The sequence below is a fragment of the Pseudomonas sp. AE27 genome, from assembly GCF_037113495.1.
GTDB classification, from domain to species: Bacteria; Pseudomonadota; Gammaproteobacteria; order Pseudomonadales; family Pseudomonadaceae; genus Aquipseudomonas; species Aquipseudomonas palmensis.
In genome coordinates this window covers 2,822,087-2,879,757 of the sequence record NZ_CP146966.1, presented here as the reverse complement: position 1 = coordinate 2,879,757, position 57,671 = coordinate 2,822,087, and the positions used below count along the sequence as shown (strand labels likewise).

26 protein-coding genes (2 of these 26 running past the window's edge) are annotated in these 57,671 nt (G+C 67.4%); 11 read left to right on the top strand and 15 right to left on the bottom strand.

The window, feature by feature from the left end:
• Together V9K84_RS13150 and V9K84_RS13145 are read left to right on the top strand one after the other, a co-directional pair.
• Positions 1–1,845, top strand: partial view of a non-ribosomal peptide synthetase gene (locus V9K84_RS13150; RefSeq protein WP_088515641.1) — the end only. The gene continues 11,106 nt to the left of window position 1, outside the view; the window shows 1,845 of its 12,951 coding nt (coding positions 11,107–12,951); its start codon lies beyond the left edge, outside the window; the stop codon is at positions 1,843–1,845.
• 160 nt (positions 1,846–2,005) lie between these two features.
• Positions 2,006–3,379, top strand: a complete 1,374-nt coding sequence (locus V9K84_RS13145) for a sodium:proton antiporter (protein ID WP_229590412.1) — start codon at positions 2,006–2,008, stop codon at positions 3,377–3,379.
• Between the two features lie 411 nt (positions 3,380–3,790).
• On the opposite strand, the gene dsbG is transcribed toward V9K84_RS13145, so the two are convergent.
• The 3 genes from dsbG to dsbD are packed head-to-tail and all read right to left on the bottom strand — an operon-like array spanning position 3,791 to position 7,106.
• Positions 3,791–4,546: a thiol:disulfide interchange protein DsbG gene (gene dsbG, locus V9K84_RS13140; protein WP_058542021.1), complete on the bottom strand. Its 756-nt coding sequence runs from the start codon at positions 4,544–4,546 to the stop codon at positions 3,791–3,793.
• Positions 4,543–5,388 (bottom strand): TlpA disulfide reductase family protein, encoded by an 846-nt coding sequence (locus tag V9K84_RS13135; protein ID WP_043862398.1) that lies wholly within the window; start codon positions 5,386–5,388, stop codon positions 4,543–4,545. The genes dsbG and V9K84_RS13135 overlap by 4 nt, the downstream gene beginning before the upstream one ends.
• Positions 5,388–7,106, bottom strand: coding sequence for a protein-disulfide reductase DsbD (gene dsbD / locus V9K84_RS13130; RefSeq protein ID WP_338794406.1), 1,719 nt, complete (start codon positions 7,104–7,106; stop codon positions 5,388–5,390). The genes V9K84_RS13135 and dsbD overlap by 1 nt, the downstream gene beginning before the upstream one ends.
• A 175-nt stretch (positions 7,107–7,281) precedes the next feature.
• Between dsbD and V9K84_RS13125 the strand changes: the two genes are divergently transcribed.
• From V9K84_RS13125 to V9K84_RS13110, 4 genes are all read left to right on the top strand, one after another.
• Positions 7,282–7,965 (top strand): response regulator, encoded by a 684-nt coding sequence (locus tag V9K84_RS13125; RefSeq protein ID WP_043862400.1) that lies wholly within the window; start codon positions 7,282–7,284, stop codon positions 7,963–7,965.
• Complete coding sequence (locus V9K84_RS13120) at positions 7,962–9,293, top strand: ATP-binding protein (RefSeq protein ID WP_043862401.1); 1,332 nt, start codon at positions 7,962–7,964, stop codon at positions 9,291–9,293. Before V9K84_RS13125 ends, V9K84_RS13120 begins: the two co-directional genes overlap by 4 nt.
• Before the next feature lie 68 nt (positions 9,294–9,361).
• Positions 9,362–9,835 carry a GNAT family N-acetyltransferase gene (locus tag V9K84_RS13115; protein ID WP_088515643.1) on the top strand — a complete coding sequence of 158 codons (474 nt, stop codon included), beginning with the start codon at positions 9,362–9,364 and terminating at the stop codon, positions 9,833–9,835.
• 125 nt (positions 9,836–9,960) lie between these two features.
• Complete coding sequence (locus V9K84_RS13110; protein ID WP_054915569.1) at positions 9,961–11,373, top strand: aspartate aminotransferase family protein; 1,413 nt, start codon at positions 9,961–9,963, stop codon at positions 11,371–11,373.
• 15 nt (positions 11,374–11,388) lie between these two features.
• Here the strand turns inward: V9K84_RS13110 and V9K84_RS13105 are convergent, their stop codons facing one another.
• On the bottom strand, positions 11,389–12,261 hold the full coding sequence (locus V9K84_RS13105; RefSeq protein WP_043862404.1) for a LysR family transcriptional regulator: 873 nt from the start codon (positions 12,259–12,261) through the stop codon (positions 11,389–11,391).
• 214 nt (positions 12,262–12,475) lie between these two features.
• On the opposite strand from V9K84_RS13105, the gene V9K84_RS13100 reads away from it, so the two are divergent.
• Entirely contained in the window at positions 12,476–14,002 is a 1,527-nt protein-coding gene (locus V9K84_RS13100; protein WP_054915568.1) for an MFS transporter, read from the top strand.
• Positions 14,003–14,077: 75 nt separating this feature from the next.
• Here V9K84_RS13100 and V9K84_RS13095 read toward each other — a convergent pair whose 3' ends face one another.
• The 9 genes from V9K84_RS13095 to V9K84_RS13055 form a co-directional block, all read right to left on the bottom strand.
• Complete coding sequence (locus tag V9K84_RS13095) at positions 14,078–14,986, bottom strand: zinc ABC transporter substrate-binding protein (protein ID WP_043862406.1); 909 nt, start codon at positions 14,984–14,986, stop codon at positions 14,078–14,080.
• The gene (locus tag V9K84_RS13090) at positions 14,983–15,882 is read right to left on the bottom strand and encodes a metal ABC transporter permease (RefSeq protein WP_043862407.1); all 900 of its coding nucleotides are present in this window, start codon (positions 15,880–15,882) and stop codon (positions 14,983–14,985) included. The genes V9K84_RS13095 and V9K84_RS13090 overlap by 4 nt, the downstream gene beginning before the upstream one ends.
• Positions 15,882–16,643: a metal ABC transporter ATP-binding protein gene (locus tag V9K84_RS13085; RefSeq protein ID WP_088515644.1), complete on the bottom strand. Its 762-nt coding sequence runs from the start codon at positions 16,641–16,643 to the stop codon at positions 15,882–15,884. The genes V9K84_RS13090 and V9K84_RS13085 overlap by 1 nt, the downstream gene beginning before the upstream one ends.
• Complete coding sequence (locus tag V9K84_RS13080; protein ID WP_043862409.1) at positions 16,640–17,566, bottom strand: metal ABC transporter substrate-binding protein; 927 nt, start codon at positions 17,564–17,566, stop codon at positions 16,640–16,642. Before V9K84_RS13080 ends, V9K84_RS13085 begins: the two co-directional genes overlap by 4 nt.
• Positions 17,567–17,583: 17 nt before the next feature.
• Complete coding sequence (locus tag V9K84_RS13075; RefSeq protein WP_338794405.1) at positions 17,584–18,180, bottom strand: DUF6162 family protein; 597 nt, start codon at positions 18,178–18,180, stop codon at positions 17,584–17,586.
• On the bottom strand, positions 18,177–18,515 hold the full coding sequence (locus tag V9K84_RS13070) for a hypothetical protein (protein ID WP_178075077.1): 339 nt from the start codon (positions 18,513–18,515) through the stop codon (positions 18,177–18,179). The genes V9K84_RS13075 and V9K84_RS13070 overlap by 4 nt, the downstream gene beginning before the upstream one ends.
• A complete protein-coding gene (locus V9K84_RS13065) occupies positions 18,515–19,054 on the bottom strand; it encodes a hypothetical protein (RefSeq protein WP_043862412.1) in 540 nt (179 codons plus the stop codon). The genes V9K84_RS13070 and V9K84_RS13065 overlap by 1 nt, the downstream gene beginning before the upstream one ends.
• Complete coding sequence (locus V9K84_RS13060; protein WP_043862413.1) at positions 19,051–20,250, bottom strand: PepSY domain-containing protein; 1,200 nt, start codon at positions 20,248–20,250, stop codon at positions 19,051–19,053. Before V9K84_RS13060 ends, V9K84_RS13065 begins: the two co-directional genes overlap by 4 nt.
• 198 nt (positions 20,251–20,448) lie before the next feature.
• Positions 20,449–21,411 (bottom strand): siderophore-interacting protein, encoded by a 963-nt coding sequence (locus V9K84_RS13055; RefSeq protein WP_088515646.1) that lies wholly within the window; start codon positions 21,409–21,411, stop codon positions 20,449–20,451.
• A gap of 251 nt (positions 21,412–21,662) precedes the next feature.
• Here V9K84_RS13055 and V9K84_RS13050 point away from each other — a divergent pair, with 251 nt between their 5' ends.
• The 4 genes from V9K84_RS13050 (at position 21,663) to V9K84_RS13035 (ending at position 54,794) form a co-directional block, all read left to right on the top strand.
• A complete protein-coding gene (locus tag V9K84_RS13050) occupies positions 21,663–32,747 on the top strand; it encodes a non-ribosomal peptide synthetase (protein ID WP_088515647.1) in 11,085 nt (3,694 codons plus the stop codon).
• Positions 32,748–32,839: 92 nt separating this feature from the next.
• On the top strand, positions 32,840–40,618 hold the full coding sequence (locus V9K84_RS13045) for an amino acid adenylation domain-containing protein (RefSeq protein WP_338794404.1): 7,779 nt from the start codon (positions 32,840–32,842) through the stop codon (positions 40,616–40,618).
• Entirely contained in the window at positions 40,615–53,760 is a 13,146-nt protein-coding gene (locus V9K84_RS13040; protein ID WP_338794403.1) for a non-ribosomal peptide synthase/polyketide synthase, read from the top strand. The genes V9K84_RS13045 and V9K84_RS13040 overlap by 4 nt, the downstream gene beginning before the upstream one ends.
• 80 nt (positions 53,761–53,840) lie before the next feature.
• Entirely contained in the window at positions 53,841–54,794 is a 954-nt protein-coding gene (locus tag V9K84_RS13035; protein ID WP_088515649.1) for an alpha/beta hydrolase, read from the top strand.
• 71 nt (positions 54,795–54,865) lie between these two features.
• Here the strand turns inward: V9K84_RS13035 and V9K84_RS13030 are convergent, their stop codons facing one another.
• Both V9K84_RS13030 and V9K84_RS13025 read right to left on the bottom strand, forming a co-directional pair.
• On the bottom strand, positions 54,866–57,343 hold the full coding sequence (locus tag V9K84_RS13030; protein WP_088515650.1) for a TonB-dependent siderophore receptor: 2,478 nt from the start codon (positions 57,341–57,343) through the stop codon (positions 54,866–54,868).
• A 290-nt stretch (positions 57,344–57,633) separates the two neighbouring features.
• A protein-coding gene (locus tag V9K84_RS13025) for a cyclic peptide export ABC transporter (protein WP_088515651.1) crosses the window boundary here: on the bottom strand, positions 57,634–57,671 show its final stretch. The gene runs 1,612 nt beyond the window's last position; only the last 38 of its 1,650 coding nucleotides appear in the window; its start codon lies beyond the right edge, outside the window; the stop codon is at positions 57,634–57,636.

Here is a 57,671-nt window from a genome sequence, read left to right as displayed (position 1 = left end):
AGCTACGCGGCGTTGTTCGAGGCGAGGGTGGCGGCGCATCCCGATCGGGTGGTCGCACGCTGCCTCGAACAGCACTGCAGCTACGCCGAGCTGAACTGCCAGGCCAACCGCCTCGGGCATGCCCTGGTGGCGGCCGGGGTGCAGGTCGACCAGCCGGTGGCACTGCTGGCCGAGCGCGGGCTGGCGCTGCTGGGCATGATCGTCGGCAGCTTCAAGGCCGGCGCCGGCTACCTGCCGCTGGACCCGGGACTGCCCGGCGCGCGTCTGCAACGCATCGTCGAGCTCAGTTGCACCCCGGTGATCGTCTGCACCCGGGCCTGCCTGGCCCAGGCACAGGCCCTGCTCGACGAACTGGGGTGTGCCGGGCGGCCGCGCCTGCTGGTGTGGGAGGACATTCAGGCCGGCGACGGCAGCGAAGCCAACCCGGGCATCTACAGCGCGCCGGACAACCTCGCCTACGTGATCTACACCTCCGGCTCCACCGGCCTGCCCAAGGGCGTGATGGTCGAGCAGCGCGGCATGCTCAACAACCAGCTGAGCAAGGTGCCGTACCTGCAACTGGGCGAAGCGGACGTGATCGCGCAGACCGCCTCGCAGAGCTTCGATATCTCGGTGTGGCAGTTCCTTGCCGCGCCGCTGTTCGGCGCGCAGGTGGCGATCGTGCCCAATGCCATCGCGCACGATCCGCAAGGGCTGCTGGAGCATGTGCAGGCCGCCGGCATCACGGTGCTCGAAAGCGTGCCGTCGCTGATCCAGGGCATGCTGGCCAACGAGCGCCAGCACCTGAGCGGCCTGCGCTGGATGCTGCCCACCGGCGAGGCGATGCCGCCGGAGCTGGCCTGGCAGTGGCTGGAGCGCTACCCGCAGGTCGGCCTGGTGAATGCCTACGGCCCGGCCGAGTGCTCCGATGACGTGGCGTTCTTCCGCGTCGATGCGGCCTCCACCCAGGGCAGCTACCTGCCGATCGGCACGCCGACCGACAACAACCGCCTGTACCTGTTCGGTGAAGATCACGAGCTGGTGCCGCTGGGCGCGGTGGGCGAGCTGTGCGTGGCCGGCACCGGGGTAGGGCGCGGCTACGTGGGCGATCCGCTGCGCACGGCCCAGGCGTTCATCCCGCACCCGTTCGGCGCCCCGGGCGAGCGTCTGTACCGCACCGGCGACCTGGCACGCCGGCGTGCCGACGGGGTGCTGGAGTACGTGGGGCGCATCGATCACCAGGTGAAGATTCGCGGCTACCGCATCGAACTGGGCGAAATCGAGGCACGCCTGCATGAACAGGTCCAGGTGCGTGACGCGGCGGTGGGCGTGCAGGAGGGTGCCAACGGCAAGCACCTGGTCGGCTACCTGGTGGCGGCCGACAGCCGTGCCGACACGGCGCCATTGCTGGAACAGGTTCGCCAGCGCCTGCGCGCCGAACTGCCGGAGTACATGGTGCCGCTGCACTGGGCGTGGCTGGCCGAGTTGCCGCGCAACGCCAACGGCAAGCTCGACCGCAAGGCGCTGCCGGCCATCGAGTTCGGCCAGCAGCACAGCCAGGCCTACCTGGCGCCGCGCAGTGAACTGGAGCAGCAACTGGCTGACATCTGGGCCGATGTGCTCAAGGTCGAGCGGGTGGGGGTGCGCGACAACTTCTTCGAGTTGGGCGGGCATTCGCTGCTGGCCACCCAGATTGCTTCGCGGGTGCAGAAGGTGCTGCAACTGAACGTGCCGCTGCGGGCCATGTTCGAATGCAGCAGCGTGGAGGAACTGGCGATCTATGTGGAGGGCCTCGAGGCCACGGTGCTGAGCGACGACAAGGTCGACCGGCTGAGTGACCTGATGGCTTCGCTGGAGGCGTTGTAGGCAGCCGAGCGGGGCATTTTGGTTTAGCATCCATGCTTCGCTCATGCGCGCCAGCCTTCGGGCTGGCGCGCTGCTGTTCATCTGCACACGGTCGGTATCGATGCGCTTTTTCCCTGCTTTGTTTCGTGGTTGTTCCTGTCTGTCGCTACTGGCGGCCCTCTTGTTGCTGTGCCTGCCGGGCATCGCCAGCGCCGCCGAGGTCGATGGTGCGCGCATGGGCCTGCTGTGGGGCGTGCCGTTTGCCGGCATCCTGCTGAGCATCGCCTTGCTGCCCATCGTGGCCGCACCGCTGTGGCATCACCATTTCGGCAAGATCACCCTGGGCTGGACGCTGCTGTTCGCGCTGCCGTTCTGCTTTGCCTTCGGCTGGCACGCCAGCCTGGGGCTGGGCGTGCACGTACTGCTGGCTGAGTACCTGCCGTTCATCATCCTGCTGTTTGCGCTGTTCACCATTTCGGGCGGGATCGTGGTGGAGGGCAACCTGCATGGCTCGCCGTGGCTCAACACGCGGTTGCTGGCGCTGGGGGCGGTGCTGGCCTCGGTGATGGGCACCACGGGGGCGGCGATGCTGCTGATCCGCCCGCTGCTGCGTGCCAACGACAACCGCAAGCACACCGCGCACGTGGTGGTGTTCTTCATCTTTCTGGTGGCCAACGTCGGCGGCGGCCTGACCCCGTTGGGCGACCCGCCGTTGTTCCTGGGTTTTCTCAAGGGTGTGAGCTTTGCCTGGACCCTGCAGCACATGGCCTTGCCGGTGGTGCTGCTGGCGGTGCCGTTGCTGGGCGTGTTCTACCTGATCGACCGCTACTACTATCGCCGCGAAAACGAGATGCTGGCCGAAGACCCGACGCCGGATGCGCCGTTACGCCTGCTGGGCAAGCGCAACTTCCTGCTGTTGGCGGGCGTGGTGCTGGCGGTATTGATGTCGGGCCTCTGGAAACCGGGGATTGGCGTCGAGCTGATGGGCACTCGGGTCGAGGTGCAGAACCTGTTGCGTGACGGCCTGCTGGTGGTACTGGCCTTGCTGTCGTTGTGGTTCACCCCGCGCGGCCTGCGGGTTGCCAACGAGTTCGACTGGGGGCCGATCGTCGAGGTGGCCAAGTTGTTCGCGGGCATCTTTCTCACCATTGCCCCGGTGATTGCGATATTGCGGGCCGGCAGTGACGGCCAGTTGGCGTGGTTGGTGGCGAGCGTGAGTGGTGCGCAGGGCGAGCCGATCGACAGCATGTACTTCTGGTTGAGCGGGACCTTGTCGAGCTTCCTGGACAATGCGCCGACCTATTTGTTGTTCTTCAACATGGCGGCTGGGGATGCGCAGGTGTTGATGGAGCGCATGCCGCAGACCTTGCTGGCGATCTCCATGGGTTCGGTGTTCATGGGGGCGATGACCTACATTGGCAACGCGCCGAACTTCATGGTCAAGGCGATAGCTGAGCAGCGCGGGGTGAAGATGCCGAGCTTCTTCGGGTACATGGCGTGGTCGTGTGCGGTGCTGTTGCCGTTGCTGGTGGTGTTGACGCTGGTGATGCTGTAGCGCCACCCCAACCCCCAAAGGCCATGGTGCGTTGCAACCGTTGTAGGAGCCGGCCTTGCTGGCGAAGCGCCGCGCGGGCGGCGCTCGATCCTGAGGGCGCTGCAAGGGTGTCGACTGGCCCATGATGGCCCCACTGCGATCTTCGGCCGAACAAACAAGGCTGACAACACCGATCCTGCAGGCCATGGCGCGTTGCAGCAAATGTAGGAGCCGGCCTTGCCGGCGAAGCGCCGCGCGGGCGGCGCTCGATCCTGAGGGCGCTGCAAAGGTGTCGACTGGCCCATGGTGGCCCCACTGCGATCTTCGGCCGAACAAACAAGGCTGACAACACCGATCCTGCAGGCCATGGCCTGCAGGATTTGCATTGTCAGCCCTGGTGCCCGGCTTCAGATTTTTGTCGTCCCAACAACCTCAACGCTTGCCCAGTATCTTCCCCAACATCTCTGGCCGCGGCGCACCCTGCTGGGTCTGCAACTGCCCCTTGTCATCCAGGTAGAAGATCGCCGGCGTAGCCGACAATCCCAGCTCCTCCATCAGCGCCAGGTTCGCATCCAGCTTGGCCTGCACCTGCGCCGGAATCTTCGCCAGCGGCTTGAGGGTGCTGGCCTTGCCCGCGCTTTCATGGGCCTGCAAGGCCTTCTGCGGGTCGGCGCTGGCCAGCAACGCGGCCGACTTGGCCGGGCTGTCGGCGCGGATGATGCCGACCATGATGTGGCGCAATTGCACCTTGCCCGAGTCCACCCACGGCCGTGCCTGCTGCCAGAACATGTTGCAGTACGGGCAGTTGGGGTCGCTGAACAGGTACACCACCCGCGGTGCATCGGCCTTGCCATCGGCAATCCACGCGGTCTTGTCGAGCTTGGCCCACACCTGCTTGGCCATGGGTCCATACACCAGCTTCTCCAGCGGCGCCTCGCTCAGGTCCTGGCCCTGTTCGTCGAACAGGCTGCCAACCAGCACGTGCTTGCCGTCCGGGGTCAGGTACAGGGCCACGCCACGGTTCTGGAACTGCGCGGCATAACCTTTAAGGCCATTGGGCGCATCGAAGCTGCCGGTGACCTTGGCGCCCTTGGCCTCGATCTGCTGCACGGCCTTGGGCAATTCTTCGGCGACGGCCAGTTGGGTGGCGAACATGCCCAGGGCGAGGGTAATGGCGGAAACTTTCATGGTGTCGTCCTTGCTGGAACGGTGGGAGCGAGCGCGGTATCGCGGTCGAAGGATTCGAGGGCATGGCGCAGGCTGGCACGGGACAGCTCCCCCAGGTGGCTGCCCACCAGGCGCCCCTCGGCGTCGTAGAACAGGGTGGTGGGCAGCGCCATGGAGCCGACCTGCTGGGCCAGCTGGCCACCGGTATCGAACAGTACATGGGACAGGTTCAGGCCGGTGGTGGCCAGGAAGTTGGTGACGATCTGCGGGGTTTCGCCCTGGTTGACGAACAGGAAGGTCACGTCCGGATAATCATGCTGGGCCTGTTGCAGCACCGGCATCTCGCGCCGGCACGGCGGGCACCAGGTGGCCCACAGGTTGATCACCAACGGCCGGCCGCGGTGGCTGTGCAGCGCCACCGAATGGCCCTGGGCATCGCGCAGGGCCAGGTCCGGCAGTTGCGTGCCCTGTTCGTAGAGGTGGCTGGCCCAGCTGGCCAGCAGCCAGAACAGCGCGCCGCTGAACAGGCCCCAGCCCAGTGGCCGGCGCAGGCTCGCCTGGCGCCAGGCGTACCAGGCCGCCCCCAGCAGTACCGCCACCAGGCCGGCCCAGGGCAAAAAGCCGCCATCGCGGATGTCGATGATCTGCACCGGGTCCTCGGCATACATCGACCAGTAGCGCGCCACGAACCCCAGCCGGGCGCACAGCAGGCCGAGCAGGAACAGGCGAAATAGTGCGGCCTCGGGGTTGTCGCCGCCGCGCCTGGCCACCCGCCAGCCCACCAGCGTGGCCAGGCCCAGGGCGCAGAGCAGCAGCAGGTGGTCGAGGGCGATGGTCAGGGGGCCCAGGTTAACGGTCAGCATCAGCCTTGGCTCCGGGTGGCGGTCCAGTGTTGCAGGAAGGTGGCGGCGTTGACTTCACCGGTGATGCGCCTGGCCCGGCGCTCGTCGCCCTCGGGACCGATCCACAGCATGCTCGGCGGGCCGGGCACCTGGTAGCGCTGCAGCAGCTGCTGGCTGGCCGGGGCATCGGCGGTCACGTCCAGGCGTACCAGGCGCACGCCTTCCAGCGCGGCGAGCACGTCGGGGCGGGCGAACACCTGTTTTTCCATGACCTTGCACGACACGCACCAGTCGGCGTAGTAATCCAGGAACACCCACTGCCCCTGGGCCTTGGCGGCTTCCAGCTGCGCCTGCAGCTCGGCCGGGGTGCGCACCGTGGTGAAGGCGTCGGCGTGGGGCGCAGCCACGGCATTGCCGGTGCCACCGGCATAGGGTTGCAGGGGCTGCAGCAGGTTGCTCGCGCCACCGGCCGCGCCCACCACCAGCAAGACGCCCCACAGGCCCGCCAGCAGCACGGCCGGTTGCAGGGCGCGCAGGGTGTGGACCGCGGACCAGGCGCCCCAGGCCAGCGCAATCAGCCAGGCCCCGCACAGGCCCAGCCACAGCGCAGGGTCGAGCACCGCGCGCAGGGTGTACAGCGCCATGCCCAGGAACACGAAGCCGAACACCGCCTTGACCCGGTTCATCCAGGCCCCCGGACGTGGCAGGTAGCGGTTGCCCACGGTCACCAGCAGCAACAGCGGCAGGCCCATGCCCAGCCCCAGGCTGAACAGCACCAGCGCGCCATGCACGGCATTGCCGCTCTGCGCGATGTACAGCAGCGCGCCGGCCAGCGGGGCGGTCATGCACGGCCCCATCAGCAGGCCCGACAAGGCCCCCAGCAGTACCGCGCCATACAGATTGCCGCCTCGGGTGTTGCGGCCTGCGCGCTCCAGACGGTCGCGTACGAAGGTGGGCAGCTGCAGCTCGAAGGCGCCGAACATCGGCAGGGCCAGCAGCACGAACAGCGCGGCCAGGCTGCCCAGCAGCCAAGGCTGCTGCAGCCATGCCTGCAGGCTGGCGCCAAGCAGTGCGGCGACCACGCCCAGGGCGGCATACACCAGCGCCATGCTCAGCACGTAGGCGCCTGCCAGCACCAGCCCGCGGCGGGTGCTGGCGCCGTTGCCCATCACCAGCCCGGCCAGGATCGGCAGCATCGGCAACGAACAGGGGGTAAAGGCCAGCAGCAGTCCCAGGCCGAAGAAGGCCAGCAGGCTCCAGGCCAGCGGGTGTTCGCCGAGGCTGCCGGCCAGGGCCTGGTCGCTGGCCTGTTCGGCGCCTGCGGCCTGCCCGCCCAGGTCGACCGGGCTGGTTTGGGGCGGGTAGCACAGCCCCGCGTCGGCACAGCCCTGCCAGCCCATGCGCAACTGGCCGGTGGCATTGGCCGGTATCAGCAGCTCGAGTTCGCCGCGGTACACCTGGGTTTCGCCGAAGTACTCGTCGCTGTGGGGCAGGGCCGGCGGCAGTGGTGGTACCGCCTCGGGGGCCAGGCCATCGAACTTCAGACGCTTCTGGTACAGGTAGTAGCCGTCGCTGATCTGCCAGTGCAGGCGCATCTGCCCCGAGGGCAGGCGCTCGCTGCTGAACACGAAGGCCTTTTCCACGGGCAGGAATTCGCTCTGGGCAAAAGGGTTGTTGAAGGGCTGGGCCTGGCTCAGCGAACTGAACAGCCACAGCAGGGCTAGAAGAAATACGCGCATGTCGACGCCTTGGCAGTGCGATAAGCCCGCAAGACTGACCGGCATGGATTAACCCAGGGTTAACCGATGGGCAGCCGTCGCCTCGCAGGCGACGTGTGCGCCTGGGCGCGGCATAATCCCCGGTTAATCCGCCTGTGGCCCACTGGGCCTTTCTGCCAACGACCGAGCCCGCCCCATGCACGTACTGCTCTGTGAAGACGATGACCTGATCGCCAGCGGCATCATTGCCGGCCTGAGTGCCCAGGGCCTGACCGTCGACCGCGTGGCCAGCGCCAGTGCGGCGCGGGCGATGCTGCAGGCCGCGCATTTCGACGTGATGGTGCTGGACCTGGGGCTGCCCGACGAAGACGGCCTCAAGCTGCTGCAACGCCTGCGCCAGCAGGGCCACAGCCTGCCGGTGCTGATCCTGACCGCGCGCGATGCGGTCACCGACCGGGTCGACGGGCTGCAGGCCGGCGCCGACGACTACCTGCTCAAACCCTTCGATCTGCGCGAGCTGGCCGCGCGCCTGCACACCCTGCTGCGCCGCGTGGCCGGGCGCTGTGTCAACGTCATCGAACACGGCCCGCTGAGCTTCGACCCCTCCAGCTGCGAAGCGCACCTGGCCGGTCAGCCGGTGGACCTGTCGCGCCGCGAACAGGCGCTGCTCCAGGCCCTGCTGCAGAACCGCGGCCGGGTGCTGTCCAGCGAGCAGCTCAAGGACAGCGTCTACGGCTTTGGCGACGAGGTCGAAAGCAATGCCCTGAACGTGCACATCCATCACCTGCGCCGCAAGCTGGGCAACGGCATCGTCGAGACCGTGCGCGGCCTGGGTTATCGCCTGGGGCCGGCCCAGGTGCCGCAGGCGTTGCAACGATGAGCCTGCGCCTGCGCCTGAGCCTGATTCTGGGCACTGCCTTCATCCTGATCTGGGCCCTGGCCGCGACGTGGATGCTGTGCGACCTGCGTCAGCAGATGATGTTCTCCCTCGACCAGCGCCTGGTGGCGTCGGCGCGCATGGTCGCCGGGCTGATCGACCAGTTGCCGCAGCCGCTGACCAGCAAGGGTGAGGGCACGCGCCTGAGCACCGACCAGTTCAGCATCCCCGATGGCATGGCCTGCCAGGTCAGCTCGCTGCGCGGCGAGATCCTGGCGCGCAGCCACAACCATGCCGACCAGACCCTCGACGACCAGCGCAGCGGCTTTCACGACCAGATGATCGATGGCGCACTGTGGCGCAGCTTCACCTATGCACGCGGCGACGTGCGCATCACCACTGCCGACCGGCACCTGGAGCGCGAGGCGCTGAACCGCTCGATCCTGCTGGCGGCCTCGGCCCCTGTGCTGGTGGCGTTGCTGGGCAGCCTCGGGCTGCTGTGGCTGGGGGTGGGCAAGGGCCTGGCGCCGCTCAACCGCATGCGCGACGCGCTGCGCAGGCGCAGCCCCGACTCGCTGGAGCCGTTGCAGGTGCGTGCCCTGCCCAGCGAATTGCAGCCGTTGCTCGAAACCCAGAACCAGCTGTTCCAGCGCATCGGCCAGACCATCGAGCGCGAACGGCGCCTGACCGGCGATGCCGCGCATGAGCTGCGCAGCCCGCTGACGGCGATCAAGACCCACCTGCAAGTGGCCCGCATGACCGATGGCAAGGTGCGCGAGCAGGCCCTGGAGCATGCCGAGCAGGGCGCCGATCGCCTGCACCGTACCCTGGAGCAGCTGCTGTTGCTGGCGCGGGTGGAGGGCAGCCTGTCGTTCGATGATGGCGTGCAGTACAGCGCCGAGCAGATCGCCCGCCAGGCCATCCAGGATGCGGGCCTGGGCGACAACCGGCGCATCGTGCTGCAGGCTGCGGCGCCGGCGGCCCAGGTGTTTCCCGACATGCCCGCGGCGCTGGCGGTGGCGGCCTTGCGCAACCTGCTGGACAACGCCCTGCGCCACAGCGCCGCCGATGCGCCGGTGGAGCTGCATGTTCAGGTCGAGGCGAACACCGTGGGCTTTCTGGTACGCGACCATGGGCCGGGCATCGATGCACAGAACCTGCAGCATGTGACCCAGCGTTTCTGGCGCAATGGCCATAGCGAAGGCTGTGGCCTGGGCCTGGCGATCGTGCAGGCGATCGTGCAGCGCTGCGCCTGCTCGCTGACGTTCGACAGCCACGCCGACGGCTTGCGCGTGTTGCTGCAGATGCCGTTGCGTGCACATCAAATGTAACCCCGCCGGCCTCGTCAGGCGCCGGTCGCCCCCGTAAGGTGTGGACCGCACAGCACCAGGGAGCACTCATGGACGAACGGATTCGCATTGCCAGGGGCCGGCCGGCCGAGGCCGCCCTGATCGAGCGGCTGATGCAGCAGAGCATCGCCACCGCAGCCGACCAGGACCATCACGGCGACCTGCAGGTGATCGACGCCTGGTCGCGCAGCAAGCAGCGTGCGCAGATCACCGACTGGCTGGGCGACCCGGCCCTGTACCTGAACCTGGGGCGCTGGCAGGGTCGCCCGGTGGCTACCGCGCTGGCCTTGCGCAGCGGCGAGATCTGCCAGTGCTTCGTGCAGCGCGACCACACCGGGCGTGGCATCGGTCGGGCACTGGTGCTGGACCTGGAGCACGCCTTGCGCCGCTGGGGCTGTACCCATGCATCGCTGTACAGCACCGCCTCGGCCCAGGATTTTTTCGCACGCCTGGGTTATTCGCCCAGCGGTGATGCGCTGGGATTTCATGGCCTGCACCTGCAACTGATGCACAAAACCTTCTAGAAGACCGCCCCGCGCGCTAAATCCGCAGGGCGTTGGTGCGTCTTTCAAGCGAGTACACATCCCGACACAACGCTGGCCATCGGCGCGTGGCGGGACCATCCGCTTGCTTGCGAGGGTTACTTCCGATGTCAGTCGCTACCTGCCTTGCCCAGGCACAGCCGGCTTCTTCAGCCGACGAGCCTGGCGAAACGCTTTATCACTTCGAAGATTCGCCACTGCTGACGCGACAGAAGCAGCAGGAGTCCAATGCACGCAGTTACCCGCGGCGCATTCCGCTGGCGCTCAAGCGTGCCCAGGGGCTTTACGTCGAAGACGTCGAGGGCCGCCAGTTCATCGACTGCCTGGCCGGCGCCGGCACCCTGGCCCTGGGCCACAACCACCCGGTGGTGATCGAGGCGATCCAGCAGGTGCTGGCCGACGGCCTGCCGCTGCATACCCTGGACCTGACCACGCCGGTCAAGGACCAGTTCGTGCAGGACCTTTTCGGCCTGCTGCCACCGGCCTTCAGCGCCCAGGCCCGGATCCAGTTCTGTGGGCCGACCGGCACCGATGCGGTGGAGGCCGCGCTCAAGCTGGTACGCACTGCCACCGGGCGCAGCACGGTGCTGTCGTTCCAGGGCGGCTACCACGGCATGAGCCTGGGCGCGCTGAGCCTGATGGGCAGCCTGGGGCCGAAGAAACCGATGGGCGCGCTGCTGGGCAACGGCGTTCAGTTCCTGCCATACCCCTACGACTACCGCTGCCCGTTCGGGCTGGGCGGCGAGCAGGGCGTGCAGGTCAACCTGCGCTACCTGGAAAACCTGCTGAGCGACCCCGAAGGCGGCGTGCAGTTGCCGGCGGCGGTGATCGTCGAGGTGGTGCAGGGCGAGGGCGGCATGATCCCGGCCGACCTCGACTGGCTGCGCGGCGTGCGGCGCATCACCGAGCAGGCGGGCGTGGCGCTGATCGTCGACGAGATCCAGAGCGGCTTTGCCCGCACCGGCAGGATGTTCGCCTTCGAGCACGCCGGCATCGTGCCGGACGTGGTGGTGCTGTCCAAGGCCATCGGCGGCAGCCTGCCGCTGGCAGTGGTGGTGTACCGCGACTGGCTCGACACCTGGCTGCCGGGCGCCCACGCCGGTACCTTCCGTGGCAACCAGATGGCCATGGCTGCAGGCTCGGCGGTGATGCGTTATCTCAAGGAACACGACGTGGCTGCCCACGCCGAGGCCATGGGCGCACGGCTGTGCGAGCACCTGGCGGTGCTGCAGCGCGACTTCCCGCACCTGGGCGACATTCGCGGTCGCGGGCTGATGCTCGGCGTCGAGGTGGTGGACCCGCAAGGGGCCGCCGATGCGCTGGGGCATGCGCCGGGGTTCGGCAAGCTGGCCTCGCTGATCCAGAACGAATGCCTCAAGCGCGGGCTGATCATCGAACTGGGTGGGCGCAACGGTTGCGTGGTGCGCTTTCTGCCGCCGCTGATCATTACCGCCGCGCAGGTGGACGACGTGGCCGAGCGCTTCGCCCGCGCCTTGCCGGCGGCCCTGCAGCGTCTGTAAGGCGCGCGGGTGCGATCAGCCCTGGCCGCTGCGCAGGGCCTCGATGTAGCGCATCACCGCGGGCGCCTTCTCGAAACGCCGATGCAGCACGGTGAGGCACGAGGTGGGTTGGCTGTCGGCGATGCGCCGGTAGCTGACCTGCGGCAGGGTGATGTGTTGCAGCACCGACTCGGGCACCAGCGCCACGCCCTGGCCCAGTGAGACCAGGGTGATGACCGCCACCAGGCTACCCGGCTGCGGCCCCAGGCGCGGCACGAAACCGCCTTGGGCGGCGACGGCCAGGGTGCCGGAGATCTGCTCGGGCAAGATGAAGGTTTCGGTGGCCAGGCGTGCGGCCATGATCTGCGGCAGCTCGTTCAACCGCGAGCTGGCCGGCAGGGCCAGGACAAAGCCTTCTTCGTGCAGGTCCATCGCGACCAGTTCGTCGGGCAGGTCCATCGGCGTGCGCACGTAGGCGATATCCAGCACACCGTCACGCACCAGCGCGGGGGACTCGGCCATGGGTTGCTCGCGGATGTTCAGCACCACCCCCGGGTGCGACTGGCTGAAGCGCGTCACCTGCTGCTGGAGCAGCCCCGAAAAGGCCGCCGAGGCCACATACCCCAACTCGATACGCCCCACGTCACCGCGCCCGGCCCGTTGTGCGCCCAGCTGCGCGGCATCGAACTGGCGCACCGCCTGTTCGGCCTCGGGCAGCAGCGCCTCGCCGGCGGCGGTCAGGCACACCTCGCGCTGGCTGCGCTCGAACAGGCGCACACCCAGCTGCCTTTCCATGTCCTGGATCTGCCGGCTCAGGGTCGGCGGGGCGATGCCCAGTTGCTCGGCGGCGCGGGTGAAGTGGCCGAGGCGGGCGACGCTGAGAAAATAGCGGAAATGGCGGATTTCCATGGGGTCTCGTTAGCTGCAGGCTAATGACGCAGGCGATCCTGGCTAACAAGGCCAGGCCGTTGCGGCGGTAATGTGTAGTAACACTACAAGATGCGTGACGTGGCGGCAAAGCCGCTGCGCCGATGAGCATCCGGTGGCTACACCGGCCCTGTCGCGGCAGCCTGCTCGGGCACCGCGACACCGGCCCCAGATCGCCTTGCACGGGAGCCTTGCAATGTCCTCCGCCCGTTTCACCCTGTTCACGGCTTCGGCCGTGTGCGCCCTGATCATTCTCGACACCAATATCGTCGCCGTCAGCCTGCCGAGCATCGCCCGCGACCTGTCCGGCTCGTTCGCCGACATCGAATGGGTGGTCAGCGCCTACCTGCTGGCCTTCGCCGCACTGCTGCTGCCCGCCGGCAGCCTGGCCGACCGCTTCGGGCGCCGGCGCATGCTGCAACTGGGCCTGGGCCTGTTCGGCCTCGCCTCGCTGGCCTGCGGCGCGGCGCCCACCCTGGTGTTCCTCGACATCGCACGGGCCGCCAAGGGCGTGGGCGCGGCGTTGCTGCTGACCTCGGCACTGGCTGCCATCGGCCACCGCTTCCACGAGCCCGAGGCGCGCATGCGGGCCTGGGCGTTCTGGGGCGCGTGCATGGGCGCGACCATCACCTTCGCGCCGCTGCTGGGCGGGCTGATCGCCAGCACCCTGGGCTGGCGCTGGATCTTCTACATCAACCTGCCGCTGGTGGCGGTGCTGGCGGTGATGGTGCGGCGCAGTGTCGAGGAGTCCCGCGACAGCGCCGCCGCGCGGCTGGACCCGTTTGGCAGCCTGACCTTCGCCGGCAGCCTGGGCTACCTGATCTGGGCGCTGATCGATGCCAACCAGGTCGGCTGGGGCAGTGCCCAGACCCTTGGGCGCCTGGTGATCGCAGCGTTCCTGTTCGGCCTGTTCATTCTGGTGGAGCGCAACCAGGCGCGGCCGATGATCGACCTGCAACTGATGCGCAGCGCACGCTTCATCGGTGCATTGCTGGGCATGTTCGCCTACGCCGCCTGTGCCCAGGTGATGATGACCCTGCTGCCGCTGTACCTGCAGAACGGCCTGCAACTGTCGGCCTTGGCTGCCGGCGCGGGCATGCTGCCGTTTGCCCTGGCGATGCTGCTGACCCCGCGCCTGGGCATGCGCCTGTCGGCGCGGCTGAGCAGCGCCCAGGTGTTCGCCCTGGGCCTGCTGCTGGTGGGCGCGGGCAACCTGCTGTGCGGCGCGGCGGCCAGCTATGGCGGCTACCTGAGCTTCGCCCTGGCCAGCATCGTGCTGGGCGCCGGGGCCGGGCTGCTCAACGGTGACACGCAGAAGAACATCATGGCCTGCGTGCCGCGCGAGCGCACCGGCATGGCCTCGGGCCTGAGCACTACCACGCGCTTTGGTGCCATCGTGCTGGCCATCGGCATTCTGGGCGGCATCCTGGCGGCGCGCAGCGGGCAGTTGCTGCGCGAGGCGGTGGCAGGGGTGGCGCCTGGGCAACTGGACAAGGTCGGCGACATGGCCACCCGGGTTGCCGCCGGTGACCTGCCGGCAGCGCTGGCTATGGTCGACCCGGCACTGCGCGAAACCCTCGCGCCGCTGGCACAGCACGCCTTCATCGGCGGCTTCGAGACGGTGCTGCAAAGCGCCGGGGTGGCGGCGCTGGTGTTCGCCGTGGTGGTCGGTGTGCTGCTTGGCAGGCCGCTGCCGGTGCCGCAACCGCTGCCGGCGCGCTGATCGCGCGCACGCGGGCGTTCGGCGCAACTGAAAAGCCCCAGGCGTTGCGCACTGGGGCTTTGTTTTTACCGGCCTTCAGGCCTTCGCGGCGAGTGCCTTGATCACTTCATCGATACTGCCCTGCAGTTCGCTCACCGGATTTTCGCCGCCGCCCTCCAGCACCAGCAGGCGGCTGCCGGCCTTGGCGACTGCCGCAGCTACCGCCTCGCTCGGTTGGCGGTGGTCGAGCACCAGCGCCACGTCGTTGTCCTTGAGCAGGGCGGTCAGCTGTTGCAGTGCCTCGGGGGTCCACTGGTCTTCGGCGGGTACGCTGTAGGCCACCTGCTCCAGGTTCAGCCCGCCGATCAGGTAACCGAAGCGCTCCGACAGGCTTACCACGCTGAGGTTGTCGACTTCGCCCAGGCGCGCTTCGCTGTCGGCACTGAGCTTGAGCAACTGCTGCTTGAGCGTGGCCAGGTTGGCCTCGATTTTCGGCTTGGCGGCCGGCGCCAGGCGCACCAGGTCGGCGGCGGTCACGTCGGCCATGCGCCCCAGGTTGTTGCTCGACAGCCACGGCTGGCTGTTCAGGCCGTCCTTTGGCGCCCCCGGCTGCACCGCAATGCCGGGCAGGCTGCCATCCACCGGGCGTGCGGCATCCACTTCGACGATGCGGATATTGCTGCGCCGCGCCATCGGGTACAGCGGGTCGTCCGCCCATACCGAGCGCAGACCGATCACCGCATCGGCGTTCACGGCCAGCTTCTGCAGGGCCGGCGCCCCACGCCCGCTGAAGTAGGCGGTCTGGCGCGAGCCGGGCAGGTTGGCCGCGGCGGCGCGTTGCAGCTTCACCTCGCTGCCGTCGAGCAGCAATTGGCCAAGGCCGTAGGTGATGGGCAGGGACGCCAGTACCTGCACCGGGCGCGCGGCTTCGGCGGCCTGTGCGGCAACACTGAAGGCGCCGCTCAGGGCCAGTACCAGGGTCAGTTGGCGAAATGTCGGCTTCATCCGATGTTTCCTTTCAGGCTGGGCAGGGTGCCACGGGCGATGGCGGCCAGGGCGAAGGCCATGCCGGCGACCAGGATGATCGCGGCGCCCGAAGGCAACGGCAGGTCGAACACGATCGGCAGCAGGATGCCGCTCAGGGTGCTGAGGGTGGCGATCACCACCGAGGTCCAGAAAAACCCCTTGAGCGACTGGCTCAGCAGGCGGGCGGCAGCGGCCGGGATCACCAGCAGTGCGCCCACCAGGATCGCGCCGATGACCTTCACCGCGGCCACGGTGATCAGCGTCACCAGCACCACGAACAGGTAGTCCAGGGTCTTCACTGCCACCCCGCGCACTGCCGCCAGCTGCGGGTTGAAGCTGGCCAGCATGATGCGGTTGTACAGCGGCAGGCTCAGGCCCAGCACCAGCGCGCCGACGATGGCCAGCACCAGCAGGTCGTTGCCGTTGACCGTCAGCACCGAGCCGAACAGCACGTTCTCCAGGATGTGCACGTTGATCTTGCCCGCCAGTATCAGCAGCAGGCTTGCGCCCAGCGCCAGCGACACCGACAGGAACACCCCGATCAGGGTGTCCGGGGCCAGCCCGGTGCGGTTGCGCAGGTAGTTGAGCAGCACGCCGAACAGCAGGCAGTAGCCGAACAGGCTGCCGTAGGGGCCGGTATAGGGTTCGCCGAGCAGGATGCCGATGGCCACCCCGGTCAGGGCCGCGTGGCCCACCGCCTCGGAGAAGAACGCAAAGCGCTTGACCACCACCAGCGTGCCCAGCCCGCCCAGCACCGGCCCGATCAGCAGGCCGGCGAGCAGCGCGTTGACCACGAAGCCATAGGCCAGGGCTTCGGGCAGGTAGCCCGAGGACGCCAGGCCCTGGATCATCAGGCGAAATTCTTCATAGTTCATCAGGCGTGGCTCCCGGTCACCGCAGCGCTGCGCGGGTGGGTGGAAAACAGTTGCAGCAGCGCCTCCGGGCGCAGGGCCTGCTCGGGCGGCGCGTCGAAAAGGATGCGCCGGTTGAGGCCGGTGACGTGGTCGGCCAGGCGTTTCACCGCCTCCAGGTCGTGTTCGATCCACAGCACGGTGGTGCCGCTGGCGCGCCAGTCCAGCAGCAGTTGTTCGAAGATGCGGATGCCGGCTTCATCCAGCGCCGACATCGGTTCGTCCAGCACCAGCAGTTGCGGCGCCGGAATCAGCCCCTGGGCCAGCAGCACGCGCTGACGCTCGCCGCCGGAGAGGGCGCCCATGCGCCGCTTGCGCTTGTCCTGCATGCCCACGCGCTCCAGCGCCTGGTCGATGCTCGCCGCGTAGTGGCGCGACAGCCCCAGGAACGCCGGGCGGCGCTGGCACATGGCGGCCATGAAGTCGTCCACGGTCATCGGCAGGCCACGGTCGAATTCCAGGGCCTGCGGCACGTAGCCGATGCAACCGGGGGCGCCGGCCCAGTGCAGGTTCAGGCGGCCGTGGTGGGGCATCTGGCCGAGCAGGGTCTTGATCAGCGAACTCTTGCCGCCGCCGTTGGGCCCCACCAGCGCATGCACGCTGCCAGGGCGCACCTTGAAACTCACCTGGTCGAGGATGGTGGTGCGGCCCAGGGTCAGGCCAACGACGTCGAACTCCACGCCGGGGCCCTGGCTGGCAAGGGTGATCGGCTCGATGGCGCTCATGCCCCGGCCTCCTGGATCGCGCGCACCACGGTATCGAGGTTGCTGGTCATCTCCTTTTCGTATTTTTCGGCGCTGTAGTCGCCGTAAGAGATGTGCGACAGCGGGTACAGGCGCACGCCGGACTCACGCTGGATGGTGTCCACATAGGTGGACGGGAAGTCGAGCTCCGAGAAGATCACCTTCACGTCCAGGTCGCGCAGCTGGTTGATGGTCTTCTTCAGCTGGCTGGGGCTCGGTTCGATGCCATGGGCGGGCTCGACCACGGCGGTGACTTCCAGGCCGAATTCACGCAGCAGGTAGTCGTAGGCCGCGTGCACGGTGGCCACGCGCAGGTCGGCATTGGGCGCGCTGGTGAGCTTGGCCAGGGCCTCGGCACGCAGCTGGCGCAGGCGCTTGCCATAGGCGCGGGCATTGGCGGTGTAGGCCTTGGCGTTGGCCGGGTCGAGCTTGCCCAGCTCGCGGGCGATGTTGTTGACCTGGGCGATCGAGGCGCTGATCGACAGGAAGGTGTGCGGGTTGACCACCTTGCCCGCGCCGCGTGCGGCGATGCCGGTGGCCGCCAGCAGCGGCACGTTGGCGTTGGCCTCGATGGTGGCCACGCCAGGCTTTTCGCTGGCCTCGATCATGCGGTCGGCAAAATCGTCATGCCCCACGCCGTTGAGTACCACCACGTCCAGCGTGCCGATGCGCTTGATGTCCTCGGCGCGTGGCTCGTAGGCGTGCGGGTTGAAGCCTGCCGGAATCAGCGGTACCACCTCGGCCTTGTCGCCGACGATGTTGGCCACGTAGCTGTAGTAGGGGTGCAGGGTGATGCCGATACGCAGGCGCTTGGCCTCTTCGGCGTGCGCCAGGGGCGCCAGGCACAGGGCGAGCACGCCGGCCAGGATGCGTCGGCGGTTGACCAGAAACGATGAAATAGACATGGGCAGGCGGTCTTCTCTCAGGTGTATCCGTGGGTTCTGTGCCGATGCTGGCGAGTGACCCCGGCATCGAATTGCGCGACGACCTGTTGCCAGCCCGCAGCGCTCAAGGCGGCGTCGCTGAGGTCGTGGGGGGCGGTGAGGTCGGTGCTGCGGTTGAGCCAGATATCGGCCGGGCTGTCGGGCTGTGCGCCCAGGCGCATCAGAAACGAGCCGGCCACTTCGCTGGCCTGGCTGAGCCCCAGGTAGGCGCCGCCTTCGAGCAACTGCCAGGTGTGGCCGCCACGGCTCACGGCGCTGGCGTCGCGGGCGAACGGGGCGTAGCCCTCGGCATCCAGCTCGGCCGGGGTGGGCAGGCGCTGTTCTTCCTGCTGACGCAGCTGGATCTCCTCCAGGGTAACCCGCAGGTCGGCGTATACCCCTTGCTCGCCGGCCGTGAGGTCGCGGCGCGCATCGAACTGATGGGCCGCCACTTCGCTGGTTTCGGTGGTTTCGCCGCGCCAGCTGACCACCGCGCCGGCCACCAGCAGCACCAGGGCGCAGAACAGCAGCACGTACAGCGTTTCATGGCCGGCACCGGCCGGGCGGATGGTCTGGGTCGTGGTCGGGGTGCTCATGGTGCCTCGATGTCGGCCTGGTCGATTTCCACCACATGACCGGGGCCTGCGTCGAACAGCACGTAGAACTCGGCATCGGGGCGCTTGAAGGTGAGCTTGGAGTCTTCGCCCAGCTTGCCGGGCACCAGGATGCTTTCGTCGTAGCCGATCACGTCGAGGGTTACGCCGGGGGCGCCGCTGCCGTCGGAAAAGCCGCCGGTGCACTGGATCTGGCCGCCGTCGATCTGCTTGCATTCGCAGATCGGGTTGTGGGCCAGCGCCAGGTTGCTGAAGGTGGCGAGCGAAGTGAGCAGTGCCGCGCCACCCAGGCGACGCAGCAGGTCAGAAACAGGCATCATTTGCCTCCTTGTTTTTGAAGCCAGGCGACAGTGCTTGGCGAGGCCTTGCTGAGCGGGACCGAACCCTGGTGCATGCTGCCGTCCCAGCCTTCCATGGTCACCCACAGTTCGGCGTCGGGGCTGGTCTTGAGCGGCACCGGCACCGTGGCGCCCATGCGGTAAGGGGAACCGAAGAAGATCCCGCCGGCGGCGCGCAGGCTGCGCGGCTTGCCAATACGCAGGTAGGTGGCCTTGACCTGTGGGATACAGGCTTCGCACAGGCTGGCGTTGAAGCTCTTCATGTAGCCGGCTGCGCCATCCAGGCGCGGTGCCTCGTTGCGCAGCTCGGCCAGCTTCAGGCTCCAGGGACCGACCTGTATATCGCCGACCTCGCGTTCGCCCAGGCCCACGTCGCCGCGAAACAAGGCCACATCGGCGAAGTACTTGGGCATGAAACCCAGGGGTACCAGCAACAGCAGGACGTTGATGTGAAAGCGCCACTTCAGCCAGAACTGACGCAGGCGCGACGGCGGTTGTACAGCGGTTGCCGTGTTCATGCCTGGCTCTCCGAAGGGGTAGGGGTGGCAGCGGCGGCGCGCTTGGCGCGGGCGGGCTTTTCGCTGCGCTTGAGCGCAGCGGCGGTGGCGATGGCGGTGCGCTTGGTCCAGATCAGCAGGCCGCTGAGCACCATCATGCTCAGCAGCAGGCCGAACACGAACCAGATCAGCTTGATCCAGATGCCGCCGAAATCACCGGTATGCAACGGGCGCATCGACTCGGTGACGAATTCGAGCTTGCTGCGGTCGGACAGCAGCTCATGGGCCTCGACCACGCCACTGTAGGGGTTGACCGATGCCGTCTGGTACATCAGCGGGTACCAACTGCGCCCACCCACTTCGGTGTGGCTGTAGGCGTTGCTCGGCAGGCTGATGAAGCTCACGTCCAGCCCCGGGATCTTGTCGATGGCGATCTTTTCGATGGCATCCAGGCTCAGCACCGGGGCCGGTTGGCCGGCGGGCGCGGTGGGCACGTTCTCGCGGGCGATCACCGGCAGCACCTGGTTGCTGGAAATCGAGATCTGGTTGTCGAACAGAATCGCCTGGATCAGGAACCAGGTACCGGTGATCGAGATGACCGCGATGAACCAGATCGACCAGATCCCGCTCAGGCGGTGGAAGTCGCCCCAGAAAATCCGCGCACCGTGCTTCAGGCGCAGGGTCGGCTTGAGAAAGCCCTTCCAGAAGCGCTTGTACACCACCAGCCCGGTGACCAGCGAGGCCAGCATCGGCAGCCCCAGCAGCGACACCAGGTACCAGCCCCAGCTGTAGCCATTGGTGAACGGCACCAGCCACCAGCCGTGCAGGGCGCGGGTAAAGGCCTGGAAGTTGAACTGCGCCGCCTCGCCCTGGACCACCCCGGTGTACGGGTTGACGTAGAGCGTGGTGGAGCGCGAGTCGGGGTAGGTGACGCTGACGGTCAGGGCGAAATGCGATTCGTCCGGGCGCACGATGGTGCTGACATACACCCCCGGCTGCGCGGCCTCGACGGCGGCGCGCACCTGGTCGAAGCCCAGCATCGGCGGGTCGCCGTCGGGTTTGGAGGCGCGGACCTCGGGCTGCGCCAGCCAGACGATTTCCTGGCTGACCACGGCCAGCGTCCCGGTGAAGCAGACGATCAGCACGAAGAACCAGATCGGCAGGGCTAGCCAGCTGTGGACCAGAAACCAGAGTTTTGAACGTGACTTTTTCGACATTGGGCAGGCAACTTCGATTCGGAGTGTGGTGAGCATGAGGTTCCGGAGCACGGGGTGTCTGGGCTCAGGCTCGCTCGAAAGGGTGCAGTGGTAATTGTTAGGACGAATGAGAAGCAGAAATCCTGCACTAAAAAATGCAAGCAAATGTTTCCAAGGCTCCCGACCTGCCGCCGGGAGCCCTGTTGAACCCCGCTGGCGCTACTCGAACGTACGCCCGGCGCGCCAGTAGCCCATCAGGGTCAGGGCGTTGCGGTCCAGGCCCTGTTCGTTGATCAGAAAGCGCCGGATCTGCATCACCGCAGCCGATTCCCCGGCCACCCAGGCGTAGAAGCTCTGGTGGCTGGCGCTGGCACGCTCCCAGAGGATCTGCTGGTCGATGTCCACCTCCTCGAGGCGGGTGTCGGCGGGCGGGCGTCTGGCGGGCAGGGTGGCCAGCTGGGTCACGGCGTGCACCATGGCCTGGCCCTGGATGCGCTGTTGCTGGTCGCGTGGCAGCCAGTGCAAGGTGGTGCTGGCATTGCAGCGCAGGGCCAGGCAGTCCTGTTGCAGCGGCACCTCGACATAGGCTTCGACCTGGGGCTGGTCATCTTGCCCGGCGAGGGTTTCGAGAATGCCGGCAATGGCTGGCAAGGCGGTTTCATCGCCCACCAGCAGAATGTTGCGCACCCCGGCGGGCGGGTTCCATTCGTAGCCCCCGGGGTCGCCGGCGAAGGCCAGGTTGGGTGCCAGGATCTGCAGACGGTCGCCCGTGCGAGCGTGGGTGGCCCAGGCCGAGGCGGGGCCGTTGACCCCGTGCAGTACGAAATCGATATCCACCTCGGCCTGTTCGCGGCGCAGGGCACGGATGGTGTAGGTGCGCATGGGCGGGCGGCTGGCCTCGGCCAGGGCGCGGCGGGCTTCGTTCCAGTGCAGGTCGTTGGGCAGTTCGGGCGGGCTGCCGTCGGCGGCGGGGAAGAACAGCTTGACCCGTTGATCGGCAGCCAGGGTGTGCATCCGGGCCACGTCCGGGCCGGTGAACACCAGGCGGCTCAGCGACGGGCTCAGTTTGATGCGTTGCTTGAGGGTGACATCGAACAGGCGGTAGGCGCGCTCGGGCTGTGCGCCGGCCAGCTTGCGCAGGCCGCGCCCGACGGCGCGGGTCAGGGAGGAGGCGGTGGACATGGCATAGGCCTTTCTTGCAGCGGGTTCTCTTTGGAGACGAGGGAAGACGGGGGGAAATTAGGGGGCTGGCCACTCCAGCTCCGCAGGCCCCGGCACGTTGCAGGTGCCGTGTGCACGCTGTGCAGGCGCCAGCCTTGCTGGCCAACGCATGCGCCGGCGCTTTCACAGCCTAAATCACCCTGCACCTGCTTCGTTCTTGTGGATACGACTGGACCTTGTGGTCCCGCATCCTATCGACAAGGACGCATTGCATGAATGCCCAAGACTCGCTGAAACTCGCTCGCCGCTTTATTGAACTGCCAACCGAAAAGCGTCCGCTGTTCCTGGAAGCACTGCGCAAGGAGGGCGTCGATTTCTCGCAGTTCCCGATCCCGGCCAACGCCACCAGCAGCGAGCGCGACGGCCTGTCCTACGCGCAAGGGCGCATGTGGTTCCTGTGGCAGCTCGACCCGCAAGGCGCCGCCTACAACCTGCCCATGGCCGTGCGCCTCAAGGGTGAACTCGACAACCATGCCCTGCAACAGGCCTTCGATGCGCTGGTGGCTCGCCATGAAACCTTGCGCACGCTGTTCGAACAGGGCGACGGGCAGGTCCGTCAGCGCGTTCTGCCGCCCACACCGGTCACGATCGTCACCCATGACCTGAGCCATCTCGCACCCGCAGACCGCGAAACACAAGTCGGCGCACGGGTCGAGTCCGATGCCGGCAGCCCCTTCGACCTGGGCAACGGTCCGCTGCTGCGCGTGCAACTGCTCAGGCTCGACGCGTGCGAGCACGTGCTGCTGCTGACCCTGCACCACATCGTCGCCGACGGCTGGTCGCTGAACGTGCTGATCGACGAGTTCATCCGCCTTTACGACGCCGCCAGCAGTTCGGGCGAAGCGGCCCTGCCCGAGCTGCCGATCCAGTACCGCGACTACGCGCTGTGGCAACGCAGCTGGCTGGAGGCCGGCGAGCAGGAACGCCAGCTTGGCTACTGGCGCGAAAAGCTCGGTGACGACCATGCGCCGCTGGCGCTGCCGTTCGACCACTTGCGTCCGGCCATACCGACTCAGCGCGGGGCGCGGCATGTCTTCGAAGTGCAGCCGGCGCTGGCCGAGCAGTTGCGCAGCCTCGCCCGCGCCCAGGGCGCAACGCTGTTCATGGTGCTGCTGGGCGGCTTCAAGCTGCTGCTGCAACGCTACAGCGGCCAGCGCGCGATCCGCGTCGGGGTGCCGGTGGCCAACCGCAACCGCGCCGAGGTCGAGGGCCTGATCGGCTGTTTCATCAATACCCAGGTGCTGCACACCGATATCGACCCGCTGATCGACGTGGCCGAGCTGGTGCAGCGCATCAAGCACACCGCTGTCGGCGCCCAGGCGCATCAGGACCTGCCGTTCGAGCGCCTGGTCGAAGCGCTTGACCTGCCACGCAGCGCCAACCAGGGCGCGCTGTTCCAGGTGCTGTTCAACCACCAGGCCAACATCGCCGATGCCGCGCAGATCACCACCCGCTCGGGCCTGGCCCTGGAGAAGGTCGCGCTGGACAAGCACAGCGCGCGTTTCGACCTGGCGCTGGACACCTACGAAAGCGCCGGTCGCCTGCACGCCACCTTCACCTATGCGCTGGACCTGTTCGATGCGGCCACCATCGTCGCCATGGGCGAGCATTGGGTGCAATTGCTGCAAGGCCTGGTGGCGGACGCGTCGCGTGCCGTCGGTGAGCTGCCGCTGCTGGTCGCCGGTACCCCGCACATCGACACGCCGGCCGTCGCGCTGGACGACACCTGCATCCATCATCTGATCGAGCAGGCGGGCGCAGCCACTGCGCAGGGCATCGCGGCCATCAGCGCCGGTCGGCAGATCACCTATGCCACCCTGTGCCAGCGCAGCGACGCACTGGCTGCGGCGTTGCGCCAGGCCGGGGTGCAGGTGGACGAGCGGGTCGGCGTGGTTGCCGACCGCTCCATCGACATGCTGGTGGCCATCCTGGCTGTGCTCAAGGCAGGCGCCGCCTACCTGCCGCTGGAGCCCGAGCAGCCGCGCGAGCGGCTCGACTTCATGTTGGCTGACAGCAACGTGCGCGTGGTGCTGGCCGCTTCGACCTGGGCCGAAACATTGCCGGTGCAGGTACACCTGATGCACGCCGATGCCGTGTACCCCGACGCTGCCGCGCCGGTGGTGGCGGTCGCGCCGGACAACCTGGCCTATGTGATCTACACCTCCGGCACCACCGGCAGGCCCAAGGGTGTCGGCATCAGCCATGGCGCGCTGGTCAACTACGTGCGCGGGGTCGGTCGACGCCTGCCGATGCAGGCCATCCGGAGCCTGGCGATGGTCACCACGCCTGCCGCCGACCTGGGCCACACCGTGCTGTTCGGTGCACTGTGCAGCGGCAAGACCCTGCACCTGCTGGACAAGCAGACGGTGCTGGATGCCGACGCTTTCGCCCGCTACCTGCACGAGCACGCGGTGGATGCGCTGAAGATCGTGCCTTCGCACCTGGAGGCCATGCTGCCTGCAGGTGCAGCAGCGTTGCCCCGCCAGTGCCTGATCCTCGGCGGCGAAGCCTGCACGCCTGCTCTGCTGCAACGCATCGCGGGGCTGGCCCCGACGCTTGCGGTGATCAACCATTACGGCCCCACCGAAACCACCGTGGGTGTGCTGACCCATGCAATGGATGGCCAGCCGGTGTTGGGCACGCCGCTGGACAACCTTCGCGTGAAGGTGCTCGATGCCTGCCTGCAGCCGGTGCCAGGCGCGGCGCGAGGCGAGCTGTACATCGCCGGGGCCGGGCTGGCCCGGGGTTACCTGGGGCGTGCCGGGCTGACCGCCGAACGCTTTGTGCCCGACCCGGATGACGCTGCCGGCGGGCGCCTGTACCGCACCGGCGACTGGGTGCGTCGCAACGGCCTGGGGCAACTGCTGTTCGCCGGGCGTATGGACGGCCAGGTCAAGATTCGCGGTTATCGTGTGGAACTGGCAGAAATCGAGAGTCGCGTGCGCGAGTTGCCCGGCATTCGTGCCGCCGTGGTGCGTGTGGTGGGCGAGGGCCAGGCGCAGCAACTGGCCGCTTACCTGGTGCCGGTTGACGCGCCACACGGCGATGCCGCGCAGCAGGCCCTGCTCGATGCCAGCCGCACCGCGCTCAAGCAGGCCCTGCCCGAACACATGGTGCCCACCCACCTGTCGTTGCTCGAACGCCTGCCGGTGACCGCCAACGGCAAGCTCGACCTCAAGGCCCTGCCGCAGCCGGCAGCGGCACAGACCACCTACCGTGCGCCGCAGACACCATTGCAGGCAGTGGTGGCACAGATCTGGGCCGAAGTACTGCACGTGGATCAGGTGGGCCTGGACGACAACTTCTTCGCCCTGGGCGGACACTCGCTGCTGGCCACCCAGGTGGTCTCGCGGGTGCGCAAGCAACTGGGCCTGGATATCCCGCTGCGCGCGCTGTTCGACAGCGCCGATCTGCTGGCCTTCACCGACGTGGCGCAAGCCCTGGCGCCGGTAACGCAAGCCGACTTCGAGGTACTGGACCGCAGCGCGCCGCTTGCGGTTTCGCATGCCCAGTACCGCCAGTGGCTGTTCTGGAAGCTGCACCCGCACAGCGCGGCCTACAACACGCCGCTGGCTGTGCGTCTGCGCGGCGCGCTGGACCTGTCGGCCCTGCAGTCGGCCTTCGATGCGCTGGTGGGCCGCCACGAGTCGCTGCGCAGCGTGTTCGACGAGCGCGACGGCATGCCGTGGCAGCGCGTGTTGCCGCCTGCGCCGCTGGCCATCGCGATTCACGACCTCAGCGCCGAGCCTGTACAGGCACTGATGCAGCGCCTGGACGAAGAGGCCGCCACCCCGTTCGACCTGGCGCACGGCCCGCTGCTGCGCGTCAGCCTGTTCAAGTGCGCCGGTGACGAGCATGTGCTGGGCCTGATGCTGCACCACATCGTCTCCGACGGCTGGTCGATGGGGGTGATGATGCGCGAGCTGGCGAACGCCTACAACGCCCGTGTGCGCGGCGAGCCGCTGCACCTGGAGGCGCTGCCGGTGCAGTACGCCGACTACGCCGCCTGGCAGCGCAAGCGTCTGGCCGAGGGGCTGCAACAGGCCCAGCTCGACTACTGGAAGGCCCAGCTCGAAGACGACTTCGCGCTGCTCGAACTGCCGGCCGACCGCAGCCGACCCAAGGAGCAGAGCCATCAGGGCGGGCGTATCGACATCCGCCTGCCGGACACGCTGGCCAGCGGCCTGCGCGAACTGGCGGTGCAGCACAACGCCACGCTGTTCCACGTATTGCTGGCGGCGTTTGCCATCGTGCTGTCACGCTACAGCGGCAAGCCCAAGGTCAACATCGGTATCCCGGTCACCAACCGCAATCGCCTGGAGCTCGAAGGGCTGATCGGCTTCTTCGTCAACACCCTGGTGGCGCGGGTGGGCATCGACCCGGCGCTGACCTTCAGCCAGTTGCTGGAGGCCGTCAAGGACACCGCCTTGCAGGCCCAGGCCAACAAGGACGTACCGTTCGACGCACTGGTCGATGAACTCAAGCCCGAGCGCGGGCTGGGTTACAACCCGCTGTTCCAGGTGATGTACAACCACCTGCGCGACGTTGGCGGCCAGGTCTCGGCCGACAGCCTGCACGGCCTGCACGTCGAGGAAATCGACCTGGTCGAGCAGACCGCGCATTTCGATATCTCGCTCAACACCTTCGAGCGCGCCAGCGGGCTGGTGGCCACCTTCAACTATTGCACCGACCTGTTCGACGCCGCGCGCATCCAGCGCATGGCCGCGCACTGGCAGAACCTGCTCGAAGGCATCTGCCAGGCCCCGCGTCAGCGCCTGGCGCAACTGAGCCTGCTGGGCGCCGACGAGCGCCGGCAGATCCTCGGCCAGTGGCAGCCCGGCCAGCAGTCGAGCCAGCGCCAGGTTCACCAGTTGATCGCAGACCACGCGACACTGACGCCGAACGCGGTGGCGGTGCTCTGCGAAGGACGCCAGTTGACCTACGCGCAACTGCACGCCCAGTCCAATCGCCTGGCCCATCACCTGATCGAACTGGGCGTAGGCCCCGAGGTGCGCGTGGCCGTGGCGTTGCGCCGCTCGGTCGACACCGTGGTGGCCCTGCTGGCGGTGCTCAAGGCCGGGGGGGCTTACGTGCCGCTGGACGTGGCCTACCCGCAGGACCGTCTGCACTACATGATCGAGGACTGCAAGGCTGCACTGGTGCTGACCCAGCACGACGTGCTCGACCAGCTGGCGCTGCCCGGCGCGATGGCGACCTTGCTGGTGGACCAGCCCCAGGCCTGGCAGGAGCGGGCCGACACCACGCCGCAGGTGGCGCTGAACGAAGGCAACCTGGCCTACGTGATCTACACCTCCGGTTCCACCGGCCAGCCCAAGGGCGTGGCGGTGGCGCATGGCCCGCTGGTGGCGCACGTGCTGGCCATCGGCGAGCGCTATGAAATGACCCCGCGCGACTGCGAGCTGCAGTTCATGTCGCTGGCCTTCGACGGTGCCCACGAGCGTTGGCTGACCGCCCTGAGCCACGGCGCCCGCCTGCTGCTGCGCGGCGACGAGCTGTGGTCGCCGGAGCAGGCCTGCCAGGTGATGCGCGAGCAGGGCGTGACTGTCACTGCGCTGCCGCCGGTATACCTGCAGCAGGTGGCTGAGCATGTCGAACAGGCCGGCAACCCGCCGGCCGTGCGCATCTACTGCTTTGGCGGCGATGCCGTGCCGCAGGCGAGCTATGCACTGGCCTGGCGTGTGTTGCGCCCGCAGTACATCGTCAACGGCTACGGCCCGACCGAAACAGTGGTCACGCCGCTGCTGTGGAAGGCCCGTGAAGGCGATACCTGTGGCGCCGCCTACGCGCCCATCGGCAGCCTGGTGGGGCGCCGCACGGCCTATGTGCTGGACGCCGAGCTGAACCTTCTGCCCAACGGGCTTGCCGGTGAGCTGTACCTGGGCGGGCAGGGCGTGGCACGCGGTTACCTGGACCGCCCCGGCCTGACCGCCGAACGCTTCGTACCCGACCCGTTCGCCGCCGACGGCACGCGCGTGTACCGCAGCGGCGACCTCACGCGGGTGCGCGCCGACGGCCTGGTCGACTACCTGGGGCGCATCGACTATCAGGTCAAGATTCGCGGCTTTCGTATCGAGCTGGGCGAGATCGAGGCCCGTCTGCAGGGGCACCCGCAGGTGCGCGAAGCGGTGGTCGTCGACATCCCCGGCCCCAGCGGCAAACAGCTGGCCGGCTACCTGGTGCCCGTGGCCGCGCTGGATGCGCAGCAGCACACCGAGCTGCGCAACACCTTGCGTGAACACCTCAAAGCAGTGCTGCCGGACTACATGGTGCCGGCGCACCTGATCGTGCTCGACGCCTTGCCGCTGACCCCAAACGGCAAGCTCGACCGCAAGGCGCTGCCCAAACCGGACGCCAGCCTGCTGCAACAGGCCTACGTGGCGCCGCAGAGCGACCTGGAACATCAGCTCGCCGCCCTCTGGGCGGGCGTGCTCAAGGTCGAGCAGGTGGGCGTTACCGACAACTTCTTCGAACTGGGCGGCGATTCGATCATCTCCATCCAGCTGGTCAGCCGCGCGCGCCAGGCCGGCATCCATTTCAGCCCCAAGGAGCTGTTCCAGCATCAGACCGTGCAGGGCCTGGCGACGGTGGCGCGCCAGGGCGAGCAGGCCCGCCAGATCGACCAGGGCGCTGCCAGCGGCCAGGCGCTGCTGCTGCCGGTGCACCAGTATTTCTTCGGCGCGCAGATGCCCGAACAGCACCACTGGAACCAGGCTGTGCTGCTCAAGCCCGGCCAGACATTGCAGGCGCAGACACTGGAGCAGGCGTTGCAGGCGCTGACCACCCAGCACGATGCGCTGCGCCTGAACTACAGCCTCCAGGCCGACGGCCAATGGGCCGCGCACTACGGTGCCGTGGCCCAGCAACAGACCATCGTGTGGGCAGCTGCGGCAGAACACGCCGAGGCGTTGCAGGCGCTGTGCGAAAAGGCCCAGCGCAGCCTGAACCTCGAACGCGGTGAACTGCTGCGTGCGGTACTGGCGACCCTGCCCGATGGCAGTCAGCGCCTGTTGCTGGCGATCCACCACCTGGTGGTCGATGGCGTGTCGTGGCGCATTCTGCTGGAGGACCTGCAAACGGCCTACACGCAACTGGCTGCCGGACAGGCCGTGACCCTGCCGGCCAAGACCAGCTCGACCCAGGCCTGGGCGCAACGTTTGCAAACCCATGCCGCCACCCTGCAACCGCAACTGGCGTACTGGACCGCCGAGCTGGCGGGCGTCAGCGCCGAACTGCCGTGCGACCATCCGCAGGGTTCGCTGCACGGCGTGCATCTGGCCACGGTCCACACCGTGCTCGACGCGGCCACTACCCGCCAGTTGCTGCAACAGGCCCCGGCCGCCTACCGCACCCAGGTCAACGACCTGCTGCTGACCGCCCTGGCGCGGGTGATCGCACGCTGGACCGAGCGTGATGAGGTACTGATCCAGCTCGAAGGGCATGGTCGCGAAGACCTGTTCGATGACGTGGACCTGACCCGCACAGTGGGCTGGTTCACCAGCATGTTCCCGGTCAAGCTGAGCCCCACCGACAGCCTCGATGGCTCGATCAAGCGCATCAAGGAACAGTTGCGTGCGGTGCCGGACAAAGGCATCGGCTTCGGTGCGCTGCGCTACCTGGGTGACGCGCAGGCCCGCGAAGCACTGGCCGCGCTGCCGGTGCCGCGCATCACCTTCAACTACCTGGGCCAGTTCGATGGCAGCTTTGCCGAAGACGGCCAGGACGCCTTCTTCACCCCGGCCAGCGAGCACGCCGGGGCCAACCAGAGCCCCGAGGCGCCGCTGGGCAACTGGCTGGCGATCAATGGCCAGGTGTATGGCGGCGAATTGAAACTGGGCTGGAGCTTCAGCCGCCGCATGTTCGACGAACCGACCATCCAGGCCCTGGCCCAGGCCTATGCCGAAGAGCTCAAGGCGCTCATCGCGCATTGCGTCCGGCCAGACAGCTTCGGCCTCACCCCATCGGACTTCCCGATTGCCGGCCTGACCCAGGCGCGCCTGGACGGCCTGCCGGTGGCGCCTCGCGACATCGAGGACATCTACCCGCTGTCGCCGATGCAGCAGGGCATGCTGCTGCACACCCTGATGGACCCGCACTCGGGCATCTACTTCATGCAGGCGCGCAAGAGCATCCGCAGCCCCATCGACTTCGAGCGCTTCACCGCGGCCTGGCGTGCGGTGGCGCAGCGTCACGAACCGCTGCGCACCTCGTTCAGCCTCGACCGTGAAGGCCAGATGCTGCAGATCGTGCACCGCCAGGCGCAGTTGAGCGTGAGCTTCCTGGACTGGAGCGAGCAGACGCCTGAGCAGCAGGAGGTGTCGTTGCAGGCGCTGCTGCGCGATGAGCGCGACCAGGGCTTCAGGCTGCTGGAGCAGCCGCCGATCTGGGTGCGTCTGATCCGCCGTGAAACCGACCATTACTGGTTCATCCTCAGCAACCACCACATCCTGCTGGATGCCTGGTGCCACTCGCAGTTGTTCGAAGATTTCTTCACCTTCTACAACGGTCAGACCCTGCCGGCCGCCGAGCGCTTCGGCAGCTTCATCGGCTGGTTGCAGCAACAGGACGAGCAGGCCGCGCTGGCAATGTGGCGCGAAGAGCTGCAGGACTTCAGCGAAGTCACCGCGCTGCCGTTCGACCGCAAGAAGGGCGATGGCGAGTCGGCCGGCATCGGCGACAACTACGTGTACCTGGCCCCCGAGCAGGGGCGCCTGCTGCATGAACTGGCCCAGCGCAATCAGATCACCGTCAACACCTTCGCCCAGGCTGCCTGGTCGCTGGTGCTGCACCGCTACAGCGGCCTGCACGACGTGCTGTTCGGGGTGACGGTGGCGGGCCGCCCGGTCAATCGCCCGGAGATGCAGAGCACCGTGGGGCTGTTCATCAACAGCATTGCGCTGCGCGTGGACATTCCGCAGGCCGGTGACGACCTGAGCGTGAAGGCCTGGCTGCAGCGCCTGTTCGAGAAGAACTTCACCCTGCGTGAATACGAGTACCTGCCGCTGGTGCAGATCCAGGCGTGCAGTGCGGTAGAAGCGGGGCACCCGATCTTCGACAGCCTGCTGGTGTATGAAAACGCGCCGATGGAAAGCAAGGTGCTGAGCAATGCGCAGCAGCTCAACGTGGCCGGTTCCACGTCGCGAACCCACACCAATTACCCGCTGACAGTGGTGATCTACCCCGGCGACGAGCTGGGCCTGCACCTGTCCTACGACCAGAGCTACTTCGACGAGCCCACCATTGCCGCGCTGCTGGAAGACTTCCGTCGCCTGCTGCTGGCCTTGGCCGAGGGCTTTCATGGTCGCTTCGACGAACTGGCCCTGGTGGGCGCGCCGGAACTGGCCAAGGTGCATGAACAGCCCGAGGCCCTGGCCGAATACCCGTTGGAGGCCGGGTATGTGAACCTGTTCGAGGCGCAACTGGCGGCCCACCCCGAGCAGGTGGTGGCGCGCTGCGAAGCGCAGGCATGGACCTACCGCGAGCTGGACGCGCACGCCAGCCGGGTGGCGCAGGCACTGATGGCCGCCGGGGCCAAGCCGGACCAGCCGGTGGCGATGCTCAGCGAGCGTAATCTGGAGCTGCTGGGCATGGCCGTGGGGGTGTTCAAGGCCGGCTGCGCCTACCTGGCGCTGGACCCGCAACTGCCCGACCAGCGCCTGGCCGAGGTGCTGGCCCTGGCCGGTGCGCCGGTACTGCTGGCCAGCAGCGACTTCGCGGCCCGTGCCCAGGGCCTGCTGGCCCTGCTGCCCGAGGCTCGCCGAGCGACGCTGCTGATCGACGATGCACTGCCGCCGGTGGACGTGCCGATCGATTACCCCGGTCGCCATACGGGCGGGCGGGCGCTGGCCTACCTGATCTACACCTCCGGCTCCACCGGCACGCCCAAAGGGGTACAGGTGGAGCAGCGCGGCATGCTCAACAACCAGTTGAGCAAGGTGCCTTACCTGCAACTGGACGACGCGGACGTGATCGCCCAGACCGCCTCGCAGAGCTTCGACATTTCGGTCTGGCAACTGCTGGCCGCGCCGTTGTTCGGCGCGCAGGTGGATATCGTGCCCAACCGCATTGCGCATGACCCGCGGGCGTTGCTCAGCTACGTTCGCGAGCGCGGCATCACCCTGCTCGAGAGCGTGCCGTCGCTGTTGCAGGTGATGCTCGACGAACTTGAACAACTGGGCAGCCCCGGCCAGGAACTGGGTCGGCTGCGCTGGCTGCTGACCACCGGCGAGGCGCTGGCGCCGGAGCTGGCGCGGCGCTGGGTGCAGCGTTATCCCGAGGTGGGCCTGGTGAACGCCTATGGCCCGGCCGAGTGTTCCGACGACGTGGCGCTGTTCAACGTCCTGCCGGCCTCGACCAAGGGGATTCGCCTGCCGATCGGCGTGGCCACCGACAACAACCGCCTGTACCTGCTCAACGGCAACCTCGACCCGGTGCCCAACGGCGCCATCAGCGAGCTGTTCGTGGCCGGCATCGGTGTTGGGCGCGGTTATCTGGGCGATGCCAGGCGTACCGCGGCGACCTTCCTGCCCGATCCGTTCGACACCAGTGTGCAGGGTGGCGGGCGCCTGTACCGCAGCGGCGACCTGGCGCGCCACGGTGCCGACGGGGTACTCGAATACGTCGGGCGTACCGACCATCAGGTCAAGATTCGCGGGTTCCGTATCGAGCTGGGCGAGATCGAGATCGCGCTGCAGGCGCATGCCGCCGTGCGCGAGGCAGTGGTGCTCGCTGTGCAGGGCCTGGGCGGCAAGCAGCTGGCGGCCTACGTGGTGGCCAGCGGGGCAGGGCAGGCCGAGTTGCGCGGGGCGCTGCGCGACCACCTCAAGGCGATGCTGCCCGAGTACATGGTGCCGTCGTACTTCGTGTTCCTCGACACGTTGCCGCTCAACCCCAACGGCAAGCTGGACCGCAAGGCCCTGCCGGCGCCCGACATCAGCCAGTTGCACCATCGCTTCGTGGCGCCGCGTACCGAGCTCGAACAGCAGGTGGCGGCGATCTGGGCGCAGGTGCTCAAGGTCGAGCAGGTGGGCCTTGACGACAGCTTCTTCGAACTGGGCGGGCACTCGCTGCTGGCGACCCAGGTGAACGTGCGCCTCCACGATGTGCTGGGCATCGAGGTGGGCCTCAAGGAGCTGTTCGAATACCCCGTGCTGGGCGAGTTCGTGCGCAACATCGAAGAAAAATCCGCGGCAATCGACCCGCTTCAGGCGCAATTGGCTAAATCGCTGGAGGCACTCAAACGTCTAACTACGGAGGAACTTGATGAGCTGATTTCTTAAGGGGTATTTCAATGCAGGCGTTGCTCGATTCCGTAAAATCGCTGTCTCCCAAAGAGCGAAAGGCTCTGGCCACTCTGCTCAAGCGTCAAGGGGTGAATCTTTACGGCGTCGCACCCATTTCCCCGCGTGACCCGCAGGAACCCCTGGCCCTGTCGTATGCCCAGCAGCGCCAGTGGTTCCTGTGGCAGCTGGAGCCCCAGGGCACCGCGTACAACGTACCGATGGCCCTGCGGCTCACCGGCGAGCTGGACATCGAGGCCTTGCGCGCCAGCTTCCAGGCGCTGATCGAGCGCCATGAAGTCCTGCGCACCACCTTCCACCATGACGGTGAACAGGCGGTGCAACGTATCCAGCCCGCCGCGCCCTTCGACCTGCCTGTGCAGGTACTGGAGGACGAGGCGGGCGTGGGCCTGGAACACGCGCTCAAGCACCAGGTGGACCGCGAAACGCAGCAGCCCTTCGACCTCGAGGCCGGGCCCCTGCTGCGCGTCAAGCTGCTGCGCCTGGCACCACGCGAGCACGCGCTGGTGCTGACGCTGCACCATATCGTTTCCGATGGCTGGTCGATGCCGATCATCGTCGATGAACTGATCCAGGGGTATGAAGCCTTGCGCAGCGGCCAGGCCGTGCAACTGCCGGCCTTGCCGATCCAGTACGCCGACTACGCGCTCTGGCAACGCCAGTGGATGGAGGCCGGCGAGCAGGAGCGCCAGCTGGCGTACTGGCAGGCCAGGCTGGGCGGCGACCAGCCGGTGCTGGAACTGCCCACCGACCACCCGCGCCCGGCGGTGCAAAGCCATGCCGGCGCCAACCTGGGCCTGGAGTTGAGCGCCGAGTTGGCGCAGCGCCTCAAGGCACTGGCCCAGCAACAGGGCGTGACCCTGTTCATGCTGCTGCTGGCGAGCTTCCAGACCTTGCTGCACCGGTATTGCGGCCAGCCGGATATCCGGGTCGGCGTGCCGATTGCCAACCGCAACCGCGCCGAAACCGAACACCTGATCGGCTTTTTCGTCAACACCCAGGTGCTCAAGGCCGACTTCACGCTGCACACCCCCTTCACCGCGCTGTTGCAGCAGGTCAAGCAGGCGGCGCTGGATGCCCAGGCGCATCAGGACCTGCCTTTCGAACAACTGGTCGATGCGCTGGAATCCGAGCGCAGCCTGAGCCACAGCCCGCTGTTCCAGGTGATGTTCAACCACCAGGCCGATGCCGGCCCGCCGGCGCGCACGCTGGCCGAGCTGACGGTGCAGGTGCTGGCGTGGGACAAGACCACCGCCCAGTTCGACCTGGCGCTGAACACCATCGAGCACGCAGAAGGCATCGCGGCATCGCTCACCTACGCCACCGACCTGTTCGAGCCTGGCACCATCCAGCGCCTGCTCGGGCACTGGCACAACCTGCTGCAAGGGATTGTCGAACAGCCGCAACGCACGATTGCCGAGCTGCCGCTGCTGGATGCGCAACAGCGCCAGCAACTGCTGGGTGACTGGAATCGCACCGAGGCGCACTACCCGGCCGAGGCCTGCGTGCACACGCTGTTCGAGGCGCAGGTAGCCCGCACGCCGCAGGCCGTTGCACTGGTGCACGGCGAGCAGGAGCTGACCTATCAGCAGCTCAACAGGCGTGCCAACCAGCTGGCGCACCGACTGCGCGAGCTAGGGGTCGGGCCGGACGTCAGGGTGGCGGTGGCGCTCGAACGCACCCCGGACCTGGTGGTGGCGCTGCTGGGCATTCTGAAGGCCGGCGGCGCCTATGTGCCGCTGGACCCGGAGTACCCGCAGGAGCGCCTGGCCTACATGATGCGCGACAGCCAGGCACTGCTGTTGCTGTCGCAGTCGACGTTGCTGGCGCGCCTGCCCGAGGCAATGGGCGCGCGCACCCTGTTGCTCGACCAGGTGCAGTTGGACGCCTGTGGCGCGGACAACCCGCTGAACCACACGCACGCCAGCAACCTGGCGTACAGCATCTACACCTCGGGCTCCACCGGCCTGCCCAAGGGCGTGCTGATCGAGCACCGCAACACCGTGGCGCTGATCGAATGGGCGCGCACCGTCTACAGCACCGATGACCTGCAGGGCGTACTGGCCTCGACCTCGATCTGCTTCGACCTGTCGGTGTGGGAGATCTTCGTCACCCTGGCCTGCGGTGGCTATGCGGTTCTGGCCGACAACGCGCTGGAGCTGCCGACCCTGGCGGCACGTTCGCGGGTGCGCCTGGTCAATACCGTGCCTTCGGCGATCAAGGCGCTGCGCGATGCCGGGCAATTGCCCGATAGCGTGCGCGTGGTCAACCTGGCCGGCGAGGCGCTCAAGCAGTCGCTGGTCGACCAGCTCTACCAGGCCGGTCATATCGAGCGGGTCTACGACCTGTACGGGCCTTCCGAAGACACCACCTATTCCACCTACACCGCGCGCACGCTGCATGGGCGCGCCACTATCGGCCGGCCCATCAGCAACAGCCGGGTCTACCTGCTGGACGCCGCCGCTGCGCCGGTGCCGGTGGGCGCGGCCGGTGAGCTGTACCTGGCCGGTGCCGGCCTGGCGCGAGGCTACGCCGGGCGCGCGGCGCTGACCGCAGAAAAGTTTTTGCCCGACCCATTCGACACCAGCGCGCAAGGGGGCGGGCGCCTGTACCGCACCGGCGACCTGGCGCGCTACCGCGACAACGGCTTGATCGAGTACGCCGGGCGTATCGACCATCAGGTGAAGATCCGCGGCTTCCGTATCGAGCTGGGCGAGATCGAGGCCCGGCTGCAGGCCCACCCGGCCATTGGCGAAGCGGTGGTGATCGACGTGGCCGCTGCCAGCGGCCGCCAACTGGTGGCCTACCTGGTGCCGGCCAGCCCGACGGCACAGGCGCCCGACACGCACAGCCGCCTGCGCAACGACCTGCGCGAGCACCTGCGTCGCGCCCTGCCGGACTACATGGTGCCGGCGCACCTGATGTTCCTCGACGCCTTGCCGCTCACGCCCAATGGCAAGCTCAACCGCAAGGCGCTGCCAGCGCCGGAGGCCAGCCAGCTGCAACAGTCCTTCGTGGCCCCGCAGAGCGAGATGGAGCAGCGTATCGCGGCGATCTGGGCGGGCGTACTCAAGGTCGACCAGGTGGGCCTGACCGACAACTTTTTCGAGCTGGGTGGCGACTCGATCATCTCGATCCAGGTGGTCAGCCGAGCGCGCCAGGCCGGCATTCATTTCACCCCCAAGCAACTGTTCCAGCACCAGACCGTGCAAGGGCTGGCGTCGGTGGCGCGGCGGGGCGAGCCGGCGCGGCAGATCGACCAGGGCCCGGTAAGCGGCCCGGCATTGCTGTTGCCGATCCATCAGCACTTCTTCGACGCGGCGATACCGCAGCAGCACCACTGGAACCAGGCCCTGCTGCTCACCCCGGGGCGGGCCTTGAATGCGTCCACCCTGGGCCGGGCGCTGGAAGCGCTTGTCGCGCATCACGACGCCTTGCGCCTGCACTATGCACGCCAGGCCGATGGCAGCTGGGCGGCGCAGCACGGCGCGGTGCAGGTGCAGCCCGAGCGGTTGTGGCTGGCCGAGGTGGCGACTGCCGATGAGCTGCAGGCACTGTGCGAAAAAGCCCAGCGCAGCCTGAACCTCGAACGCGGCGAGCTGCTGCGCGCGGTGCTGGCCACGCTGGCCGATGGCAGCCAGCGCCTGCTGGTGGCGATCCACCACCTGGTGGTGGATGGCGTGTCGTGGCGCATCCTGCTCGAAGACTTGCAAACCGCCTGCACGCAACTGGACGCCGGGCAGGCCGTGAACCTGCCGGCCAAGACCAGCTCGACCCAGGCCTGGGCGCAGCGCCTGCAGGCGCACTCCGGTGACCTGCAAGCGCAGTTGAGCTACTGGACCGGCGAACTGGCCGGCACCTGTGCCGAGCTGCCGTGCGACAACCCGCAGGGGTCGCTGCAAAGCCTGCATGGCACGCAGGTCAATACCCGCCTGGACCCGGCCAGCACCCGTCAATTGCTGCAACAGGCCCCGGCGGCCTACCGTACCCAGGTCAACGACCTGCTGCTGACCGCGCTGGCACGGGTGATCGCACGCTGGACCGGGCGCGATGACGTATTGATCCAGCTGGAAGGGCATGGCCGCGAAGACCTGTTCGATGACATCGACCTGACCCGCACGGTGGGCTGGTTCACCAGCCTGTTCCCGGTGAAGCTCAGCCCCAGCGACAGCCTCGACGGCTCGATCAAGCGCATCAAGGAGCAGTTGCGCGCGGTACCGGACAAGGGCCTCGGTTTTGGCGCGCTGCGTTACCTGGGCGACGCACAGGCCCGCGACGCGCTGGCCGCGCTGCCGGTGCCGCGCATCACCTTCAACTACCTGGGCCAGGTCGATGGCAGCTTTGCCGGGCAGGCGGGCGAGGCGGCCTTTCTTGCCCCGGCCGGCGAACACCCGGGGGCCAGCCAGAGTGTCGAGGCGCCGCTGGGCAACTGGCTGTCCATCGACGGCCAGGTGTATGGCGGCGAGCTGACCCTGGGCTGGCGCTTCAGCCAGGACATGTTCAGCCCCGGCACCATCCAGGCCCTGGCAGATGCCTACGCCCGTGAACTCACGGCGCTGGTGGCACACTGCACGCAGGCGGGCAGCGCCGGCGCGACGCCGTCGGACTTCCCGTTGGCGGGCCTGAGCCAGGCGCAACTGGACAGCCTGCCGATCCCGCTGGCGGCCATCGACGACATCTACCCGTTGTCGCCGATGCAGCAGGGCATGCTGTTCCACACCCTGTACGAGCAGGGCGAAGGCCACTACATCAATCAGATGCGCGTGGACGTGCATGGGCTGGAGGTCGAACGTTTCGAGCAGGCCTGGCGCGATGCGCTGGCCCGCCACGAAGTGCTGCGCGCCAGTTTCGTCACCGCCTTCGAGCAACCGTTGCAGGTGATTCGCAAGCACGTCGAACTGCCCTTCGTGACGCTCGACTGGCGTGCCCGGCCGGCGCTGCAACACAGCCTGGACCATTGGGCCGAGGCCGACCGTCAGCGCGGCTTCGACCTGCAGCAGGCCCCGTTGCTGCGCCTGGCGGTGATCCGCACTGCCGAGCAACGTCACCACCTGATCTACACCAGCCACCACATCCTGATGGACGGCTGGAGCAACTCGCAGCTGCTGGGCGAGGTGTTGCAGCGCTATGCCGGGCAGGTGAGCGTGCCCCTGGCCGGTCGCTACCGCGATTACATCGAATGGCTTGGTGCCCAGGATGCGGCCCAGGCCGAAGCGTTCTGGCAGCAACAGCTGCTGGCACTGAGCGAGCCGACGCGCCTGGCCCAGGCGATTCGTTCGGAAAAGACCACGTTGGGCAGCGGCCAGGCCAACCACTATCAGGTACTGGACCGCACGCTGCTGAGCGATTTCGCCCGTCAGCAGCGCGTGACCGTCAACACCCTGGTGCAGGCCGCGTGGCTGCTGCTGTTGCAGCGCTATACCGGGCAGGCGTGTGTCTGCGTCGGGGCCACGGTGTCCGGGCGCCCGGCGCAGTTGAGCGGGGTGGAGCAGCAACTGGGGCTGTTCATCAACACGCTGCCGCTGGTGGCCAGCCCGTCACCGGCACAGGCGGTGGGGCAATGGCTGGAACAGCTGCAGGCGCAGAACCTGGCCCTGCGCGAGCACGAGCACAGCCCGCTGTTCGAGGTTCAGCGCTGGGCCGGGCTGGGCGGCGAAGGGCTGTTCGACACCTTGCTGGTGTTCGAGAACTACCCGGTGGCCGAGGCGCTGCAACAGGGCGCGCCGGGCGGCTTGACGTTCGAGGGCACCTTGAGCCACGAACAGACCAACTACCCGCTGACCCTGGCCATCGGCCTGGGCGATGAACTGTCGATCCACTATGCCTACGACCAGGCGCAGTTCAGTCGCCACAGCGTGGAGCAGATTGCCCGGCACTTCGCCAACCTGCTGAATGCCCTCGTGCAGGACCCGCAGCGGCGCATTGCCGAGCTGGCTGTGCTGCAGGCGCAGGAACAGCAACAGATCGTGCAGGCCTGGAACCCGCAGGCGGCGGCTTACCCGGGCGAGCGCTGCATCCATGAGCGTATCGCCGAGCAGGCAGAGCAATCGCCCCACGCCATCGCGGTGGCCTGCGGCGAGCAGGCCCTGAGCTACCAGCAACTGAACCAGCGGGCCAACCAGCTGGCCCACAGGCTGCGCGAACGCGGCGTGGGCCCGGATGTGCGAGTGGGGCTGGCAGTGGAGCGCAGCCTGGAGATGGTGGTGGGTATCGTGGGCATTCTCAAGGCCGGTGGCGCCTATGTGCCGCTGGACCCGGAGTACCCGCAGGACCGCCTGGCCTACATGATCGAAGACAGCGGCATCACGCTGCTGCTGACCCAGGCGCACCTGGAACTGCCTGCTGCTGCATCGGTCGAGCGCGTGATCCTGGAAAGCGGCCAGGCGTGGCTTGAAGGCTGCAGCACGGCCAACCCGGTCAATCACACCACGCCGGCCAACCTGGCCTATGTGATCTACACCTCGGGCTCGACCGGCAAGCCGAAGGGCACCTTGCTGGCGCACCACAACGTGATGCGCCTGTTCGATGCGACGCAGGACTGGTTTGCTTTCGACTCCAGCGACGTGTGGAGCGTGTTCCACTCCTACGCCTTCGACTTCTCGGTGTGGGAGCTGTTTGGCGCGCTATTGCACGGCGCCAAGGCGGTGGTGGTGCCGCGTGAAGTGGCGCGTTCGCCGCAAGACTTCCACGCACTGCTGGTGCGCGAGCAGGTCACGGTGCTGAACCAGACGCCGTCGGCGTTCAAGCAACTGGTTCCGGTGGCCTGCGCGAGCCCGTCGCCGCTGGCGCTGCGCTATGTGGTGTTCGGCGGCGAGGCACTGGATGTGGCCAGCCTCAAGCCGTGGTTCGAGCGCTTCGGCGACCGCCAGCCGCAGCTGATCAACATGTACGGCATCACCGAAACCACGGTGCATGTCACGTACCGGCCACTGAGCCTTGCCGACCTGGAGCAGGACGGCGTAAGCCCGATTGGCGCCGTGATTCCGGACCTGTCGTGGTACCTGCTGGACAGCGATTTCAACCTGGTGGCGCCGGGTTGCCAGGGCGAGCTGCATGTCGGCCAGGCCGGCCTGGCGCGCGGTTATCACCAGCGCGCCGCGCTGACGGCGTTGCGTTTCGTGCCCGACCCGTTCGACACCAGCGCGCAGGGTGGTGGGCGCCTGTACCGCACCGGCGACCTGGCGCGTTATCGCGGTGACGGCGTGATCGAGTACGTGGGCCGTATCGACCATCAGGTGAAGATCCGCGGTTTCCGTATCGAGCTGGGCGAGATCGAGGCGCGGCTGCAAGCGCACGCTGCCGTGCGTGAAGCCGTGGTGCTGGACATCGACGGTGCCACCGGCAAGCAACTGGTGGCCTACCTGCTGACGTCGGCGCCCGCGACCGCCGAGCTGCGTGCCGCATTGCGCGAGCACCTCAAGGCCACGCTGCCGGACTACATGGTGCCGGCGCACCTGGTGTTCCTCGATGCCTGGCCGCTGACCGGCAACGGCAAGCTGGACCGCCGTGCACTGCCCAGGCCCGACGCCAGCCAGCTGCAACAGGCCTACATGGCGCCGCACAGCGAGCGCCAGCAGCAGGTCGCGGCGATCTGGGCCGATGTGCTCAAGGTCGAGCGGGTGGGCCTGAACGACAACTTCTTCGAACTGGGCGGGCATTCCCTGCTCGTGCTGTCTGTGCTGTCGCGCCTGCAATTGACGCTGGGGTTCAAGGTGGAACCTGCGTTGCTGTTCCAGCACCCGGTGCTGGGCGCGTTCAGCGAACAGTTGGACAAAGGAAATAGTGTGGAATTTGAAGACAAGCTGCGACGCCTGGACCTGTTTGCCGAAGACCTGGAGGATGCCCAATGAACACCGATACCGCCAAGAACGTCGCCAGGCGCTTCGTGCTGCTGCCCCTGGACAAGCGCAAGGTCTACTGGGAGCGGATGCAGGCCGAGGGGATCTCGGCGGCCAACCTGCCGATCCCGGCAACCCGTGACCAGTTCGAGGCCATCCGCCTGTCGTACGCCCAGCAGCGCCAGTGGTTCCTCTGGCAGCTGGAGCCCGAAGGCGTCGCCTACAACATTCCGACGGCGCTGCGCCTGAGCGGGGCGCTGGATATCGAGGCCTTGCGCGCCAGTTTTGCCGCGCTGATCGAACGCCACGAGACCTTGCGCACCACCTTCAGCCACGATGGCGAACAGGCGCTGCAGGTGATTCATGCGCACGTGCCGTTCGCACTGGATATCGAGGCGCTGGAGGTGGCGCCGGGTGCCGATGCCCAGGCGCTGATCAAGGCCCGGGTCGAGGCCGAGACCGACCGGCCGTTCGACCTGGAGCAAGGGCCGCTGATGCGGGTCAAGCTGTTGCGCCTGAACGCCGAAGAGCATGTGCTGGTACTGACCCTGCACCACATCGTCGCCGATGGCTGGTCGATGCCGATCATGGTCGACGAGCTGATCCGCTGCTACGAGGCCCATCGGCTTGGCCAGCCGCTGCAACTGCCGGCGCTGGAGATCCAGTACGCCGACTATGCGATCTGGCAGCGCCAATGGATGGAAGCCGGGGAGCAGACACGCCAGTTGGCCTACTGGACCGCGCAACTGGGCGGCGAGCAGCCGCTGCTGCAACTGCCTGCCGACCGCCCGCGCCCGGCGGTGCAGAACCCGGCCGGTGCGGTGTGCAGGATCGAACTGGACGCGGCACTGGCCAGCGACCTCAAGCACCTGGCCAAGGCCCAGGGCGTGACCCTGTTCATGCTGCTGCTGGCCAGTTTCCAGGCTGTGCTGTACCGCTATACCGGCCAGGCCGACATCCGCGTCGGCGTGCCGGTGGCCAACCGCAACCGCCTGGAAACCGAGCGCCTGATCGGCTTTTTCGTCAACACCCAGGTGCTCAAGGCCGAGTTCGATTCGAACATGACCTTTGCCCGGTTGCTGCAGCAGGTTCAGCGCACGTCGATGGCGGCCCAGGCGCATCAGGACCTGCCGTTCGAACAGCTGGTCGAGGCCCTGCAGCCCGAGCGCAGCCTGAGCCACAGCCCGCTGTTCCAGGTGATGTACAACCACCAGACCGAGGCCAGGGGCGCTACCCGCAGCCTGTCGGGCCTTGACGTGCAGGGGTTGGCGTGGGAGCAGCATACCGCGCAGTTCGACCTGACCCTGGAAACCCTGGAACACGAGGCGGGCATCGGTGCCTCGCTCAACTATGCGACCGCACTGTTCGATGCCTCGACCGTGCAGCGCCTGGCCAACCATTGGCGCCAGCTGCTGCAGGGCGTTGTGGCGCAGCCGCAGCAACGCATTCTTGAGCTGCCGCTGCTGAGCGTGCAGGAACAGCAGCAGATCCTCGCGGCCGGCAACCCGGGCGGGGCGGGCGCCGCGCCCACCCGTTGCATCCATGCACTGATTGCCGAGCAGGCCGAGCGCAGCCCCGAGGCCGTCGCCGTGGTGTTCGGTGAACAGGCCCTGAGCTACAGGCAACTGAACCGTCGTGCCAACCAGTTGGCCCACCTGCTGCGTGCGCGCGGCGTGGGCCCGGATGTGCTGGTGGGCATCGCCGCGCAGCGCAGCCTGGAGCTGGTGGTGGGCCTGCTGGCCATTCTCAAGGCCGGCGGCGCCTATGTACCGCTGGACCCGGAGTACCCGCAGGAGCGCCTGGCCTACATGATCGAGGACAGCGGCATCACCCTGCTGCTGGCCCAGGCACACCTGGAGCTGCCCGAGTGTACGGCCATCGAACGCCTGCATCTGGAAGCGGGCGATACCTGGCTGCAGGCATACAGCGATGCCGAGCCGTCGGTGGTTGCCGACGCCGAGCACCTGGCCTATGTGATCTACACCTCCGGTTCCACCGGCAGGCCCAAGGGCGTGGCGGTACGCCAGGGCGGCCTGGCCAATCACATGCAGTGGATGCAGCAGGCATTCGCGGTGCAGGCCAGCGACCGTGTGCTGCAGAAAACCGCGTTCAGCTTCGACGCCTCGGTGTGGGAATTCTGGCTGCCGCTGATGAGCGGCGCCCAACTGGTGGTGGCGCAGCCGGGGCTGGTGCTGGAGCCCGAGCCGTTCTGGCAGGCGGTGCAGGCGCAGCAGATCAGCCTGCTGCAGATGGCCCCCTCGCTGCTCACCGCCCTGCTGCCCGAGCGCCGCGCCGGGCAGATGGATTCGGTGCGCCTGTTGGCGATGGGGGGCGAGGCCCTGACCCGCACCCTGGTGCAGCAGGTGCGCAGCGGGTGGGACGGGCAGGTGGTCAACCTGTATGGCCCCACCGAGGCGACCATCGACAGCTCGGCGTACAGCGTGCAGCCGGGCGTGGATGATGCCTCGCCCATCGCACCGATCGGCCGGCCGATTGCCAATGTGCAACTGCATGTACTGGGCCAGGACCTCGAGCTGCTGCCGGGCAGCAGAGGCGAGCTGTACATCGGCGGGGCCTCGCTGGCCCGCGGCTACCTCAACCAGCCGGCACTCACCGCCGAGCGTTTTGTGCCCGACCCGTTCGATGCGAGCGCCCAGGGCGGTGGGCGGCTGTACCGCAGCGGCGACCTGACCCGCTGCCGCCAGGACGGCGTGATCGACTACGCCGGGCGTATCGACCACCAGGTGAAGATCCGCGGCTTGCGCATCGAGCTGGGCGAAATTGCTGCCAGGCTGCTGGAGCACCCTGGCGTTCGCGAGGCGGTGGTGATCGACAGCGAAGGTGCGCATGGCCCGCAACTGGTGGCCTACCTGGTGGCCGCCGAGGGCGGCGCGGCAGACGCCGCGCAACAGGCGCGCCTGCGCGAGCACCTGGGCGCAGCCCTGCCGGCCTATATGGTGCCGGCGCACCTGATGTTCCTCGCAGCGTTGCCGTTGATGCCCAACGGCAAGCTGGACCGCAAGGCGCTGCCCAAGCCCGACGTGAGTGCGCAGCAACAGGTTTACGTGGCACCGCAGAGTGAACTGGAGCAGCAGATCGCAGCGATCTGGGCCGGTGTGCTGAAGCTTGAGCAGGTCGGTCTGAGCGACAACTTCTTCGAACTGGGCGGCGACTCGATCATCTCGATCCAGGTGGTCAGCCGAGCGCGCCAGGCCGGCATTCATTTCACGCCCAAGCAACTGTTCCAGCACCAGACGGTGCAAGGCCTGGCCACGGTGGCCAGGCGCGGCGCGCTGGCGCGCCAGATCGACCAGGGCCCGGTGACCGGCCCGGCGTTGCTGTTGCCGATTCATCAGTACTTCTTCGATACGCCGATACCGCAGCGTCACTACTGGAACCAGGCCTTACTGCTCACGCCCGGCCACGCGTTGCAGGCTGCGCTGCTGGAGCAGGCGCTGCGGGCGCTGGTGGGCCAGCATGATGCCCTGCGCCTCGGCTACACCGAGCAGGCTGACGGCCGCTGGAGCGCCACGTACCGCGCCACCGATACTGCCGCGCCGCTGCTGTGGCTGGCGCAAGCGGCCGATGAGCCGGCCTTGCAAGCCGTGTGCGAACAGGCCCAGCGCAGCCTCGACCTGAGCGACGGGCCGTTGCTGCGGGCGGTACTGGCGACAATGGCCGATGGCAGCCAGCGCCTGCTGCTGGCGATCCACCACCTGGTGGTGGATGGCGTGTCGTGGCGCATCCTGCTCGAAGACCTGCAAACCGCCTACACGCAACTGGACGCCGGGCAGGCCGTGAGCCTGCCGGCCAAGACCAGCTCGACCCAGGCCTGGGCGCAGCGCCTGCAGGCGCACGCCGGTGACCTGCAAGCGCAGTTGAGCTACTGGACCGGCGAACTGGCCGGCACCTGTGCCGAGCTGCCGTGCGACAACCCGCAGGGTTCGCTGCAGGGTGTATACGGCGCCCATGCCCAGACCTGCCTGGACCCGGCCACCACCCGGCAGTTGCTGCAACAGGCCCCGGCGGCCTACCGCACCCAGGTCAACGACCTGCTGCTGACCGCGCTGGCGCGGGTGATCGCACGCTGGACCGGGCGCGATGACGTATTGATCCAGCTGGAAGGGCATGGCCGCGAAGACCTGTTCGATGACATCGACCTGACCCGCACGGTGGGCTGGTTCACCAGCCTGTTCCCGGTGAAGCTCAGCCCCAGCGACAGCCTCGACGGCTCGATCAAGCGCATCAAGGAGCAGTTGCGCGCGGTGCCGGACAAGGGCCTCGGTTTTGGCGCGCTGCGTTACCTGGGCGATGCACAGGCCCGCGACGCGCTGGCCGCGCTGCCGGTGCCGCGCATCACCTTCAACTACCTGGGCCAGTTCGACGCCAGCTTTGCCGACGGGCAGGGCGAGGTCGCGTTCTTCACCCCGGCGCTGGAGCATGCCGGCGCCACCCAGTGCGCCGAGGCGCCGCTGGGCAACTGGCTGTCGATCAACGGCCAGGTGTATGGCGGTGAACTGAAACTGGGCTGGGGCTACAGCCGCGAGATGTTCAGTGACCAGACCATCCAGGCGCTGGCCGAGGACTACGCCCGTGAACTAACGGCGCTGGTGGCGCACTGCACCCAGGCCGAGCACCACGGCGCGACGCCATCGGACTTCCCGCTGGCGGGCCTGAACCAGGCGCAACTGGACAGCCTGCCGATGCCGCTGGCGGCCATCGACGACATCTATCCGCTGTCGCCGATGCAACAGGGCATGCTGTTCCACACCCTGTACGAACAGGCTGCCGGCAACTACATCAACCAGATGCGCGTGCAGGTGACGGGCCTGGATGTAGCGCGCTTCAAACAGGCCTGGCAGCAGGCGGTGGACCGCCATGAAGTGCTGCGCGCCAGCTTCGTCACTGCCTTCGAGCAACCGTTGCAGGTGATTCGCAAGCACGTCGAACTGCCGTTCGTCGAGCTCGACTGGCACGCGCAACCGCCCTCGCCCCAGCGCCTGGACAGCCTGGCCGCCGCCGACCTGCAACGCGGTTTCGACCTGCAGCACGAGGCGCTGCTGCGCCTGACGGTGGTACGCACCGGTGTGCACAGCCACCACCTGATCTACACCAGCCACCACATCCTGATGGATGGCTGGAGCAACTCGCAGCTGCTGGGCGAGGTGCTGCAACGCTATGCCGGGCAAGGGGGCGCGCGGTCGGCGGGCCGCTACCGCGACTACATCGAATGGCTGGCTCGCCAGGACAAGCCGCGCACCGCCGCCTTCTGGCAGCAACAGCTGCAAGGGCTGAGCGAGCCCACACGCCTGGCCCAGGCCATCCGCTCGGACAAGGCGCTGCTGGGCACGGGGCACGGCGATCATTACCAGGTGCTCGATAGCCGCGCGACCCAGGTGCTCAGCGAGTTTGCACGCCAGCAGCGTGTGACCGTCAACACCCTGGTGCAGGCGGCCTGGCTGCTGCTGTTGCAACGCTACAGCGGGCAGGCGTGTGTGAGCTTTGGTGCCACGGTATCCGGGCGCCCTACGGACCTTGCCGGGGTGGAAGAACAGCTGGGGCTGTTCATCAACACCTTGCCGCTGGTGGCCAGCCCGTCGCCGGCACAGGCGGTGGGGCAATGGCTGGAACAGTTGCAGGCGCAGAACCTGGCCTTGCGCGAACACGAGCACAGCCCCTTGAACGAGATTCAGCGCTGGGCCGGGTTGGGCGGCGAAGGGTTGTTCGACACTTTGCTGGTGTTCGAGAACTACCCGGTGGCCGAAGCCCTGCAACAGGGCGCGCCGGCCGGGCTGGTGTTCGGCAATGTAGACACCCATGAACAGACCAACTACCCGTTGACCCTGGCCATCGGCCTGGGCGATGAACTGTCGATCCACTATGCCTACGACCAGGCGCGGTTCAGCCGCCACAGCGTGGAGCAGATTGCCCGGCACTTCGCCAACCTGCTGAATGCCCTCGTGCAGGACCCGCAGCGGCGCATTGCCGAGCTGGCCGTGCTGCAGGCGCAGGAACAGCAACAGATCGTGCAGGCCTGGAACCCGCAGGCGGCGGCTTACCCGGGCGAGCGCTGCATCCATGAGCGTATCGCCGAGCAGGCAGAGCAATCGCCCCACGCCATCGCGGTGGTCTGCGGCGAACAGGCCCTGAGCTACCAGCAACTGAACCAGCGGGCCAACCAGCTGGCCCACAGGCTGCGCGAACGCGGCGTGGGCCCGGATGTGCGAGTGGGGCTGGCAGTGGAGCGCAGCCTGGAGATGGTGGTGGGTATCGTGGGCATTCTCAAGGCCGGTGGTGCCTATGTGCCGCTGGACCCGGAGTACCCGCAGGACCGCCTGGCCTACATGATCGAAGACAGTGGCATCACGCTGCTGCTGACCCAGGCGCACCTGGAACTGCCTGCTGCTGCATCGGTCGAGCGCGTGATCCTGGAAAGCGGCCAGGCGTGGCTTGAAGGCTGCAGCACGGCCAACCCGGTCAATCACACCACGCCGGCCAACCTGGCCTATGTGATCTACACCTCGGGCTCGACCGGCAAGCCGAAGGGCACCTTGCTGGCGCACCACAACGTGATGCGCCTGTTCGATGCGACGCAGGACTGGTTTGCTTTCGACTCCAGCGACGTGTGGAGCGTGTTCCACTCCTACGCCTTCGACTTCTCGGTGTGGGAGCTGTTTGGCGCGCTATTGCACGGCGCCAAGGCGGTGGTGGTGCCGCGTGAAGTGGCGCGTTCGCCGCAAGACTTCCACGCACTGCTGGTGCGCGAGCAGGTCACGGTGCTGAACCAGACGCCGTCGGCGTTCAAGCAACTGGTTCCGGTGGCCTGCGCGAGCCCGTCGCCGCTGGCGCTGCGCTATGTGGTGTTCGGCGGCGAGGCACTGGATGTGGCCAGCCTCAAGCCGTGGTTCGAGCGCTTCGGCGACCGCCAGCCGCAGCTGATCAACATGTACGGCATCACCGAAACCACGGTGCATGTCACGTACCGGCCACTGAGCCTTGCCGACCTGGAGCAGGACGGCGTAAGCCCGATTGGCGCCGTGATTCCGGACCTGTCGTGGTACCTGCTGGACAGCGATTTCAACCTGGTGGCGCCGGGTTGCCAGGGCGAGCTGCATGTCGGCCAGGCCGGCCTGGCGCGCGGTTATCACCAGCGCGCCGCGCTGACGGCGTTGCGTTTCGTGCCCGACCCGTTCGACACCAGCGCGCAGGGTGGTGGGCGCCTGTACCGCACCGGCGACCTGGCGCGTTATCGCGGTGACGGCGTGATCGAGTACGTGGGCCGTATCGACCATCAGGTGAAGATCCGCGGTTTCCGTATCGAGCTGGGCGAGATCGAGGCGCGGCTGCAAGCGCACGCTGCCGTGCGTGAAGCCGTGGTGCTGGACATCGACGGTGCCACCGGCAAGCAACTGGTGGCCTACCTGCTGACGTCGGCGCCCGCGACCGCCGAGCTGCGTGCCGCATTGCGCGAGCACCTCAAGGCCACGCTGCCGGACTACATGGTGCCGGCGCACCTGGTGTTCCTCGATGCCTGGCCGCTGACCGGCAACGGCAAGCTGGACCGTCGCGCACTGCCCAAGCCCGACGCCAGCCAGCTGCAACAGGCCTACGTGGCGCCGCAAAGCGAACTGGAACAGCAGATTGCCGCGATCTGGGCCGGGGTACTGAAGCTTGAGCAGGTCGGCTTGACCGATAACTTCTTCGAGCTGGGCGGCGATTCGATCGTCTCGATCCAGCTGGTCAGCCGGGCGCGCCAGGCCGGCATCCACTTCACCCCCAAGGAGCTGTTCCAGCACCAGACGGTGCAGGGCCTGGCCACGGTGGCCAGGCGCGGCGAGCTCGGCCAGCAGGTCGATCAGGGTGCGATGAGCGGCCAGGCACTGCTGTTGCCGATTCACCAGTACTTCTTCGAGGCAGCGATCCCGCAGCGCCACCACTGGAACCAGTCGCTGCTGCTTGCGCCTGGCCAGGGCCTGCAGGCGTCCCTGCTGGAGCGGGCCTTGCAGGCGCTGGTGGTGCAGCACGATGCGTTGCGCCTGAACTACGCCGAACAGGCGGACGGCCGTTGGGGCGCGCAGTATGGCGGGCTCGGTGGGCAGGCGCTGGTGTGGTCGGCGCAGGTGGCCGACGAGCAGGCCCTGCAGGCGCTGTGCGACAAGGCCCAGCGCAGCCTCGACCTGCACGGCGGGCCGTTGCTGCGCGCGGTGCTGGCCACCCTGGCCGATGGCAGTCAACGCCTGCTGCTGGCGATCCACCACCTGGTGGTGGATGGTGTGTCGTGGCGCATCCTGCTCGAAGACCTGCAAACCGCCTACACGCAACTGGATGCCGGGCAGGCCGTGAGCCTGCCGGCCAAGACCAGCTCGACCCAGGCCTGGGCGCAGCGCTTGCAGGCGCACGCCGGCGACCTGCAAGCGCAGCTGAGCTACTGGACCGGCGAACTGGCCGGCACCTGCGCCGAGCTGCCGTGCGACAACCCCAGGGGGTCGCTGCAAGGCGTGCACGGCGCCCAGGCGCAGACGCGCCTGGACCCGGCCACCACCCGGCAGTTGCTGCAACAGGCCCCGGCGGCCTACCGCACCCAGGTCAACGACCTGCTGCTGACCGCGCTGGCGCGGGTGATCGCGCGCTGGACCGGGCGCGATGACGTATTGATCCAGCTGGAAGGGCATGGCCGCGAAGACCTGTTCGACGAGCTCGACCTGACCCGCACGGTGGGCTGGTTCACCAGCATGTTCCCGGTAAAGCTCAGCCCCGCCGACAGCCTTGCCGGTTCGATCAAGCGCATCAAGGAACAACTGCGCGCCATTCCCGACAAGGGCATCGGTTTTGGTGCCTTGCGGTACCTGGGCAACGATCAGGCGCGCGCCGCGCTGGCGGCACTGCCGGTGCCGCGTATCACCTTCAACTACCTGGGCCAGTTCGACGCCAGTTTTGTCGACGCGCAGGGCGAGGCTGCCTTCTTCACCCCGGCCATGGAACACGCGGGCGACAGCCAGAGCCCCGAGGCGCCACTGGGCAACTGGCTGTCGATCAACGGCCAGGTGTATGGCGGCGAGCTGAAACTTAGCTGGAGCTTCAGCCGCGAGATGTTCGACGCCGCGACCATCGAGGCATTGGCCCAGGATTACACCCGCGAACTCACGGCGCTGGTCGTGCATTGCACCCAGGCCGACAACATCGGCGCAACCCCTTCGGACTTCCCGCTGGCCGGGCTGAGCCAGGCGCAACTGGACAATCTGCCGATGCCGCTGCAGGCCATCGACGATATCTACCCGCTGTCGCCCATGCAGCAGGGCATGTTGTTCTACAGCCAGCAGGCGCCGGAAACCGCGCTGTACGTCAACCAGATCGCGGTGCCGATCGACGGCCTCGACAGCACGCGCTTCATCGGCGCGTGGCACAGCGTGCTGGAGCGCTACGACATTCTGCGCACCGGCTTCTGGTCGGCGCAGCAACTGGCCGAGCCGCTGCAGGTGGTGTATCGCCAGGCCGAGCTGCCGGTACGCCTGCTGGACTGGAGTGCACGCGAGGATTCGGCGCAGGCGCTGGAGGCATTGGCGGCCGCCGATGCGGCGCAGGGCTTCGACCTGAGCGTGGCGCCGCTGATCCGCCTGACCCTGGTCAAGCTGGATGACACCCGTACCCACTTGCTGTGGACCAGCCATCACATATTGATGGACGGCTGGAGCAGCTCGCGCCTGATTGCCGAAGTATTCCTGGCTTATCACGGCCAGCCCGGCAGCCAACCGGTGGGCCGCTACCGCGACTACATCCGCTGGCTGGGGCGCCAGTCGCAGACCGAGCTGGAGCGTTTCTGGAGCACGCGCCTGCACAGCCTGGACGGCCCGACACTGTTGGCCGACAACGTTGCGCCACGCCCGCAGGCGGCGTCGGGCGGCCATGCGGCGTTGTACCTGAACTGGGATGCGGCGCGTACCGAGCACCTGCGCAACCAGGCGCAGCGCCTGCGCGTCACGCCCAACACCCTGGTGCAGGGGGCCTGGTTGCTGCTGCTGCAACGCTATACCGGCCAGCGCACGGTGTGCTTCGGCGCAACGGTGGCGGGGCGCCCGGCGTCACTGCCCGGGGTTAATGAAATGCTCGGGCTGTTCATCAACACCTTGCCCGTGGTGCAGACCCCCGAGCCGCACCAGCGCGTCAGCGACTGGTTGAGCGAGCTGCAGGGCTACAACCTGGAACTGCGCGACCATGAGCACGCGGCCCTGGCCGATGTGCAGCGTTGGGCCGGTCGCGCCGGCCAGGCCCTGTTCGACAGCATCGTGGTGTTCGAGAACTACCCGGTGGACGAGCGCCTGAAGGGCGCCAGCGACAGCAGCCTGCAGTTTGGCGAAACCAGCACTCGCGATGTGACCAACTACGCGATGGACCTGGCGGTCAACCTGGGCCAGACGCTGAGCATCGAGTTCCTGTACCTGACCGAACGCTTCACCGAGCAGGCGGTGGCCGCGATACTGGGCAACTTCGAGCGCCTGCTCGGCGCCCTGCTGGATAACCCGCAGGCCACGCTGGGTAGCCTGGACATGCTCACCGACGGGCAGACCGTGCAGTTGCAGCAACGCAACCAGTTGCCGCCCAGCGCAGTGCCTGCGCCGTTGCTGGCCACGACGATTGCCGGTCATGCCCGCCAGCGCCCCCACGCGCAGGCCGTGGTGTGTGGTGCTCGTCAGCTGAGCTATGCCGAGCTGGATGCCCAGGCCAACCGCCTGGCGCACCACCTGATTGCACTGGGTGCGCGCCCTGAGCGTTGCGTGGGCATTGCACTGGAACGCTCGGTGGAGACCATCGTTGCGTTCCTGGCCGTGATGAAGACCGGTGCCGGCTATGTGGCGCTGGATGTGGACTACCCGCAGGACCGCCTGCAATGGATCGTCGAAGACTCGGCCATGAGCCTGTTGCTGACCCACAGCACGCTGGCCCCGCGTTTCGAGGTGAGTGCCCCGGTGGTCGAACTGGACCGCGTGGACCTGTCGGCGCTGGCGTCGAGCTGCCCGTCGCCGACGGTGAGCGCCGACAACCTGGCCTACCTGATCTACACCTCCGGTTCCACCGGCAAGCCCAAGGGCGTGGCGGTGAGCCACGGGCAGATCGGCATGCACTGCCGGGCCATCGCCGAACGCTACGAAATGGATGCCGCCACCCGGGAGCTGCTGTTCATGTCGTTTGCCTTCGATGGCGCGCAGGAGCGCTGGCTGTCGACCTTGCAGGCCGGCGGCTGCCTGGTGGTGCGTGACAACCGTCTGTGGAGCGCCGAAGAGACCCTGCAGGTGCTGCAGGCCGAGCGCATCGATATTGCCTGCTTCCCGCCGGCCTACCTGCAGCAGATGGTCGAGTACGCCGAGGCCCTGCGTCTTGGCCCGCCGCCGGTGCGGGTGTACTGCTTCGGCGGCGATGCGGTGCCCGATGCCTTGTTCGAGGCAGTGAAGCGGGTGCTGCAACCGCAGTGGCTGGTCAACGGCTACGGCCCCACCGAGACGGTGGTCACGCCCCTGCTGTGGAAGGTGCCGGGCACGCAGCGCTGCGAGGCGGTGTATGCGCCTATCGGCGAGCGGGTCGGCCAGCGCACCCTGTATGTGCTGGATGAAAACCTCAATCCGCTACCCGATGGCGTGGCCGGCGAGTTGTATGTGGGCGGGGCAGGGGTTGCGCGTGGCTATCACCAGCGTGCCGGGCTGACCGCAGAGCGCTTCGTGGCCGACCCGTTTGCCCAGGGGGCGCGCCTGTACCGTACCGGTGACCGGGTGTGCCGGCGCAGCGACGGGGTGATCGACTACCTCGGGCGCCTGGACAACCAGATGAAGATTCGCGGCTTCCGTATCGAGCCCGGCGAGATCGAGGCGCGCCTGCGCAATCAGCCAGGGGTCGGCAATGCGGTGGTGACCGCCCGTGAGATCGAGGGCAACCAGCAGTTGCTGGCCTACATCGTGACCACGGCAGAAGCCGCCAGTGGCGAGCAACTGCGCGAGGTGCTGCGTGGCGAGTTGCCCGACTACATGGTGCCCGCCCACATCATGGTGATGGCGCAGTTGCCGCTCACGCCCAACGGCAAGCTCGACCGCAACGCGCTGCCCGCGCCGCAGTTCGCCCACCGTGCCTGGACGGCGCCACGCAACGCCGTGGAGCAGGCGCTGGCGGCGATCTGGCAAGAGGTGCTGGACGTGGAGGCGGTGGGTATCGACGACAATTTCTTCGAGCTGGGTGGCGATTCGCTGCGGATGCTGAAGATGCTGTCGCGGGTACGTGCCAGCGACAGTGTGGACATCGAGCTGAAGCTGCGCGACGTGATGGCCCGGCCGACCATCGGCGAGCTGTCGGGCTATGCACCGGACACGCTGCACAACCTCGACCCCTTGCTGCTGCTCAACACCGCGGTGGCGAACGTGGCGCCGCTATTCTGCCTGCATGCCGGGTTCGGCACGGTGTTCGACTACGAGCCGCTGGCGCGCCGTCTGGATGGGCACTGCAGTGTGTACGGGTTGCAATGCCGCATGCTGCTGGAGCCGGCCTGGGTCGACGATTCGCTGCAGGCCATGGCCATCGATTATGCCCAGTACATTCGCCAGAAGCAGCCGCAGGGACCTTATCGCCTGCTGGGCTGGTCGCTGGGCGGCGCCCTGGCGCTGCTGGTGGCCCAGGAGCTGGAAGGCCAGGGCCAGCAGGTGGCGTTGCTCGGGTTGGTCGACAGCTTCCTGCCATCGGCCACCGCGGTGCTCCCGGTGACGGACTGCGCGGCGGACTTGCGCAGCTTCCTGGCGGTGGTGTTGCAGGCGGCGGGTGATACGCTGGTGCTGCCCCAGGCGGTGGCGGCCGACCTCGAGGATGCGGCGTTGGCCGGCGTGATCGAGCAGGCCCGCTCGGCATTGCCGGGCGCGGGGTATGCGCAGCTGAGCAGCGCCGAGCTGGCCCACACCTTTGGCGTGGGCATGCGGCTCAAGGCGTTGTCTGGGCAGTTGCAGCAACTGCCTGGCACCCTGGCGCAGCCATGTTGCTGGTGGGCGGGCGAGGCGGCGCGGGTGGCGGGCAGCGCTGAAGACATCGTAATCGCTGCCGGGCACTACGACCTGCTCGGGCACCCCGACCTGCTCGAAGGCCTGGCAGCCCGGCTGACCGCTGATGTGAGCGTTGCCGGGTGAGCGCTGCCGTTTGAGAGGCACCGCCCCCTCGACGGGGGCGGTTTTCTATTTTCGATCGATTGATTTGCAAGGATACGACGATGGCCCTGGACCCCGACCTGGAAGGCTTTCTGGAACTGGCCGAGATGGGACGCCTGAGCGGCAGGACCCGTGCACTGCATGAGCTGGAGGTGGCACAGGCGCGTGCCGATTTTGAAGCGGCCTCGGCGATACTGGACCCCGCGCCGCCCGCTGCGCTGCAGGTTCGCTCGCTGAGCCTGCCCAGCCGTGACGGCCAGGCCCTGCAACTGCGCCTGTATCGCCAGGCGCAGGACACGCCGCAGCATCAGGCGGCGATCCTGTACCTGCATGGGGGCGGCAACGTGGTGGGCAGCCTGGACTCGCACGACTCGGTATGCCGTCGCCTGGCTGCCAGTGGCCGCCATGCGGTGCTGGCGCTGGGCTACCGGCTGGCGCCGGAGCACCCCTTTCCCACGGCGGTCAACGACACGCTGGATGCTGCCGACTGGCTGGCCGAGCATGCCGGGGCACTGGGCATCGACAGCCGGCAGGTCAGCGTTGCCGGCGACAGTGCCGGCGCCACGCTGGCCACGGTACTGGCGATGAGCGCGCAGCAGGGCGCCTGCCGGCTGATGCCGCAGGCGCAACTGCTGTTCTACCCGGTGACCGATATCAGCGTTGAGCGTGGCTCCCATGAACGCTATGCCGAGGGCTACCTGCTCGAGCGTGACACCCTGAGGTGGTTCAACCGGCATTACTGCGCCGATGCCGCGCAGCGTACCGATTGGCGCGCCTCACCGTTGCTGGCGGCGCATGACCAACCGCAGTTGCGTACCTACATCAGCCTGGCCGAGTATGACCCGCTGTTCGATGAGGGCCAGGCCTACGCCGAACGCCTCAAGGCCTCGGGCACTGAGGTGACGCTGTGTGTGGAGCAGGGCCTGACCCATGATTTTCTGCGCATGGGCGGTATTTCATCGTCGCGGGTGGAGGGTATCTATGCGGATGTCGAGCGCTGGTTGCAGAGGTCTTGAACACCTGCCGAGCCCCGTTCTGACGTCATGAAAAAAGGCCCGCAAGGGCCTTTTTTGTGGGTGACAGACGCTTACCAGTCGTAGGTCAGGTTGGCAGTGACGGTACGGCCCTGGCCGTAGTAGCACTCCCAGAAACCGACGCAACGGCTGACATAGTGCTTGTTGTTGAGGTTCTCCACGTTGGCCTGGACCTTCACGCCCTTGATCTGCAGCGGCGATTTGCCCAGGTCGTAGGAGATCATGCCGTCGTAGACGGTGAACGAGGGGACGCTGAACTCGTTGAAGTCGGTTGCAGTGCCCGGGCTGCTGCGTACATAGCGGGTGCCGACGCCAAAGCCCAGGCCGGCGAGTGCCGTGCTGGCAGGCATCTGGTAATCGATCCAGGCCGAGGCGGTCATCGGGGACAGCCCGCGCGGATGGCGACCCTTCTGGCCGTCGTTGTTCTTGGTGTACTCGGCGTCGACCCGCGAGACCGAGGCGATGATGTTGAGGTTCTCGCTCAGGTTGGCCTTGCCCTCAAGCTCGAAACCCACCGAGCGCAGGGCACCGGACTGCTGGCTGTAGCGCCAGTCGGTGGGGTCGGAGGTGAGCACGTTTTTCATGTCGATCTGGTACGCCGACAACTGGATGAAGCTCTCGGAGCCTGGTGGCTGGTACTTGACACCCACTTCATACTGTTCGCCGGTGGACGCCTCGAAAGACTGTCGGTTGCGGTCTGTGCCAGGCACCGGCAGGAACGACTCGGAATAGCTGATGTAGGGGGTGATGCCGTTGTCGAACAGGTAGCCGATGCCGGCGCGCCCGGAAAACTCCCGGTCTTTCTGCGTCGCAGGCTGGCCGCTGGACAGGGGCGTCCTGTTGTTGGTCTCGGCGATGTCGAAGCGACCACCGAGGGTGAGGAACCACTTGTCCCACTTGAGCTGGTCCTGGATGTAGAGGCCGGTCTGGGTGACGGTGTTGTCCCAGGCGCCGGGCCCGGACTTGTTGAAGTTAAGCGGGCGTCCGTAGTGCGGGTCGTACAGGTCCAGCGGGGGCGGCGTGGTGTCGTAGCGGCCGTAGAACTGGGAGTTGAAGTGGTAGTAGTCCAGGCCCAGCAGCAAGGTGTGGGCGACTTCGCCTGTGTCGAACATGGCCTGGGCGATGTTGTCGATGCCAAAGACCTTGTTCGTCTGCTTCCAGTCGACGCCGTAGCGGTCCTGCAAGCGCTGGTCGTTCAGGCCGGTGGCCGGGTTGGTCGCAAAACTCCAGCCGTTGAAGGCGCCGATGAAATGGTCATCGACGTAGGCATAGCGGGCATTCTGCTTGAGTGTCCAGACATCGTTGAGCTCGTGGGACAGCTCATAGCCGAAGGCGTACTGATCGCGGTCATAGGAGTTGAAGTCGGGCTCGCCGTTGAAACGGTGGCGTGGCACCTTGCCGTTGGGGTTGGGCAGTACCGTGCCGATCGCCGGCAGGGCCTGGGCGTTGGGCGAATCGTTGTCTTTCTGGAACTGCGCGAAGAACGTGAGTTTGGTCTGGTCGCTGATGTTCCAGGTCAGGCTCGGGGCGATGAGCATGCGCTTCTGGTTGGTGTAGTCGATTTCGCCATTGGAGTCGTTGGCCAGGCCCGTGAGCCGATACAGGAAGGTGCCCTGGTCATCGATGGCGCCGCCGAAGTCGAACGCGCCGTAGCGCCGATCGTAGCTGCCGGTGCCCAGCACTACCTGGTGCAGCGGGTCGGCGGTGGGGCGTTTGGATACCATATTGACGATGCCGCCGGGCTGGTTCTGGCCATACAGCACCGAGGCCGGGCCTTTCAGGACTTCGACACGCTCCAGCAGGTAGGGGTCGATCTGCAGGGCGCCACCGGTGCTGCCGCCGCCATAGGGCAGGTGCAGGCCGTCCAGGTACTGCGGCGACGGGCTGAAGCCGCGCGAGGTGGCTTCATCGAAGGACTTGATGCGCGTGGAGAAGCCGTCTACCTGGATACCGGGGGTGTAGCGCAGGGCTTCGTTGACCGAGAGTGCGCCGCGGGCCTTGATTTCGTCCTGGGTGACCACGTTGATGGTTTGCGGGGTTTCGAGGATCGAGGTGTCGGTCTTGGTGCCGGTGGCACTGCGTTTGGCGACATAGCCCTGCACCGGCCCCCATGCCGATTCAGTGTGCTTGCCGGACACCAGCGACGGTTCCAGGTTGATCTGGTCGGCGTCGGCCGCCGAACGTGCGCCGCTGAAGTAGATGGCGTTGTCCTGCACGCTGTAGCGCACTCCGGTGCCTTGCAGCATGATCTGCAGCGACTGGTCGAGCGCGTAGCGGCCCTTGACGGCATGGGCTTGCAGGCCGTTGATCTCTTCGGGGTTGAACAGGATCTGCAGGCCGGTCTGGCGGCTCAGTTCCTGGATCGATTGGCCGAGGGGGCCGGCGGGAATGTCCAGTTGCCATTCCTGTGTTTGTGCCTGTGCGGCCAGGGTGAACGCCATGCCCAGCCCGACCGCGGGCAGCGTGGCTTTGAAGGCGTGGCGCAGGCGCAGCGCTGTGGTCAGGGGCAGCAAGCGGTGTGGTGTTGGCATGGCGATGCTCTTGTCGTAGTTGGCTCAAGTGATTGGGAAGGTAAGTGTCAGCATTTTTTTTTCGAATGTGGGTAAGACGCGCCACCGCTGAAAAACCGGAAATAAAAAAACTTCTCATTACCTTTCGGGTGGTGGCCTATAGCTTTCAGACGATGTAGCGGGAGGGGGATTTAGCGGGGAGCGCTGCTGGAAGGCGTGTTGGCATCAGTGCATCTTCTGCCGGGCCAACAAAAAAGCCAGCCCCCGCAGGGGCCGGCCTTGCCGGCGAACGAGCGCGTAGGGAGCAGGGCTCAGGCCGGTTGCAACTCGCTGACGACCTTGCCCGCCT

Coding starts and splice junctions, on each gene's coding strand:
- dsbG (WP_058542021.1), bottom strand. CDS start 4,546: ATGAAAGTTTCCGCCATTACCCTCGCCCTGGGCATGTTCGCCACCCAA.
- V9K84_RS13135 (WP_043862398.1), bottom strand. CDS start 5,388: ATGCTGACCGTTAACCTGGGCCCCCTGACCATCGCCCTCGACCACCTG.
- dsbD (WP_338794406.1), bottom strand. CDS start 7,106: ATGCGCGTATTTCTTCTAGCCCTGCTGTGGCTGTTCAGTTCGCTGAGC.
- V9K84_RS13125 (WP_043862400.1), top strand. CDS start 7,282: ATGCACGTACTGCTCTGTGAAGACGATGACCTGATCGCCAGCGGCATC.
- V9K84_RS13120 (WP_043862401.1), top strand. CDS start 7,962: ATGAGCCTGCGCCTGCGCCTGAGCCTGATTCTGGGCACTGCCTTCATC.
- V9K84_RS13115 (WP_088515643.1), top strand. CDS start 9,362: ATGGACGAACGGATTCGCATTGCCAGGGGCCGGCCGGCCGAGGCCGCC.
- V9K84_RS13110 (WP_054915569.1), top strand. CDS start 9,961: ATGTCAGTCGCTACCTGCCTTGCCCAGGCACAGCCGGCTTCTTCAGCC.
- V9K84_RS13105 (WP_043862404.1), bottom strand. CDS start 12,261: ATGGAAATCCGCCATTTCCGCTATTTTCTCAGCGTCGCCCGCCTCGGC.
- V9K84_RS13100 (WP_054915568.1), top strand. CDS start 12,476: ATGTCCTCCGCCCGTTTCACCCTGTTCACGGCTTCGGCCGTGTGCGCC.
- V9K84_RS13095 (WP_043862406.1), bottom strand. CDS start 14,986: ATGAAGCCGACATTTCGCCAACTGACCCTGGTACTGGCCCTGAGCGGC.
- V9K84_RS13090 (WP_043862407.1), bottom strand. CDS start 15,882: ATGAACTATGAAGAATTTCGCCTGATGATCCAGGGCCTGGCGTCCTCG.
- V9K84_RS13085 (WP_088515644.1), bottom strand. CDS start 16,643: ATGAGCGCCATCGAGCCGATCACCCTTGCCAGCCAGGGCCCCGGCGTG.
- V9K84_RS13080 (WP_043862409.1), bottom strand. CDS start 17,566: ATGTCTATTTCATCGTTTCTGGTCAACCGCCGACGCATCCTGGCCGGC.
- V9K84_RS13075 (WP_338794405.1), bottom strand. CDS start 18,180: ATGAGCACCCCGACCACGACCCAGACCATCCGCCCGGCCGGTGCCGGC.
- V9K84_RS13070 (WP_178075077.1), bottom strand. CDS start 18,515: ATGCCTGTTTCTGACCTGCTGCGTCGCCTGGGTGGCGCGGCACTGCTC.
- V9K84_RS13065 (WP_043862412.1), bottom strand. CDS start 19,054: ATGAACACGGCAACCGCTGTACAACCGCCGTCGCGCCTGCGTCAGTTC.
- V9K84_RS13060 (WP_043862413.1), bottom strand. CDS start 20,250: ATGTCGAAAAAGTCACGTTCAAAACTCTGGTTTCTGGTCCACAGCTGG.
- V9K84_RS13055 (WP_088515646.1), bottom strand. CDS start 21,411: ATGTCCACCGCCTCCTCCCTGACCCGCGCCGTCGGGCGCGGCCTGCGC.
- V9K84_RS13050 (WP_088515647.1), top strand. CDS start 21,663: ATGAATGCCCAAGACTCGCTGAAACTCGCTCGCCGCTTTATTGAACTG.
- V9K84_RS13040 (WP_338794403.1), top strand. CDS start 40,615: ATGAACACCGATACCGCCAAGAACGTCGCCAGGCGCTTCGTGCTGCTG.
- V9K84_RS13035 (WP_088515649.1), top strand. CDS start 53,841: ATGGCCCTGGACCCCGACCTGGAAGGCTTTCTGGAACTGGCCGAGATG.
- V9K84_RS13030 (WP_088515650.1), bottom strand. CDS start 57,343: ATGCCAACACCACACCGCTTGCTGCCCCTGACCACAGCGCTGCGCCTG.